Origin of the sequence: Curtobacterium luteum, assembly GCF_001475545.1 — a bacterium.
Classification (GTDB): domain Bacteria; phylum Actinomycetota; class Actinomycetes; order Actinomycetales; family Microbacteriaceae; genus Curtobacterium; species Curtobacterium luteum_A.
On the sequence record NZ_LDQC01000076.1, the window covers coordinates 1 to 57,671 of the forward strand.

Below are 57,671 nucleotides of genomic sequence, written 5' to 3' on the forward strand. Positions count from 1 at the left end.
CGGCGACGGCGGACTCGGCGACGCGGACCACACCGTCGGGGATGCGGTCGGCGAGCGAGCCGAAGAGGTCGCGGTCGAGCGAGAAGTCGGTGAGGTCCCGGGCGTTCACGCCGAGGATGCGGGCGCCGGCGTCGAGACCACGCGAGACCTCGTCGGCGGAGTGTGCCTCCACGAGCACGCGCATCCCGAGCTCCTCGGCCAGGCCGTGCAGTTCGACGAGCTGCGCCTGTTCGAGTGCTGCGACGATGAGCAGCACGACGTCCGCCCCCGCCGCACGGGCCTCGACGACCTGGTACGGGTCGGCGACGAAGTCCTTGCGGAGCACCGGGACACCGACCCGGGCCTTGACCGCCTCGAGGTCGGCCAGGCTGCCGAGGAACTTCCGCCCCTCGGTCAGGACGCTGATCGTGGAGGCTCCGCCACGCTCGTACTCCGCCGCGAGGGCGGCGGGGTCGGCGATGGGCGCCATCGAGCCGCGGGACGGGCTCGCCCGCTTGACCTCGGCGAGGATCTTGACGTCCTCGCCCGGGGCGAGGAAGGTCAGCGCGTCGAGGGGCGACGCCACCCGGTCGAGGTCGCGCTCCACGTCCGCGTAGGGACGGTCGGCGCGACGGGCGGCCGCGTCCTCGAGCGCGCCCGCGACGAGGGTCTCGAGCACGTTCGGCATGGTCGGACTACTCGCCGTGGTGCTTCGGGACGAACTTCGGGCCGTTGACGCCGTAGCCCGCCTTCGCCATGACGGCGCCGACGATCAGGCCGACGACGATGACCGCGGCGGAGATCCACACACCGATCGGCTGGTCGAACCAGAAGAAGAGGGTCCCGGCCGCGAATCCGATCAGCATGATGACGACGGCCGTCCAGGCTGCCGGCGAGTGACCCTCGCCGAGTTCTGCGGGCTCAGTGTTGCTCACGGTGCTCCTCGTTCTGCTCCGGCGTCGTCGGTCGATCGCCGTCGTCCAACCCTACCGCGTCGACCGTGACGCTCCCGGCACCCGCGTCGACCACGGACGGGTCCGTCGGGTCCGTCCCCGCGGACAGGTCGTCCCAGTCGGTCACGGCGTCACGCTGCGTCGCCGTGGCGCGTGCGTCGGCAGCAGCCCCCGCGGTCGCGGCCCCGTACTTGCGGCTCGGCCCGGGCCACGCACGCTGCACGAACAGCACCACGATCCCGAGCACCACGGCCAGCACGCCCCCGGCGATGCCCACCGCGGGCCACGCCGTGACGTCCACGGAGGACACGACCCGCCGGACGCCGCCGAGGTCGCTCACCCCCGCGACCTCGCCGATGGCCGCACGGGCGGCCGCGACCGGGTCGCGGAGCGCGGACACCCCCGTGACAACGACGGCCACCCCGAGCAGCACCTCGACCACGGCGAGCACGACGCGGACCACCCGCCCCGCGATCGTCAGGGCCAGGAACAGCGCCAGGCTGGCGATCGCGAGCGCGGTGTACTGCGGCACGGACTTCGACCCGTCGGCCGTCACGGTGGCGACCACGGCTGACCCGGCGCGCAGGTGCACCGTGAACCACGTCTGGGTCCACGACAGCATGACGATGCCCGCGACCAGCAGCCCGGCGACGACGACGAGCGGACGAGAGCGCCGCAGCGTCACGACCGGACCTCGCGCATCCGGTTGGCGGTGGCGACCGCACGGAGCGGTGCTGCTGCCTTGTTCACGGCCTCGGTGTGCTCGGTCGCCGGGTCCGAGTCGGCGACGAGCCCGGCCCCGGCCTGCACCCGAGCGACGCCGTCCTGGATGAGCGCCGTGCGGATCGCGATGGCGAGGTCGGCGTCGCCGGCGAAGTCGAAGTAGCCCACGACACCGGCGTACGCGCCACGCTTCGCCGGTTCCAGCTCGTCGATGATCTCGAGCGCCCGCGGCTTCGGCGCCCCCGAGAGCGTCCCGGCGGGGAACGTCGCACGGAACACGTCGATCGCGGAGGCGTCCGGCCGCACGGCACCCTCGACGCTCGACACCAGGTGCATGATGTGGCTGAACCGCTCGACCGTCATGAACTCGGTCACGGCGACGGTGCCCGGCTCGCACACCTTCTGCAGGTCGTTGCGCGCGAGGTCGACGAGCATGAGGTGCTCCGCGCGCTCCTTCGGGTCCTCGAGGAGGTCCTCACCGAAGCGCACGTCCTCCTCCGGGGTGGCACCGCGCGGACGGGAACCGGCGATCGGGTGCGTGATCGCTCGGCCGGCCTGCACCTTCACGAGCGCCTCGGGCGATGCCCCGACGATCCAGAACGGGTCGTCGTGGGTGTCGCGGAGCGCGAGGAAGTACATGTACGGGCTCGGGTTGAGCGTCCGCAGCACCCGGTAGACGTCGAGCGGATCCGCCGTGACCTCGTGGTCGAACCGCTGCGAGATCACCACCTGGAAGACGTCGCCGTCACGGATGAAGTCCTTCGAGCGCTCCACGGCTGCCATGTACTCGTCCGGGGTCGACCGGTGCGAGGGCGTCGGGTCGGCGATGTCGAATGCTTCCGCCACGGTCGCGACCGTCGGCTGGACGAGGTCCGCCTGCATCCTGTCGAGCCGGGCCTGCGCGTCCGCCCACATCGTGTCGGCGTCGTCGGTGCCGTCGTTCAGCACGCTCGCGACGAGCAGGACGAGCCCGGTCCGGTGGTCGAGTGCGGCGAGCTCCGACACGAACGCCAGGGCCTGGCCCGGCACGTCGAAGTCCGCTGCGGGCATGTTCGGCAGGTGTTCGAGCTGCCGCACGGCCTCCCACCCGATGAACCCGACGGTCCCGCCCACGAGCGGCGGCGTGCCGGGGACACGCGGGGTCGCCCAACGCTCGTGCAGCCGGGCGAGGACGTCGAGGGGCGCGCCGTCGAGCGAGTCGACCGCGCGCGAGGCGGGGATGCCCGTGTCGATCCACGCGGCCCGGTCGCCGTCCTGCGTGAGCACGCCGAAGCTCCGCACGCCGACGAAGGACCAGCGCGACCACAGGCCGCCCTGTCCGGCGGACTCGAGCAGGAACGAGCCCGGGCGGCCGTCGGCGAGCTTGCGGTAGACGCCGACGGGGGTCTCGCTGTCGGCGAAGAGCGCGCGGACCACGGGGACGACACGGTGGTCGGCGAGGAGCCCGTCGAACTCCTCGCGCGCGGTCGTGTGCGGCTGGTCGGTCATCGCAGGGCCCCCGGAGCGGTCGCCGTGACGGGCGAGAGCGGATCGACGTCGAAGCAGGCGTGCGCGCCCGTGTGGCACGCGGCACCGACCTGCTGCACGGTCACGAGCAGGGTGTCGTCGTCGCAGTCGAGCGCCGCGGCACGCACGTACTGCGCGTGTCCGGAGGTGTCGCCCTTGCGCCAGTACTCCTGCCGCGAGCGGGACCAGAAGGTCACCCGCCCCTCGGTCAGGGTGCGGCGGAGTGCTTCCCGGTCCATGTACCCGAGCATGAGGACGTCCTTCGACGTTTCCTCCTGCACGATGGCGGGGAGCAGGCCGTCCGCACCGAATCGCACGCGGTCGAGGACCGCGTCGGTGCTGGCGCTGGTGCTGTCGGTCATGAGGTTCCTAGCCTACGGCGTGCCGCGGAGCGCCACGCAGGGTGTGGAGGACCGGACGGGAGGCCCGTGGCGGCGCCGCCACGGGCCTCCCGTCCGTCGGTATGTCGGCTCAGCGGACGAGCTCGCCCGCAGCGCGCAGCGCCGCCTTGACGTCGCCGATCGTCATCTCGCCGCGGTGGAAGACGCTCGCGGCGAGGACCGCGTCGGCGCCCGCCTCGACGGCGGGCGCGAAGTGGTCGAGGTGACCCGCGCCGCCCGAGGCGATGACCGGGACGGACGCGACCGCGCGCACCGCTGCGACGAGCTCGAGGTCGAAGCCGTTCTTCGTGCCGTCGGCGTCGATCGAGTTGACGAGCAGCTCCCCCGCGCCGCGCTCGACGGCTTCGCGGGCCCAGAGCAGCGCGTCGAGGTCCGACTCGGTGCGGCCGCCGTGGGTCGTGACGACGAAGCCGGACGGCATCCGGTCGGAGCGCTTGATGTCCAGGGACAGCACGACGGCCTGCGCACCGAACCGGTCCGCGATCTCGCCGACGAGCTCCGGGCGGGCGATCGCGGCGCTGTTCACGCCGATCTTGTCCGCCCCGCACTGCTGGAGGCGCGCGACGTCGTCGACGCTCCGGACGCCACCACCCACCGTGAGCGGGATGAAGACCTGCTCGGCGGTCCGGGTGACCGTGTCGTACATCGTCGCGCGGTTCTCGACCGTCGCACCGACGTCCAGGAACGTCAGCTCGTCGGCACCCTGCTCGTAGTACCGCGCGGCGAGCTCGACGGGGTCGCCGGCGTCCTGCAGGTCCAGGAAGTTCACGCCCTTGACGACGCGACCGCCCTGGACGTCGAGGCACGGGATCACCCGGACCGCCACGCCGCCCGCGCGAGCCGGGGTCCCCGACGCGCCGGACACCGTCGCGTTCACAGGCGCGCCGCGTGGATCGAGCTGACCAGGATCGCCCGGGCGCCGAGCTCGTACAGCGAGTCCATGATCTGGTTCATGTCCGAGCGCGGGATCATCACGCGCACCGCCGACCAGTCGCGGCCGTGCAGGGGCGACACCGTCGGGGACTCCATGCCGGAGGCGATCGCGGTGGCCGCGGGCACGAGCGCCGTCGGGATGTCGTAGTCGAGCATGACGTAGCCCCGAGCGACGAGCACGCCGTGCAGGCGACGGCGGAGGACGTCGATCCCCGGGCGGGCCTCGTCGGTGGCGATGAGGACGGCGGTCGACTCGAGGATGACCGGTCCGAAGATCTCGAGCCCGGCCTGCCGGAGCGTGCTGCCGGTCGAGACGACGTCGGCGACGGCGTCGGCGACCCCGAGTCGGACGGCGCTCTCGACCGCGCCGTCGAGCTTCACGAGCGTCGCGGTGACACCGTGCGCCGCGAGGAAGTCGCCCACGAGGCCCGGGTAGCTCGTCGCCACGCGGACGCCCTCGAGGTCCTGCAGCGAACCGAAGCGACCCGGCGCCCCCGCGAACCGGAAGGTCGAGCCCGCGAAGTCGAGCGCGTCGACCTCGTGCGCCTCGGACCCGGAGTCGAGCAGGAGGTCGCGGCCGGTGATGCCGACGTCGAGCGCACCCGAGCCGACGTAGGTGGCGATGTCACGCGGACGGAGGAAGAAGAACTCGACCCCGTTCCGCTCGTCGATGAGGTGGAGCGCCTTGGGGTCGCGGCGGCCGGCGTACCCGGCCTCCTTGAGCATCTCGGAGGCGGTCTCGGACAGTGAGCCCTTGTTGGGCACGGCGATGCGGAGCATCAGGGGTCTGCTTTCTGGAGGAGGGTCGGTGACTGCTGTCGGGTCCGGCTCACGCCCGTGGGCGCGGAGCGCGTCCTACAGATGTCGCCAGACGTCCGCCGGGGTGAGCCCCTTCGCGACCATGAGCACCTGGAGGTGGTAGATCAGCTGCGAGATCTCCTCCGAGGTGCGCTCGTCGCCCTCGTACTCGGCCGCCATCCAGACCTCGGCTGCCTCTTCCACGATCTTCTTGCCGATCTGGTGCACGCCGGCGTCCAGTTCGGCGACGGTGCCGGAGCCCTCGGGGCGCGTGCGCGCCTTCTCGGTCAGCTCCGCGAACAGGTCGTCGAACGTCTTCACGGGGTCCAGGCTACCGTCCTGCGTCGGCTCTCCGTCCGCACCGTCCGGACGGGAGGCACGGGTCGCGTCGTCCGCGTCGGTCACGATCGCGCTGCTGCCGCGGCGTCGCGGAGGTCTGCGATGCGCTGCGCCGGCTCGCCGCCGTAGACGGCCGACCCCGCGACGAGCGTGTCGGCGCCGCTGCGGACCGCCTCGGGCACGGTGTCGACCGCTATGCCGCCGTCGACCTCGAGCCAGACGTCGAGGCCTGACGCGTCGACCGCCGCGCGGGCGTCCGCGAGCTTCGGCATCACGGACGGCATGAACGCCTGGCCCCCGAACCCGGGCTCGACGGTCATGAGCAGGATCATGTCGTAGGCGTCGAGGTGGTGGAGCACCTGCGTGATCGGGGTGCCGGGCTTCACCGCGACCGCGGCACGGGCGCCGTTCGACCGGATGGCCGCGGCGGTGGCGATCGGGTCGGTCGCGGCCTCGAAGTGGAACGTCACGCTCGACGCACCGGTCTCGGCGTACTTCGGTGCCTCGGTGTCGGCGTCGGTGATCATGAGGTGCACGTCGAGCGGCACCGGGGAGACCTCCTGCAGACGCTGCACGATCGGCAGGCCGAGCGTCAGGTTCGGCACGAAGTGGTTGTCCATCACGTCGACGTGCACCAGGTCGGCGGTCTCGATGCGGTGGAGCTCGCGCTCGAGGTTCGCGAAGTCAGCGGACAGGATGCTCGGCGAGATGCGGATCGTCACCCGGCAACCCTACCGATCGCCGTCGGGCCGGGATGCTCGTCGAGCGACGCCGCTGCCGGACGACACCGTGGACGTCGTACGACGACGGACGTGTCGTTCGTTCTGCGCACGCGTGGTCCGCACGCGCAACGGACGACACCACCGACGTCGGACGACAGCGGACGTGTCGGTCCTCAGCGGCCGGCGTCGCCAGCGCCGGGCGGCCGTCCGCTCAGCCCACGCGGCGGAACAGGGCCACGAACATCGCGTCGGTGCCGATCCGGTGCGGCCACAGCTGCGCGACCGGGCCGTCCGCGACCTGCGGGTCCCGAACCGCCACCGCCCGCAGGACGCCCGCGGTGTCGAGCTGTTCGAGCACACCGGGGTGCCGCTCGAGCACGGCGTCGACCTGCCCACGCGTCTCCGCGAGGTGCGGTGAACACGTGACGTAGGCCAGGGTGCCGCCCGGTGCGAGCACCCGCACGGCGGCGTCGAGCAGCTCGGCCTGGAGCGCGGCGAGTTCCGGGACGTCCTCGGGTTGCTTGCGCCACCGGGCCTCCGGGCGACGCCGGAGCGCTCCGAGCCCGGTGCACGGCGCGTCGAGCAGCACGCGGTCGTACTGCACGCCCGCGCCGTCCCGACCGAAGCGCCGCCCGTCGCCCTCGACGACGGTGACCCCGTCCCGGAAGCCCGCGAGGGCCTTCCGCACGAGCCCGGCCCGCGCCGGCACGAGTTCGTTCGCGACGAGGTGCGCTCCGCCGACCGCGGCTTCGGCGGCGAGCAGTGCCGCCTTGCCGCCGGGTCCGGCGCACATGTCGAGCCACCGCTCCCCCGCGCGCACCGCGGAGGAGCGGCTGAGCGCGAGGGCGGCGAGCTGCGAGCCCTCGTCCTGCACGCGGAGCCGTCCGGCGGCGACGCCCGGCACACGGGCGGGGTCGCCCGACACACCGCGGATGCCGGTCGGCGAGACCGGCTGCGTGTCCGCCTCGGACCGGACGGGAGGCACGGTGCCGGTCTCGGCGTCGGCCGTCGGCCCGTCACCGGCGCCGTCCACCGCGTCGGTCCGGTGGCCCGCCCCGTCTGTACCGTCCGCGGCGTCGGTTGCGTCATCGTGATCGGTGCGGTCCGCGTCGTCGGCGCTCGGCACCGGGGCGGTCGCCGTCGCGATGTCGTCGTCCGTCGCGAGTCCGGGCAGCGCCGCGAGCTGGACGCGGGGTGCGACGTTGTCGGCCGCGAGGAGCGCGGCGAGTTCGTCCCTGGAGCGTTCGGCGGCGAGGGCGTCCCGCAGCGCCGACACGACCCACGTCGGGTGCGACCAACGCGTGGCGAGGAGCGCATCACCACCGCGGCCCTCGGTGATCGCGGCGTCCCACTCGGCGTCGGTCCGTGCCGCGACCTTCCGCAGCACGGCGTTGACGAAGCCGGTGGCGCGGCGGGCACCGACCTCGCGGGCGAGCTCGACCGTGGCGGACACCGCGGCGTGCGTCGGCGTGCGCATGCCGAGCAGCTGGTGGGTGCCGAGGCGCATCACGTCGAGGACGTCCGCCTCGATGTTCTCGACCCGGCGGCCGGAGGCGATGCCGACGATCGCGTCGTACCGGCCGAGCATCCGGATCGACCCGTAGGTGAGCTCGGTCGCGAAGGCGGCGTCGCGCGCGGACAGGCCGGCCCGGCGGATCCGCGACGGCAGGAGCAGGTTGGCGTACGCGTCGTCGACCTGCACCGCACGGAGCACGTCGTACGCCACGCGCCGAGCCGACGTCGGACGCGGACCGCGGCTGCGCTGGGCCCCGGCGGCACTCACGCGAGCTCCTTGCCGTCGAGCTGGCCGAGCCCGCGGGCCCAGGCCGCGGCGTCCATCGCCTTCTTGCCGGCGGGCTGCACCTCGGTGAGCGCGAGCGGGACGTCGGCCGTCCCGACCAGCAGCTGACCGTCGACCAGGGCGAGCGCGCCGGGGGCGAGATGCGGGGCGGAGGAGGGTGTGCCTCCCGGCAGGACGGAGCTGCGGAGCAGCTTCACGCGGGTGTCGCCGAGGTGGGCGAACGCGCCGGGCTCGGGCGTGACTCCGCGGATGCGGGCGTGGACGCTGACGGCGGGTTCGTCGAATCGGACGTGCGCGTCGTCGACGGTCGGCTTCGGGGCGAGGGTGACGTCACCGGACTGCTCGGTGGCGACCGCGGTGCCGGCCGCGAGGTCGTCGACCACCCGCGCGACGACCTCGGCTCCGGTCTCCGCCATGGCGGCGAGCACGTCGCCGCTCGTCGCGTCCGGATCGATGGTGAACGGCTCCGACGCGTAGACCGGGCCGGCGTCGAGCGCCTCGACGAGCTGGAAGACCGTCGCCGCCGTCTCGGTGTCGCCGGCCATGACCGCGCGCTGCACGGGGGCGGCGCCGCGGTACGCCGGCAGGTCGGAGAAGTGGAGGTTGACCCATCCGAGCCGCGGGGTGTCGAGGGCCGGTCGGCGGAGCAGGGCGCGGTAGGCGACGATGACGCCGAGGTCGGGCGCGAGCGCGGCGAGCTCCGCCGTGACCGCGTCGTCGACCCGGGACGCCTCGATCACCGGCAGGCCGAGTTCCGCGGCGACCTGCGCGACCGGCGTCGGCGTCAGGACGCGCTTCCGCCCCTGCGGCGTCGCGGGACGGGTGAGGACCGCGACGATCTCGTGGTCGGACGCCGCGAGTCGGCGGAGGGTGGGGACGGCCGCAGCGGGGCTGCCGGCGACGACGAGACGCATGGGGTCCATCGTCCCACGGCTGCGCGGGCGGCCGTCACGGACGGGCGGTGCGGGCGGCCGGTCCCTTCCGCTCCGGTCCGTCACGACCACTGGTCGCGGAGCGTCGGCGGGGTCGAGGTGGCGCCGGAGTCGCGACGGGCCCGGAGGAGCAGGACGAGTGCCGCCGGTGAGTCGACCTCGTGCAGACGACACGGGCCGACCCTCCGTGCCCAGTCGGCAGCGAACGCCTCGGCGTCCTCGCGCCGGCGGCCGATGCCCGTCGGGACGGCGAGGAACCGGTCGCCGCGGGTGAGTCGGCGCGCGATCCAGAGCGCGACCCCGAGGAGCGGTGCCCGCCGGATCCGCGTCGCCTCGGGCCGACCGGTCTCGAGCAGGAACCTCGGGGTCCGGACGGGCCCGAAGAGCTCGGCGAGGGCGGCCGTGACGGTGCGGCGGTCGCCGACCGAGCCGCCGACGACCTCCATCGTGAAGGCGGCCGGCACCCGGCCCGCCCACCGTGCCGTGACGCGGACGTCCCCCTCGCCGTACGCGGGGATCCGGCCAGCTCGGTGCAGTCCGTCGAGGACGACCCGCACGGCTCGGCGGTACCCTCCGACGGAGTCGAAGCGCTGCCGAAGGGCCGTCCCGAGTCCGCGGGCGACCGGCCAGGCCAGGGTCACCGCGACGGCGACGAGCAGGACCGTCCCCACGACCCCGGCCACCGCTCCGGAACGCCAGGCTTCGACGAGGCCCCTGAGACCTTGGCCGACCACGACCAGCACGAGCGCGAGGACGGTGGCCATCACGGACGCGGCGGTGGGGCCGGTCGTGAACGGCGCCGCGTCCGGCTCCTGGACGACGGCGGCCGATCCCTCACGGTCGGCGTAGGGCTCGCCGATCCGCCAGGCAGCGTGGGTGTCGTCCCGGCTCGGCATCGCGGCCGCGATGTCCGCGTCGAGTGCGGCGACGGTCTGCCGGCGGTCCTTCGCGACGAGCCCGGCGAGCCGCAGCGCCTGCGCGTCGGTGAGGGCGGTGCCGGTGCCGCGGACCACCTGGGCGTCGTCCGAGCGGAGCAACCCCCAGATCTGCTCGTGCTTGCGGTGGAGGCGGGCGACGTCGGGTGCGGCGAGCAGCGGCACGTCCGCCGGGACGACGGCCGTCACGGTCCAGTTGTGCGCGACCTTGCGCGGCCAGGCGGGGTCGAGGCGGAGCGTCCGGCCGCGCAGCTGCTGGGTCGCCGCAGAGGTCGCCACGGCGGTGAGGTCGATGAGCGTGTTGGCGGCCGGACAGTCCCACCCCTCGCCGAGGAGTCCGCGCGTCCCGACCACCAGGCGGGTGGTGGCGTCGGTCAGGAGCTCCGACACGGCGGAGAGCACCGCGGCCGAGCCGTACCCGCCGGCGTCGACCGCGAGCACGTGCGGTGCCTCCGCCACGGTCGTCGTCACCAGGCCGTCCCCGAGCCGCCGGCGGAGTGCCGGGAGCAGCACGTCCACGTCGCGTGCAGCGATGCGGAGGTGCTGCGCCGTGACGAGCACCGGGTGCATGTCGGCGAGCGCCGGGTCGGCGGTCACCGTGGCGAAGGTGCGCAGCGCACCGGCACCGTGTCCGCCGCGCCCCCGGGTGTTGCCGTGCGTGGCGTGGTCGGTGACGACGACCGCCCGGAGGTGCTCGGCGGCGTCCTGACCGGCCTCGAGACGGAGGATCTCACCGACGGCCGTGTCCTTCGCAGCGGAGGACGCGAGCACGGTGTCGATCGGGTCCCGACCGCGTCGGACACCCCGGTCGTTCAGGGTGAAGCCGAAGTCGACGATCGAGCGCTTGATGCGGAGCCACTGTTCGGCGCGAGCCGGGTCGGGCAGGAGCCGGTCGAGGGCGTAGCGGGCGAGGAGCCGCAGTCGCTGCTCGGCGTCGGGTGCGGTCCGGGCACCGCGGTGCAGCAGCCCGAGCACGGCGTGGTCCGGCCGGACCTCGGCGAGCATGCGGGCGGCGGACTCGGCAACCGCGAAGTCGGCGTCGAACGCGCGGGCGAGGCGCGCCTCCGGGCCCTCCGGACCGGTTGACCCTGCGGGGTCGGCGGGCGGCTGGAGCGTCGCGACGAGCCACTCGGCACCGTCCGGGTCGTCGAACGTGCTCGCGACCAGCTCGGCCAGGCGTTCCTCGTGCCCGCGGAGGAAGGCCACCTCGTCCGCGGTGGGCTCGACGAACCAGACGTGGTCGCGGTACGGCGCGAGGTTGCCCTCCTTGACGACCGCCGGCGTCGGGACCTCGTGGTCGACCTCGCCGAGGAGCGCCGTGTAGTTGTCGTGCGCATCGCGGTCGTCCGGCGACGGGAGCGTCGCCGTGAGACCGATGAGCACCGGCTCCCGTCCGGCCTGGCGGATGCGTGCTGCGAGGTACGCGACGACGAGTGCCCAGTGGTCGAGCAGGTGGTGGCACTCGTCCAGGACGATGGTCTCGACACCGTGCGCGACGAGCCGGTCGACGAGTGCACGGGCGTTGGGATGGAGCACCGATGCGAGGAGCGCGGGGTCCTCGCGCGCGAGCCGGCGGCGGATCGCCCGGGAACGCCGGGCGATCCCCTTCCGGTGCGCGGTCGGGTTCGACCGTCCGAGGTCGGCGAGCCACTCTGCCGCGCCCTCCTCGTCGCGTCCGCCAGCGACGAGCTCGCGCTGCCAGTCCGCACTCGCAAGCTCGGTGAGCGGGTTGCCCGTCTCGAGCACCGACAGCATCTGGTAGGTCAGCGCCGTGAGGTCGCCGGGTGCCTCCGGGTCCTCCGAGACGGTCGCGTCGCCGTCGAGCGCCGCCGCCGACCGCGCCCACTGGGAGCGGATGGTGGCAGTCGGCGCGAGGGCCAGTGCGCGGGCGCCGTGCCGTCCGGCGAGCAGGAGTCCGAGGAGGGTCTTGCCGGCCCCTGGTGGCGCGACGACGTGGACGGGGTCGCCGGGCACGACGGGCACACGGTCGAGCACGTCCTGCTGGTACTTCCGCAGTCGCCCCTGGTACCGCCAGGCCACGAGCGGTCGGCCGTCGTCCCCCGTCGTCACGGCACGAGTCTGCCACGGGGACGTGTCCGGTCCTGCACACAGAGCGGCCCCGCGACGCAGGGCACGTGTCCCGGCTGCGCGGGCATGGAACGGGTCGTCCACCCGGTGCGTACGGTCGGAGGCACGTCGATCCCAGGGAGGCACCATGTCCGACGTCACCACGTCCACCGACCGCTACGCCGGCTCGAGCATCCAGAAGATCGCGCTCGTCGTCGGCATCGTGTTCCTGCTCGTCGGGGTCGCCGGGTTCGTCCCCGGGCTGACCACCGGCGACCTCGCCGGGGCCGGGCACGGTTCGATGGCGATGCTGCTCGGGGTCTTCCAGGTCTCGGTCCTGCACAACGTCGTGCACCTGCTGTTCGGCGTCGTGGGGCTCCTCGCGGCGCGCTACCCGACCGGCTCCCGGATGTACCTCGTCATCGGCGGCATCGTGTACTTCGTCCTGTGGGTCTACGGGCTGTTCACCGCGGGCACGATGTCCGGCGCGAACTTCGTGCCGTTGAACTGGGCGGACAACTGGCTGCACCTCGTGCTCGCGATCGGCATGGTCGCGCTCGGGATCGTCTTCCCGCGCGGCCGCCGTCGCCCGGTCGGCGCCTGACGAGCGCCGCGCGCACCACGTACCATCCGCGACGGCCCCGGCAGCTCCTCGCTCCCGGGGCCGTCACACGACCGGGGTCAGTCGCCCTCGACCGACGCGCGCGCCGCCACGAACGCGTCCACGCACCGCCGCACCTGCTCCTCGGTGTGCGCCGCCGAGAGCTGCACCCGGATGCGCGCCTTCCCCTTCGGCACCACGGGGTAGCTGAACGCCGTCACGTAGACGCCCCGCGCCTGCATCTCGTCGGCGATCCGCGCCGTGCGGGCGGCGTCGTGGAACATCACGGGGACGATCGGGTGCTCCCCCGGCAGCAGCTCGAAGCCGGCGTCGGTCATGAGCGACCGGAAGGTCCGCGCGTTCGCGGCGAGCCGGGCGCGGGCGTCGTCCGACCGCTCGACGAGGTCGAGCGCCGCGACGGTCCCCGCGGCGATCACCGGGGCGAGGGAGTTCGAGAACAGGTACGGCCGGGACCGCTGGCGGAGCAGGTCGACGATCTCCCGTCGGGACGCCACGTAGCCGCCGGAGGCACCGCCGAGCGCCTTGCCGAACGTCCCTGTGTACACGTCGACCCGGTCGGCGACCCCGCAGAGCTCCGGGGTCCCCCGTCCGTGCTCCCCGACGAACCCCACCGCGTGCGAGTCGTCCACGATGACGAGCGCGTCGTACCGCTCGGCGAGGTCGCAGATCTCGGCGAGCGGCGCGATCGACCCGTCCATCGAGAAGACGCCGTCGGTGACCACCGCACGGAAGCGTGCCGACGAGGCGGCGGCGAGCTGCGCCTCCAGGTCGGCCGTGTCCCGGTTCCGGTACCGGAACCGCTGCGCCTTGCAGAGGCGGATGCCGTCGATGATCGACGCGTGGTTCAGCTCGTCCGAGATGATCGCGTCCTCGGGTCCGAGCAGCACCTCGAAGAGGCCGCCGTTCGCGTCGAAGCACGACGAGTACAGGATCGCCGCCTCGGTGCCGAGGAACCCCGCCACCCGCCGTTCGAGGTCGAGGTGGAGGTCCTGCGTGCCGCAGATGAACCGCACGCTCGCCATCCCGTACCCCCAGCGGTCGAGGGCGTCCTTCGCCGCGTCCACGAGGTCCGTCGAGTCCGCGAGCCCGAGGTAGTTGTTCGCGCAGAAGTTCAGCAGGTCGGTGCCGTCCGCCTCGATCGCCGCTCGCTGCGGACCGGCGATGCCGCGCTCCCGCTTCGTCAGCCCCGCGTCCTCGATGCCCGCGAGCTCCGTCGCCAGGTGGTCCTTGATCGCGCCGTACATCAGTGCTCCGTCCAGTCGATGACGACCTTGCCGCCGTCCGCGCTCGCCGCCGCGGCGAACGCTGCCTCCCAGTCGCGCGCCGGGTAGCGCGCCGACACGATCGAGCCGATGCGGTCCCGCAGCACCGCACTCGTCTGCAGCATCGAGCTCATCGCCTGCCACGTCTCGAACATCTCGCGGCCGTAGATGCCCTTCACGGTGAGCATGTGCGTGACGACCTTGCCCCAGTCGACCGCGATCGGACCGCTCGGCAGTCCGAGCATCGCGATCCGCCCGCCGTGGTTCATGTTCTCGACGAGTGCGGGCAGTGCAGTCGGCGCCCCGGACATCTCGAAGCCGACGTCGAAGCCCTCGCGCATGCCGAGCCGCCCCTGCGCTGCCCGGAGCGCGGCGACCCCGTCGCCGCGGACGTCCACACCGAGGTCGGCGCCCATCCGCTCCGCCATCCGGAGCCGGTTCGGACTGACGTCCGTGCCGACGACGAACCGAGCACCGGCGTGCCGCGCGACCGCGATCGCCATGAGCCCGATCGGGCCGCACCCGGCCACCACGACGTCCTCGCCCACGAGCGGGAACGCGAGCGCGGTGTGGACCGCGTTGCCGAGCGGGTCGAAGAGCGCACCGACCTCGGGCTCGACGGGGCCGTGGTGCACCCACACGTTCGTGCCCGGCAGCGTGAGGTACTCCGCGAACGCGCCGTCGCGCTGCACCCCGAGTCCCTTCGTCCGGATGCACATCTGCCGGCGCCCGGCCCGGCAGTTCCGACAGGTCCCGCAGACGATGTGGCCCTCACCGGAGACGAGGTCCCCGATGCCGACGTCCCGCACGGCCGCACCGACCTCGACGACCTCGCCGAAGAACTCGTGCCCGGGGACGAGCGGGGCGGTCACCGCCGACGCCGCCCAGTCGTCCCACCGCTGGATGTGCAGGTCCGTGCCGCAGATCCCGGTGCGGAGGACCCGGATGAGGACCTCGTCCTCCGTCGGTTCCGGCACCGGCCGGTCGGTCATGGTCAGACCCGGACCCGCGTCCGGCTTGTAGAGCGCCCGCATCGGCGTCACCTCGTCACTTCGTCGTGCGTGTGATGTGTTCGGCGGTGGTTCGTGGCCACCGTCGTCCAGCCTCCCACAGGTCGGCCCGGGCGGGCTGCGCGGCACGGGGCGCTCGTCGTGCACCGACCGGGAGGCACGGCTCGGCCCCGCCACGTACGGCGCGCCCCTCGGTGGGCCGGAACCCGCGGGGCGCGGCGAGCGGACGGCGACGTGCACGGAGCGACGGCGCCGATCGTTGCGCGTGCAAGGAGCGACGGCGCCGCTGTCGTACGACGACGGACGGGTCGTTCGACAGCGGCGGACGACGGCACCGATCGTTGCGCGTGCAAGGAGCGACGGCGCCGTTGTCGCACGACGACGGACGGGTCGTTCGGCAGCGGTGGCACGCGCTGCCTGGCGTCCGGGGCCGCGCGGGTCAGACCTCGGTGAACGGCTCGGCGTCGTCGAGCCGCACGCGCAGGGTCGGCGCCGCGCGGCGACGGTTGCCGCCCGGGAGCACCCGCCGTGTCGACGAGCGCCGGATCACCTCGGCCTTGAGCGTCGCCGCGACCTCCGCACCGTGCGCGTACGGGAACCGCACGATCGCCCGGACGGTTCCGGGCACCGGGTCGCCCTCGACGGGCACCGGGCCGAGGACCGGACCGACCGTCGCGTCGCCGAGGGCCTCGACCGCCGCGGTCACGGCCTCGTCCGTCCCGGTCAGCGTCGCGACCCGTACCGCCGGCGGGAAGTGCAGCTCGCGCCGGTCCGCCAGCTCGTCGTGCGCCGGCCCGTCGAGCCGCCACGTCGCCATCGCCGTCGCGAGTCGTCCGCCGATGCCGACCAGGTAGACCTCGGCGCCGGGTGCACCCTTCGCCGCGGCGTTCGTCCAGAACCGCAGGACGTCCTCCTGCACCCGGAGCCCCTCGCGCGCGAGCAGCCGCTCGCCGTCGAGGAGCAGCACGCAGGCGTACCCGCCGGGCACGCTCGGTTCCGCGCCTCGGGTCGCGACGACCACCGCGGGGCGGGCCGGGACCTCGTCGAGCGGCCGGGAGCCGTCGGCGACCACGATCCTCGTGCCGGGGAACGCACGACCGAGCTCGTCGGCGGTGCGCTGGGCCCCCTGCCCGACGGGCTTGAGCTTCCCGCCGCCGCACGTCGGGCAGCGGAACCCGACGGCGAGGGCACCGCAGAACCGGCACTGCGGCGTCGCGTTCCGGTGCGGGCTGCCGAGCGGTCCCCCGCACACCCGGCAGTGGGCACGCTCACCGCAGTCGGCGCAGACGAGCCCGGTGCCGAAGCCCGGGTTCGCGACCTGGACCAGCACCGGGCCGTGCTGGCTGGCCTCGCGGGCGGCCCGCCACGCGGTGCTCGGGATCCGGGCCTGCGCGGCGAAGCCCTCGGCGCTCGCCTGCTGCGCCGTCGGGACCACCTTCGGCGTCGGCACCCGGTACGGTGCGACCTCCTGCAGCCAGTGGAGCTCGACGAGCCGCTGCACGTCCGTCGAACGGGCGTGTGCCAGGAACAGCAGCGCGGCGCCGGACTGCGCGGCCCGGACGAGCGCGACGTCCCGGCTGTGCACGTACGGCGCCCGGGGCTCGATGAACGAGGCGTCCCCGTCGTCCCACATCGCGATGAGCCCGAGCTCGGTCGCCGGCGCGAACACCGCCGTGCGGTTGCCGATCGCGACCACCGCGTGGGTGCGGGCCTGCAGCAGTGCCTTCGCCCGCTGGCCGTTCGTCTGCTTGGCGTCGAACCGGACGACCCGTTCGGACGGCAGCAGGGCGAGCAGGGCACGTTCGAGGTCGGTCACGTCCCGGAAGTCCGGCACGGCGAGCACCGCAGACTCCTCGCGAGCGATGACCTGGGACGCCGCCTGCGCGAGCGTCGCGGCCCAGCCGGGGACCCAGACGGGTTCGTCGGCGGAGCCGAGGTCGACGGGGTGGGGGACGGCGTCGACCGCAGCCCGACCGTGGGCGGCGAGCAGTGCCTCCAGGACGCCCTCGGCGTAGCCGGTGACGGGGGTGGGCTCGACCGTCGGCGGCGACCACGAGGTGTCGCGGGCCAGCCAGGCCTTCTCGGCCCGCACCTGACGGGTCGGTACGGCGAGCCGGAGCACGTCGGAGGCCACGCCCGCGGCACGGTCGGCGACGGCGCGCGCGAGCGTCCAGATCTCCGGCGCGAGGACCGGCACCGGGGAGAGGACCTCCTCGACCTGGCTCAGTTCCCCGGGCCAGTCTCCCTCGGAGACGACCTCGACGACGTACGCGTCGGACATCCGGGCGCCGGTCCGGAGCGGTACCTTCACGCGCACCCCGGGCACGCAGTCGTCCTCGAGCTCGCTCGGCACCCGGTAGTCGAACAGACGGTCCAACTGCGGGAGCGGCGAGTCGAGGACGACGCGCGCGACGGTGGTCACGCGGTACCGCTAGACGGTGGCGGGGACGAGTCCTGCCGCGGCGCGCAGTTCCTCGACGCGGTCGAGCTGCTCCCAGGTGAAGCCGGGGAGCTCGCGACCGAAGTGGCCGTACGTCGCCGTGGTGGCGTAGCGCGGCTTGAGGAGGTCGAGGTCGCGGATGATCGCCGCGGGACGGAGGTCGAACACCCGCAGGATCGCGGCCTCGATCGTGGCGTCGTCGACGTGGCCGGTCCCGAAGGACTCGACGTACAGTCCGACGGGCTTGGCACGGCCGATCGCGTAGGCCACCTGGACCTCGAGCCGGTCGGCGAGGCCCGCGGCGACGGCATTCTTCGCGACCCAGCGCAGCGCGTACGCGGCCGAGCGGTCGACCTTCGACGGGTCCTTGCCGGAGAACGCGCCGCCGCCGTGCCGGGAGGCACCGCCGTAGGTGTCGACGATCACCTTGCGCCCGGTGAGCCCGGCATCGCCCTGGGGGCCGCCGATCTCGAAGCGGCCGGTCGGGTTCACGATGACGTCGACGTGCGACGAGTCGAGCTCGACCTGCGCGAGGACCGGACGGATCACGTGCTCGGTGACGTCAGCGGTCAGCTGCTCGAGCGTCACGCTGGGCGCGTGCTGCGTCGAGAGCACGACGGTCTCGACGGTCTTCGGCACGACGCCGTCGTAGCCGACCGTGACCTGCGTCTTGCCGTCGGGGCGGAGGTACGGCAGCTCGCCCGCCTTCCGGACCGCGGCGAGGCGCTCGGCCAGCCGGTGCGCGAGCCAGATCGCGACGGGCATGTACTCGGGGGTCTCGTTCGTCGCGAAGCCGAACATGATGCCCTGGTCACCCGCACCCTGGCGGTCGAGCGGGTCGACACCGGCACCGGAGCGGCTGTCGAGCGACTCGTCGACGCCCTGTGCGATGTCCGGCGACTGCGCCCCGATCGACACCTCGACACCGCACGTGCGGCCGTCGAAGGAGACCTCGGACGAGTTGTACCCGATGCCCGTGATGACGTCGCGGACCAGCTTCGGGATCTCGACGTAGCCGGAGGTGGTGACCTCACCGGCGACGTGCACGAGACCGGTGGTCACCATGGTCTCGACGGCGACGCGCGCGTGCGGGTCGACCGCGAGCAGCGCGTCGAGGATGGTGTCCGAGATCTGGTCGCAGATCTTGTCGGGGTGCCCCTCGGTCACCGACTCGGACGTGAAGAGGCGCAGGTTGCTCGTCGTCACCGGGATCAGTCGGTGGGCTGCTGCTGCTTGGTGACCGTCAGCTTGTCCTCGTTGATCTCGTGGAGCGCGACGGAGAGCGGCTTGTCGTCGATGGTCGAGTCGACGAGCGGACCGACGTTGTCGAAGAGCGAGCCCTCGTGCAGGTCGGCGTAGTAGTCGTTGATCTGGCGGGCGCGCTTCGACGCGAAGATCACGAGCGCGTACTTCGACTCGACCTTGGCGAGCAGGTCGTCGATGGGCGGGTCGATGATGCCCTGGGGGTTGGCCATGGTGTCTCCTGTCGAGGGAAGAATGCTTCTCGCCCGTCAGGGCGCAGTGAACAAGTCTACGACTTCGTGTGCCGCGGTGCTGACATCGGAGTTCACGATCTTCACGTCGAACTCGTCCTGAGCGGCGAGTTCGACCTTCGCGGTCTCGAGTCGTCGCGCCTGTTCCTCCGCGGACTCGGTACCGCGGCCGATGAGCCGACGCACCAGTTCCTCCCACGTGGGCGGCAGCAGGAACACGAGCACCGCCTCGGGCATGGCGTCCTTCACCTGACGGGCGCCCTGCAGGTCGATCTCGAGCATCACGCGGTCCCCGGCGTCGAGCGCTCGGTCGATCGGCGGACGCGGCGTGCCGTAGCGGTACGAGTTGTGCACGGTCGCCCACTCGAGCAGTTCGCGGTCGCGGATCATCCGGTCGAACTCGGCGTCGTCCACGAAGTAGTAGTGCACGCCGTCGACCTCGCCCGGGCGGGGCTTCCGGGTCGTCGCGGACACGCTGAGGTTCACGTCCGGGAAGTGCTCGCGGATGTACGCGCTCACGGTGCCCTTGCCGACGGCCGTCGGACCGGCGAGCACGACGAGCTTCGACGCCGTGCGCCGCTGCCCGCGGGCGGCGAGCCAGTCCGCCAGCGCCGAACGCTGCCGGACCCCGAGTCCGCCGAGCCGCTTCGACGACGCGATCCGCAGCGTCCGCATCACGGAGTCCGCGCGCGCCGGGCCGATGCCGGGCAGCGACGTCAGGAGGTCGCGGACGCGGAGGGACTTCTCCGCCGGGGCGTCCTCGTCGGACCACGCGGCCCGGGCGACCTCGAGCGGCGTGCGCTCACCCGCGACGATCGCGGCCTTCACCGCTGCTCGGGCGCGTCGCGCCGCCACCGCGGCCTGCGCGGCGGCGACCCGGTCGACCTCTGGCGGGTTGCGGTGGGCCGGCAGCTGCTCGCGTCCGGTCTCGTCCGTCACGCCGCGGCTCCCAGTGCTGCGGCGATCCGGTCGGCACGGTCGGCGACGAGCGCGGCGACGCCGTCCGGGCCGTCGACGAGCAGGCCGCGCGACTCGTTCACGAGCACCTGCCCGGCGCGCGAGCCGTACAGTGCGCGGAGGTCCTCGATGCGGGCACCCTGCGCGCCGAAGCCCGGTGCGAGCACCGGCGCGGTGCCGATGTCGTCGCCCGAGATCCCGAAGTCGTCGAGGTCGAGGGTCGCGCCGAGCACGAGCCCGACGTCCCCGAGGGGCGCGTCGCCCGCGGTCCGGTTGTCGTCTGCCACGTCCTCGACGATACCGGCCGCCACGGTCCGCCCGGCACGCGGCCCCTCCGCGAGCACGGCGGTCTGCAGCACGCGCGCCTCGGGGTTGCTCGTCGCCGCGAGCACGAAGACCCCGGCGCCGTTCGCCCGCGCGGTGTCGATCGTGCCGCGGAGCGATCCGTAGCCGAGGTACGGCGACACGGTCATCGCGTCGGCCCGGAACGGCCCGTCGCGGTCGACCCAGGCCTCCGCGTAGTCGTCACCGGTGCTGCCGATGTCGCCACGCTTCACGTCGGCGACGACCAGGAGGCCCGCATCGCGCGCCCGACGCAGGGTCGCGTCGAGCGCGCGGTAGCCCGCCACCCCCGCGGCCTCGAAGAACGCGATCTGCGGCTTCACGATCGACGCGCGGCCGGCAGCCGCGTCGACCAGGGTCGCGCCGAAGGCGGTCAATCCCTGCTCGTCGCGGCCGAGCCCCCACGCCGCCAGGGTGGCGGCGTGGGGGTCGATGCCGACGCACAGTGCGGAACGCGACGCCATGGCGTCCGCGAGCCGGACGCCGAAGGGGGTCGGGCCTCCCGGCTGTGCCACCGGGCTCACCAGGTGGCGCGCTCGAGCGCGTAGTCCTGCAGGCTGCGGACCGTGTGCTCGGTGCCGATCGTCTCGATCGCGGCGACCGCCGCGCCGAGCTGGGCGATCGTCGTGAACAGCGGCTTGTCCGCCGCGACGGTGGCCGCGCGGATCTCGTAGCCGTCCGCGCGCCCGGCCGCACCGGACGGCGTGTTGATGACGATGTCGACCTCGCCGCGGGCGAGCAGGTCGACGACGCTCTCGCCGCCCTCGCTGAACTTGCCGACGAGGGTGACCTCGATGCCGTTGCGGCGCAGGACCTCGGCGGTCCCCTCGGTCGCCGTGATCGTGAAGCCGAGCTGCTGCAGGCGGTGGATCGGCAGGACGACCTGACGCTTGTCGGTGTCGGCGACGCTCACGAAGACGGTGCCGCTCGTCGGCAGGCCGCCGTACGCGGCGTCCTGCGACTTCAGGAACGCCCGCGGGAAGTCGCGGTCGATGCCCATGACCTCGCCCGTGGAGCGCATCTCGGGGCTGAGCACCGAGTCGACGACCTGGCCGTCGTGGGTCCGGAAGCGCCGGAAGGGCAGCACGGCCTCCTTCACGGCGACCGGGGCCTGCGGGGGCACCGACGAGCCGTCGCGTTCGGGCAGGAGCCCCTCGGCGACGAGGGCGTCGATCGAGGTCCCGGTCATGATCCGGCTCGCGGCCTTGGCGAGCGGGATGCCGAGCGCCTTCGAGACGAAGGGCACGGTGCGGCTGGCTCGGGGGTTCGCCTCGAGGACGTAGAGCACGCCGGCGCCGATGGCGAACTGGACGTTGAGCAGGCCCTGGACCCCGATGCCGCGCGCGATCCGCTCGGTGGCCTCGACCACGCCGCGGATCTCCGCCTTGCCGAGTCCGACCGGGGGCAGGGTGCACGCCGAGTCGCCGGAGTGGATGCCGGCCTCCTCGATGTGCTCCATGATCCCGCCGATGTACAGGCGCTCCCCGTCGAAGAGGGCGTCGACGTCGATCTCCACCGCGTCGTCGAGGAAGCGGTCGACCAGGAGGGGCAGCTCCGGGCCGATGATCGCCTGGTCGGCCATCCGGTCGAAGTAGTCGGCGAGGGCGGTCGGGTCGTAGACGATCTCCATGCCGCGGCCGCCGAGCACGAACGACGGCCGGACGAGGACCGGGTAGCCGATCTCCTCGGCCACCGCGGTCGCGCTCGCGAGGTCGTGCGCGGTGCCGTTGCGGGGTGCGAGGAGGCCGGCGTCCTCGAGGATCGCAGCGAACTGCCCGCGCTCCTCGGCTGAGTCGATGGCCGACGGCGAGGTGCCGAGGATCGGGATGCCCGCGGCCTCGAGCGGCTTCGCGAGCCCGAGGGCCGTCTGCCCGCCGAGCTGCACGACCACGCCGACGAGCTCACCGGATGCCGCCTCGGCCTCGATGACCTCGAGGACGTCCTCGGTGGTCAGCGGCTCGAAGTACAGACGGTCCGACGTGTCGTAGTCCGTGGAGACGGTCTCGGGGTTGCAGTTGATCATGATCGTCTCGAACCCGGCGTCGCTCAGCGCGAAGGACGCGTGCACGCAGGAGTAGTCGAACTCCACACCCTGGCCGATGCGGTTCGGGCCGGAGCCCAGGATGACGACCTTCTTGCGGTCGCTCGCGGCGACCTCCGTCTCGGTGTCGTACGACGAGTAGTGGTACGGCGTGAGCGCGGGGAACTCGCCGGCGCAGGTGTCGACCGTCTTGAAGACCGGGCGGATGCCCAGCCCGTGCCGGGCGTCACGTGCCTCCTGCTCGGTGATCCCGCGCAGCGACGCGATCTGGGCGTCGCTGAAGCCGTGCTCCTTCGCCCACCGCAGGGTGTCGGCGTCGAGCGTCTCGGCGGCGGCCACCTCGCCCGCGACCTCGTTGATGAGGACGATCTGGTCGATGAACCAGGGGTCGATCTTGGTCGCCTCGAAGACCTCGTCCGCGGTGGCACCGGCGACGAGGGCCTGCTGCACCGTGACGATCCGGCCGTCCGTCGGGGTCGTCGACTGCTCCAGCAGCGCGTCCTTGTCGAGCTCGGCGGCCGGGGTGTCCCAGTGGAAGCTGGACCCGCGCTTCTCCAGGCTCCGCAGCGACTTCTGGAGCGCGGTGGCGTAGTTCCTGCCGATCGCCATCGCTTCGCCGACGCTCTTCATCGTCGTGGTGAGGGTGGCGTCGGCGGCCGGGAACTTCTCGAACGCGAACCGCGGGGTCTTCACGACCACGTAGTCGAGCGTCGGCTCGAAGCTCGCCGGCGTCACCTGCGTGATGTCGTTCTGGATCTCGTCGAGGCGGTACCCGATGGCGAGCTTCGCGGCGATCTTCGCGATCGGGAAGCCCGTCGCCTTCGAGGCGAGGGCCGACGAGCGCGACACGCGCGGGTTCATCTCGATGACGATGATCCGGCCGTTCGACGGGTCGACCGCGAACTGGATGTTGCAGCCGCCGGTGTCGACGCCCACGCGGCGGATGATGTCGATGCCGATGTTCCGCATGTTCTGGTACTCGCGGTCGGTCAGCGTCAGGGCCGGGGCGACCGTGATCGAGTCGCCCGTGTGCACGCCGACCGGGTCGACGTTCTCGATCGAGCAGATGACGACCGTGTTGTCGAAGTTGTCGCGCATGAGCTCGAGCTCGTACTCCTTCCAGCCGAGGATCGACTCCTCGAGGAGCACCTCGGTGGTCGGGCTGGACTGGAGGCCGTCGCCCACGAAGCGGACGAGCTCCTCCTCGTTGTAGGCGAAGCCCGAGCCGAGGCCACCCATCGTGAAGGACGGACGGACCACGAGCGGGTACCCGAGGTCGGCCGCGTACTCCTTGGCTTCCTCGAGGGTGTGCGCGATGTGGCTCCGGGCGACGTCGGCGCCGGACTCGAGCACGAGCTCCTTGAAGAGCTGGCGGTCCTCGCCGCGCTGGATGGCGTCGACCTTCGCGCCGATGAGCTCCACGCCGTACTTCTCGAGGATCCCCTCGGCGTCGAGCTTGATCGCCGCGTTCAGTGCGGTCTGGCCGCCGAGGGTCGGCAGGACCGCGTCGGGCTGCTCGATCTTGATGATCTCCTCGAGCGAGGCGCTCGTGATCGGCTCGATGTAGGTCGCGTCGGCGAAGTCGGGGTCGGTCATGATCGTCGCCGGGTTCGGGTTGACGAGGATCACCCGGACGCCCTCGGCGCGGAGGACACGGCACGCCTGGGTGCCGGAGTAGTCGAACTCGGCGGCCTGCCCGATGACGATCGGGCCGGAGCCGATGACGAGGACGGAGTTGATGTCTGCGCGCTTCGGCATCAGTTGGCTTCCTTGGTGACGTCGGCTGCGGGGGTCGTGGCGTCGGCGGTGGCCGCGTCGAGCGGCCGGCCGTCACGTCGGGCACGGACGAGGTCCGCGAACCGGTCGAACAGGTACATCGAGTCGTGCGGGCCGGCCGCCGCCTCGGGGTGGTACTGCACGCTGAACGCGGGGACGTCGAGCGCGCGGAGGCCCTCGACCACGTTGTCGTTCAGGGAGTAGTGGGAGACCTCGACGCGGCCGAACCCGGCGGGCGACTCGATGACCTCGCCGAGGGGCGCGTCGACCGCGAAGCCGTGGTTCTGGCTCGTGATCTCGACCTTGCCCGTCGTGGTGTCGAGCACGGGCTGGTTGATGCCGCGGTGGCCGAACGGCAGCTTGTACGTGCCGAAGCCGAGCGCGCGGCCGAGGAGCTGGTTGCCGAAGCAGATGCCGAAGAACGGACGACCGGTCTTCAGCGACTCCTGCAGCAGCGACACCTGCGCGTCGCTCGCGGCGGGGTCGCCGGGGCCGTTCGAGTAGAAGAGGGCGTCGGGATCGAGCTCCTGCAGCGCCGACGCGGTGAGGTCCTGCGGCACGACGTGCACCTCGAACCCGCGCTCGGCGAGGTAGCGCGTGGTGGATGCCTTGACGCCGAGGTCGAGCACGGCCAGTCGGCCGATCTGCTCACCGACCGCGGGGACCACGTAGGTCTCGGGGGTGGACACGACCGAGGAGAAGCTCGCCCCGGCCATGCCGGCCTGCTCGCGGACGGCCGCGAGCTGCTCGTCCGCCGACAGGTCCGCCTCGGGGCCGCTGAACACGCCGCCCTTCATCGCGCCCGCGTCGCGGATCCGGCGGGTGAGCGCCCGGGTGTCGACCCCGGCGATGCCCACGATGCCGTCGCGGACGAGGTGGTCGTCGAGCGTCGCGTTCGCGCGGTGGTTCGACACGATGCGGCTGGGGTCGCGCACCACGTAGCCGGCCACCCAGATGCGGCGGGACTCGGGGTCCTCGTCGTTCACACCCGTGTTGCCGATGTGCGGCGCGGTCTGCACCACGATCTGCCCGGCGTAGGACGGGTCGGTCAGCGTCTCCTGGTAGCCGGTCATGCCGGTCGCGAAGACCACCTCACCCAGGGATCGGCCTCGGGCACCGTACGCCCGTCCCTCGTAGCGGGTGCCGTCCTCGAGGACCAGTAGGGCCCGTTCGCGTGTCATCAGTTCGTCCCTTCGCCCGCGGTGTGCGGGTGCTCGTGCTTCGTCGTCGGTCCCTGCAGGGCGGCGAGTGCTGCTGCCGCGTCGCCCTCCGGGAACCGGAAGTAGGTGTCGAGGTCCGTCGCACCTGCGGCGCCGGTCGCCGTCCATCGCAGACGGACCAGTCCCCCGGGCTCGACCACACGGTCGATGGCCCACGTGGCGCGGTCGGCGCCGCGGACGGCGTCGGCCGCGACCCAGCGGTCGGGTGCCCCGGCGTGGTGCATGACCACGCCGCGCTCGTGGACGCTCACGCCCCCGCGGCCCCGGAAGCCGAGCCCGCCGGCGGTGATGCGCTCCAGCGGTTGGTCGGCGCGGGTCGTCGCGACCGTGAAGCCGTCCCACGACCCGACCTGCGGACCCGGGTCGGCCGGGACCGGGACGGGAGGCACGGCACCCGCCTGCGCGCGGCTCCGGGTCCGCCACGTGCGCGCCATCGCGAGGAACAGCAGGGCCACCAGGAGGAGGATGACTCCCCCGGTGAGCCACCGGGCGGCGTCGCCGCTCACCGTGCAGCCTCGCGGGCCGCGGCCGCGTGCGCCGCGACCGTCTCGGCGGCGCGCGCCGCGACGGTCTCGTCGTCGACGACGGCGCCGTCGAGCACGGTCGGGTAGCCGTGGTGGAACGTGGCGACGACCCGGCCCGGCAGGCGCATGCCGAGGTACGGCGAGTTCTGCGACTGGCCGGCGAGGTCGGTCACGGCGAAGTCCCGCGACGCGTTCGGGTCGTACAGCGTGACCTCGGCCGGAGCGCCCTCGACCACGCCGTGGCCGTGTCCGTCGACCTGGCCGATGCGCGCCGGTGCTTCCGAGAGGACGCGGGCGACGTCCGACCACGCGAGCTGGCCGGAGTCGACCACGGCGGATTGGACGACGCTCAGCGCGGACTCGAGACCGACCATGCCGTTCGCGGCGGCGGGCCACTCGCAGCACTTCGCCTCGGCGGTGTGCGGCGCGTGGTCGGTGGCGACGATGTCGATCGTGCCGTCGGCGAGGGCGGCCCGGAGTGCCTCGACGTCCTCGCGGGCGCGGAGTGGCGGGTTGACCTTGTACCGGGCGTCGTACCCCGGCGCGCCGTCGACCCCGGCGATGAGGTCCTCGGTGAGCACGAGGTGGTGCGGCGTGACCTCGGCGGTGACGTGGATCCCGCGGGACTTCGCCCAGCGGATGACCTCGACGCTGCCGGCGGTCGAGACGTGGCAGACGTGCAGCCGTGCGCCGACGTGGTCGGCGAGCAGGACGTCGCGGGCGATGATGGCCTCTTCCGCGACGGCCGGCCAACCGGCGAGCCCGAGCTCCGACGAGAGTCGGCCCTCGTTCATCTGGGCGCCGATCGTGAGCCGGGGTTCCTGGGCGTGCTGCGCGATGACGCCGCCGAAGCCCTTGACGTACTCGAGTGCCCGGCGCATGAGCAGCGGGTCCGCGACGCAGGAGCCGTCGTCCGAGAACACCCGGACACGCGCACGGCTCGTCGCCATCGCACCGATCTCCGACAGGTGCGTGCCCTGCAGGCCCTGCGACACCGCGCCGATCGGGCGGACCGTGACGTAGCCCGCGTCGTCCCCGAGCGCCTGCACCTGCTCGACCACGCCGGCGGTGTCCGCCACCGGGTTCGAGTTCGCCATCGCGTTCACGGCGGTGAAGCCACCGGCGGCCGCCGCGCGCGACCCGGTGCGGACCGTCTCGGACTCCTCGCCGCCGGGCTCTCGGAGGTGGGTGTGCAGGTCCACGAGGCCGGGCAGGGCGATCAGGCCGTCCGCGTCGACGACCGTCGCCCCGGCCGCGTCGAGACCGGACCCGACCGCGGTGATGCGTCGTGCCTCCAGGCGGATGTCGGCACGCGTGCCGTCGACCAGTTGCGCGCCGCGGATGAGGTGGGCGGTCATGCGACGGACTCCTTCGCGTCGTGGTCGCCCGTCAGGGCGAGGTAGAGGACGGCCATGCGGACGCTCACGCCGTTGGCGACCTGCTCGACGACCGTCGAGCGCGGGTCGTCGGCGGCGACGCCGGCGATCTCGAGGCCGCGGTTCATCGGGCCGGGGTGCATGATCAGCGTGCGCTCGGGGAGCGCCGCGGCGCGCGCTGCCGTGAGGCCGAAGTGCCGCGTGTACTCGCGCTCGTTCGGGAAGAACGCGTCGTGCATGCGCTCCTGCTGGATGCGGAGCAGCATCACGACGTCGGGGTCCTCGGCGAGGGCGACGTCGAGGTCGTGGTGGACCGCGGCACCGAACGGGCGGTCGACGGCGGGCAGCAGCGTCGGCGGGGCGACGAACGTGACCTCGGCGCCGAGCGTGCGGAGGAGCCAGGCGTTGCTGCGTGCCACACGGCTGTGCAGGACGTCGCCGACGATCGCGACGCGGACGCCGTCGAGGCCCTGGCCCCGGCTGGCCGCACGGTGCAGGCGGCGGCGCATCGTGAAGGCGTCGAGCAGGGCCTGCGTCGGGTGCTCGTGCGTGCCGTCCCCGGCGTTGACGACCGGCACGTCGATCCAGTCCGCGTCCGCGAGCACCCGCGGGGCGCCGGACGCGCCGTGACGCATCACGATGCCGTCGATGCCCATCGCGCCGAGGGTCTGGACGGTGTCCTTCAGGGACTCGCCCTTCGAGACGCTCGACCCCTTCGCCGCGAAGTTGATGACGTCGGCGGAGAGCCGTTTGGCGGCTGCCTCGAACGAGATGCGGGTGCGGGTGGAGTCCTCGAAGAAGAGGTTCACGACCGTCTTGCCGCGGAGGGCCGGGAGCTTCCGGACCTCGCGGGTGTTGACCTCGGCCATCTCCTCGGCGACGTCGAGGATGTGGACGGCCTCGGCGCGGGAGAGGTCGGCGGTGGAGAGGAGGTGGCGCATCAGGAGTCGCCCCCCGGCTGCTGTGCCTCAGGCTGCTCGATGACGACCTCGTCGGTGCCGTCCGTCTCGGTCAGCCGCAGCGTGACCCGCTCGTCCGAGGCCGTCGGCAGGTTCTTGCCCACGTGGTCCGCGCGGATCGGGAGCTGGCGGTGGCCCCGGTCGACGAGCACGGCGAGCCGGACGGCGCGCGGCCGACCGATGCCCTGCAGCGCGTCGAGCGCAGCCCGGACGGTGCGGCCGGAGTACAGCACGTCGTCGACGAGCACGACGACCTTGCCGTCGATGCCGCTCGTGGGGATCGTGGTCCGGTGCGGCGCCCGCCCGATGCCGTGACCGAGGTCGTCACGGTGCATCGTCACGTCGAGGGTGCCGAGCCGCTGGTCGCGGTCGGCAGCCCAGTCGGGCTCGATGTCGGACAGGATCGCCGAGAGGCGCTCCGCCAGGACGGCACCCCGTGTCGGGATGCCCAGGAGCACGAGGTCCGAGGCGCCGTGGTTTGCCTCGAGGATCTCGTGCGCGATGCGTGTCAGAGCACGCGTGATGTCGGTGTTCTGCAGGACCGTTCGGGTACCCACGCCGACCTCCTTCCCCGCCTCACCGGACGGACTTAAAGGACGCTGACGTGGACAACCCTACCGGGACTCCTGGCCCCCTGCGACCGTCCGACCGGACGGTGCATCCTGCTGCTTCGACCCGGGGGCCCGACCGCCGGCGACGGCGCCGAGCACACCGTTGACGAAGCCCGCGGACTCCTCGGTGGAGAGGGACTGCGCCAGTTCGACGGCCTCGGCGATCGCGACGGCGTCGGGCACCTCGCTGTTGAAGCGGAGCTCCCACACGCCCATGCGGAGGATGCAGCGGTCGAGCACCGGCATGCGGGCGATCGACCACCCCTGGGCGTGGTCGACGATCACGGAGTCGATCTCGTGCCGCGCCTCGTCCACTCCCGTGACGATCTGCCGGGCGTAGTCCCAGCTCGACGCACGCTCGGGCTGGTCGAGGTGCCGGACGGTCTCGGTCGCGAGGACGTCCGCGATCGGCAGCTCGCGGACCTCCGCCACGTACAGCATGTCGAGGGCGCGCTTGCGGGCCTTCGAACGAGCACTCATACGGCGTCGCCTAGTTGTTCACGCGGCCGAGGAAGCTGCCGTCGCGCGTGTCGATCTTCACGGTGGTGCCGTTCTCCAGGTACAGCGGGACCTGGATGCGGTGACCGGTCGCGATGATCGTCGCGTCCTTCGTGCCACCGGAGGAGCGGTCGCCCTGGAGACCCGGCTCGGTCTCGACCTCGGTGACGATCGACGTCGGGAGCTCGATGTACAGCGGGTTGCCCTCGTTCATCGCGATGGTGACCATGGCGGACTCGAGGAGGTAGTTCTTCGCGTCGCCGACGACGGTCTCCGAGACGGGGATCTGGTCGTAGGTGTCGGTGTCCATGAACACGTACGACTCGCCGTCCTGGTACAGGTACTGGTAGTCGCGACGGTCGACGGTCGCGGTGTCGATCTTGGCGCCCGCGTTGAAGGTGCGGTCGACGACCTTGCCGGAGACGACGTTCTTGAGCTTCGTGCGGACGAACGCACCGCCCTTGCCCGGCTTGACGTGCTGGAACTCGACGACCGACCAGAGCTGGCCGTCGATGATGAGAACGGCGCCGTTCTTGATGTCAGTGGTGCTCGCCATGGGTCTTCCGTTCGATGGTGTTGTGAAGGTCTCGCGGGCACTGCGGCCCGGCGCGGCGGTCGCTGGCCGGATCGGCGCGACGCCCCGACGAGTGTAGCGGACGGGGTCCCGCTGCCGGACGCGGCTGCGTCGGGCCGGGCCGCGGAGACTCCGGACCGTCCGATCAGTCCTGCCGCCGCGCCCGCCACGCGTCGATCGCCGCCCACCCGAGCAGCACCACCGTCGCCCCGCCGAGCAGCGCCCCGGCCGCCCCGGTCGACAGCGCCGCCGTCGGACGGGCCGGCAGGGTCAGGTACACGATCGACAGGATCCCGGCCCCCGAGCCGAGCAGCACCAGCAGGATCCGCCGGATGAGCCCGGTCACGAGCCGCCGGTCCTGCCGGTCCCCGAAGAGTCGGATGTTCACCGACAGCCGACCGGTCTCGATCGCCTCCGTGATCCGGTCGACCCGACGCGGGAGCTTCCGCGCCGCGGACACGACACCGAACAGCTCGCGGACCGCGACGTCCCGCAGCGCCGACGGCCGCAGCTGGTCGCGGATCTGCTGCTTCGCGAGGTCCCGTGACTCCTCGAGGAGGTCGAACGACGGTGTGAGCGTCCGGAGCGTTCCCTCGAAGATCGCGAGCGCCCGTGCCGCCGCGACGAAGTCGGGCGGCGGCTTCAACCGGTAGCGACCGAACACCTCGACGGCGTCGTCGACGGTCTGCACGCCGATGCGGGCGCCCGGGCCGAGCTCGTCCGCGACGAAGCGGGCGATGTCCCGACGGAAGTCGGCCTCGTCGCGGGGATCGCGCACGGGGGCCATCCGCAGGACGTTGTCGGCGATCCGGGCCGTGTCGTCCTGGAGGTAGCCGGCCAGCAGCTCCTGGACCGTGTCCCGGAGACCGGGGTCGAGCCTCCCGACCGAACCGAAGTCGATCAACGCTGGCCGACCGTCGGGCAGGAGCACGACGTTCCCCGGGTGGAGGTCCGCGTGGTAGAGCCCGTCGAAGACCACCTGCCGGAGGAACGCCCGCAGGATCGCGCGCATCGGCGCGTCGAGGTCGCGGTCCGACCGCTGCGCGCGCAGCGCGCTCAACGTGTCGCCTTCGAGGAACTCCATCACGAGGACCCGGCGGCCGGACAGCTCGGGGTACGGCACGGGCAGGTACACCTCGTCCGGCCGGGCGCTCCGGGCCTGCGCGGCACGGAGGGCGGCGAGGTTCCGGGCCTCTGACGAGAAGTCCACCTGCCGGACCAGGTCCGCCGCGTACTGCGACGCCACGTCCACGACGCCGACCTGCCGCGCCTCGGTGCTCGTGCGCGCCAGGAAGCGCACGACCCGCAGCGCGATGTCGACGTCGCGGCGCACGGCGGTGTCGATACCGGGCCGCTGGACCTTGACCGCGACCTCGGTGCCGTCGTGGAGGCGCGCACGGTGCACCTGTGCGATCGATGCGGCGGCGACGGGTTCGGGGTCGAACGACGCGAAGACCTCGTCCACCGGCGCGTGCAGTTCGGTCGCGAGGAGTTCGGCGACCTCGTCCGCGGGCGCGGGCGCCACGTTCCGTTGCAGGTGCGCGAGCTCCTCGGTCCACTCGTCCGGGAGCAGGTCGTCCCGGGTGGAGAGCAGCTGCCCCATCTTGACGAAGCCGCCGCCGGCCTCCTCGAGCGCGCGGCGCAGGTGGTCGGCCTGGTCACGCCGCAGCTCGCTCGTCTCGGGGTCACGGGAGAAGTCGAGGCGGCGGAACGGGAGGAGGTGGTGACGTCGGGCGATGCGCAGGAGTTCGGCGAAGCGGCGGCCGCGGGTGCGCAGGCTGCCGACGTCCGCGTCCTGCTGGCCGAGGTCGCTCAGGCGGGGCGGGGTGGGCACCGGACCAGTCTGCTCCCGTGGCCTGGGTCCGGCTGGGCGACGCGGGTACGCGGGAGGGCCGACGCGACGTGCGCGGCTCGGCGGTCGGCTCCTGCACAGTCTGGAGGCACGTCTCGCCGTCCACAGGTCGGCTCCCGGCCGATCGGTGGCCGCCCTGGGCCGTCGAGGATCAGTGCATGGAGACAGCACTCATCGGCGCCTTGATCGCCGCAGGGGCGGCGATCGGCGCCGCCGTCGTCAGCTGGTTCGGCGCGTTCCAGTCGCGCCGAGCCGCCGACCGTGACCATGCGTGGCGGCGGTTCGTCTGGGCGATCGGCGATCGCCGGACCAAGGCAGAGTACGACATATCAATCACTGTGCTCCGGCGACTCGAACACGTAGCGTGGTGGTCCAGGCCTGACCGCGAACTCGCAACCCGGGCGCTTCGCCGGGTGATGAGCCCGCCGCTGGTCCAGGACGACGACCCCGAGGAGGACCGCTGATGCCGTTGTTCAAGGCGCTGCCCGACGCGATGGACCCGGACCGTGATGACGACGAGTACTGGGCGTACGAGAACGGCGCAACGGTGCCGGAGTACCTGGAGTGGCGTCGCACCAACGTCCTCACGGTGTCGATGCGGGTGAAGTGGTGGTGGCGACGGACACGGCGTGTCCTGCGCTGAGTCCGCCCGCCACTCGGTGTCCGGCTAGACGCCGACCTCTTGGTACGCCGTGAACAGCAGGTGGTCCTCGGGCCCCTCGAGCGTCGTCGGCTTGCCGACCCCGTCGAGGATGATGAACCGCAGCATGCCCGCACGTGCCTTCTTGTCGCGGCGCATGGTCGCGAGGAGACCTTCCCACCGTCCGATGCCGTAGGTCGTGGGCAACTCGAGTGACTCCAGGACCGACCGGTGCCGATCCACCGTTGCGTCGTCGAGGTGCCCGGTGAGCCGCGCGAGTTCGGCGGCGAACACCATGCCGACCGCGACCGCCGCGCCGTGCCGCCACTGGTAGCGCTCGGCGTGCTCGATCGCGTGCCCGAGCGTGTGCCCGTAGTTGAGGATCTCGCGCCGGCCCTGCTCGGTGAAGTCGTCCGACACCACCTGCGCCTTGAGCTCGATCGCGAGCTCGACCACCCGCCGGAACTCAGGCGTGGTCGGGTCGGTCACGCGGGCGACGTCCGCCTCGATGACGTCGAGGATCTCCGGCACGGCGATGAACCCGGCCTTCACGATCTCGGCGAAGCCGGTGAGGATCTCGTTGCGCGGGAGCGAGCGCACGAGGTCGAGGTCCGCGACGACCGCACGGGGGGCGGAGAACGCGCCGACGAGGTTCTTCCCCTCGTTCGTGTTGATCCCCGTCTTGCCGCCGACGCTCGCGTCGACCATGCCGAGCACGCTCGTCGGGATGGCGACGTACGGCACGCCGCGGAGCCAGGTGGCGGCGACGAAGCCGGCGAGATCGGTGACCGCCCCGCCGCCGAGCCCGATCACGGCGTCCGTCCGGGTGAAGTCGGACTGCCCCATGATCTGCCAGCAGAACGCCGCGACCTCGACGCGCTTGGCGCCCTCGGCATCGGGGACCTCGGCGATGAGTGCCTCGAGTCCCGCGTCGACGAGCATCTCGCGGAGGTCGTTCGCCCGCGCGCCGAGGGTCGGCGCGTGCACGATGAGGACCTTCGCGACCCGGGGGCCGAGCAGCACGGGCACGGAGCCGAGCAGCCCGTTGCCGACCGCGACGACGTAGCCGTCATCGCCGCCGACGCGGATCTCGGTGGTGCCCTCGGGCAGGACGGCTTCGGTCACGGGGTCGCTCCTGGTTCGTTCGTGCGCGGTCCGCCCGCGCCCGGTGCGGTTGCACCTGGTGCGTTCGGGTCGGGTGCACCTGCTTGCTGTTCGTGGTCACGGACCCACGCGACGACGTCCGCCACGACGTGGGACATCGGCCGACGCGAGGTGTCGAGGACCACGTGGGCGAGCTCGGCGTAGGTCGCGGCACGCTCGTCCATGATCGTCTGCCACGCGTCGATCCCGCCGTGTGCGAGCAGCGGACGGTCACTTCCGGCGATCCGGTCCGCCACCGCCTCGGGCGAGACCGTGAGGAGCACGATCCGTGCCCCTGCAAGCGCTTCGCGGGTGGCCGCGTGCGTGACGGCCCCGCCCCCGACGGCGACCACGCCACCGCTGGTGACGGCGTCGCGCACGGCGGCGGCCTCGAACTCGCGGAACGCCGGCTCGCCGCGCGTCTCGAAGATCGTCGGGATCGGGCCGTGGTCGCGGACGATCACCCGGTCGGTGTCGGTGAACGGCACGTCGAGGGCCTTCGCGACGCGCTTGCCCACGGTCGACTTGCCCGCGCCCATCGGGCCGATGACGACCACCGGCGCCGAGAGCCGACCCGTGCGTGCCGCTCCGGATCGCGGTCCGCCGCTCACGGGACGGGCGTGGTGTCCGCCGACTCGGTCCGACGGGAGCGGAGCGTCTCGGGGATCGACGCGAGGTACGCGTCGAGGTTCCGCTTCGTCTCCGCCACGCTGTCGCCGCCGAACTTCTCGAGCACCGCGTCGGCGAGGACGAGCGCGACCATCGCCTCGGCGACCACCCCCGAGGCAGGGACGGCGCAGACGTCGGAACGCTGGTGGTGCGCGGACGCGTCCTCACCCGTCGTGACGTCGATGGTGTGCAGAGCGTGCGGCACGGTCGCGATCGGCTTCATCCCGGCGCGGACCCGCAGCACGGTGCCGGTGGACATACCGCCCTCGGTGCCGCCGGCACGGTCGGTGGTCCGGACGATCTCGCCGTCTTCGCGGTAGAGCTCGTCGTGTGCCTCGGAGCCGCGGCGGCCGGCGGTCGCGAAGCCGTCACCGACCTCGACCCCCTTGATCGCCTGGATGCCCATGATCGCTGCGGCGAGGCGCGCATCGAGTCGTCGGTCCCACTGCACGTGCGACCCGAGCCCCGGCGGGACGCCGTAGAAGAGGACCTCGACGACGCCGCCGAGGGTGTCGCCGTCCTTCTTCGCGGCCTCGACCTCGGTGACCATCCGCGCCGAGGTCTCGGCGTCGAAGCAGCGCAGCTGGTCGTCGTCGAGACGGTCGACGTCGTCGGGGAGCGGCAGGGCCGTTCCGTCCGGGACACGGACGGTCCCGACCTGGAGCGTGTGCGCCACCGACCGCATGCCGAGCTCGGCGAGGAAGGACTTCGCGACGGCGCCGAGCGCCACCCGAGCGGCGGTCTCGCGGGCGGAGGCGCGTTCGAGGATCGGGCGGGCCTCGTCGAAGCCGTACTTCTGCATCCCGACGAGGTCGGCGTGACCGGGCCGCGGTCGGGTCAGCGGCGCCGAACGCCCGCGCGACATCTCCGTCTGCTCGATCGGCTCGGGGCTCATGACCTCGACCCACTTCGGCCACTCGGTGTTGCCGATGCGGATCGCGATCGGGCTGCCGAGGGAGTAGCCGTGCCGGACACCGCCGGACACGTGCAGCTCGTCCTGCTCGAACTTCATGCGGGAGCCCCGGCCGTACCCGAGCTTGCGGCGCGCGAGGTCGGTACGGATGGACTCGAACGACACCGGGACACCCGCGGGCAGACCCTCGAGCATCGCGATCAGTTCGGGTCCGTGGGACTCACCAGCAGTCAACCAACGAAGCATGGTGACAATCCTCCCACAGCGGGGTCGTGTGCGACGCCGGGCCTCGTGGCGGCCGGGCCTACTGGTAGTCGGGGTGTGCCCGCAACCACGCCTGGAATTTCGCCACCGCGACCTGGTGCTCGGCGTACGTGTCCGAGAACACCGTCTCGCCGGTCTCGAGGTTCACCGTCACGAAGTACAGCCACTTGCCCTGCGCCATGTCCGTCACGGCCTTGATCGCGATGTCACCCGGGTTCGAGATCGGCGCCGGCGGCAGACCCTTGTGCACGTAGGTGTTGTACTCGTTCGAGGCGTCGCCGCGCTCTTCGTCGGTCGTGGTCACGCGGTGCGTGTTCCCGGTCCCGTACGCGACGGTGGCGTCGGACTGCAGCGGCATGTCGATGTCGAGCCGGTTCTGGAAGACCCGCGCGACCTTCGGGTAGTCCGCCGCGAGGCCGGCCTCCTTCTGCACGAGCGACGCGAAGACGATCACGCGCTCCTGATCGGCCGTGGCGACACCCGCGGAGGCAAGGTGCTCCTTCATGGTGTCGACCATGGACTGGAAGTACTGCTTCGCGGTCCAGCCCGGGTTGATCGGGTAGGTCGCCGGGAACAGCCACCCCTCGAGGGTCTTCGCGTTCGCCGGGAGCCCGTAGGCGGAGACGTCCTTCGCTGCGGCCGAGACCTCGGCCTCGGTGAGTCCGGCCTTCGAGACCATGCCGGCTTCGATGTCCTTCAGCGCCGTGCCCTCGGGGATGACGATCGACGCCTTGACGGCGTTCGACGGGTCCTGCAGCGCCGCGAGGGCCGCCTTCGAGCTCATCTCCTTCTTCAGGGTGTACGAGCCGGGCTGGAACTGCACCTCGGGCGACTGCAGCAGGAGCTTGTAGAAGACCTTCGAGCTCTTCACGACGTCGCTTCGCTGGAGGGTCTTCGCGACGTCCTCGCCGATGTCGCCCTGTCTGATGGTGATGGTGACCTTGCCGGTCCCGCCGCCGCTGTAGTCGTCCGACTCCTGCGCCCCGGTGACCGCGGCCACGACCTGCTGGATCTTCGGTGCGATGAACCCGTACCCGGCCACCCCGCCCGCGAGGACGATCGCCACGATCACGATCCCCGCGATGAGCGGTCCGCGGCGGCGCGGTGGTCGCGGTTCGCGACCCGGCCTGGAGGCACGGCCTCCCCCGCCACGCCCCTCGCCGGCTCTTGCTGCCGCGGCTCGTGCCACCTCGTCCTGCGGCACGACGTGCTCACCGGTGAGCAGGGCGGTCACCTCCGGGTGCAGCTCCTCGGCTCTGGTCGCGACGGGTGCATCGGCCGGCGACACCGGTCGGTCGCGGTCACGTCGCGAGACCGTGGGAGCCAGGTCGTCGACGGGCGGGGCCTCCGCACGCTGCTCGTCGTCACGCTCCCCGTCACCACGCTGCCCGTCGCCGGACCGGCGGTCGGGGGTGACGTCGTCGTGCTGCGGCTCCGCGGCTGCCTCCCGTGCGGCTTCGCGTGCGCGCGCCTCACGGCGTGACAGCGGGCGGTCGTCGTCCGACTCGGCGTCGTCGCCGAGCCGTCGCCGTCCGCCGTCGCCAGCGGGCGCGATGATCGCGTTCCAGTCCAGGTCGTCTGCCAACGGATCCTCTGGTCTCTCGTTCGGGGACTCCCGCTGGGGCACCGCACACGGCAGCGGTCCGTCGGAGCCCGCTCTTCGCTGGGCTCGTCCGTCAGGGGAGCTCGGCCCCTGGCGGGGCGCCGGACGCACGCTCGTGGTCGAGCGCGTGTTGCAGAATGATAACAGCGGCCGCTTGGTCGATCACGGCGCGGGACTTCTTCGTGTTCCGGCCGGCCTGGTGGAGGCCGCGCTGCGCCGTGACGGTCGACAGCCGCTCGTCCACGAGCCGGACCGGACGGTGCTCGGCGATCCGCGCGGCGAACACCCGTGCGTCCTCGGTCGACGGGGTGTCTCCGCCGGACATCGACAGCGGCAGGCCGACGACCACCTCGAGCACCTCGTACTCGTCCGCGATCGCGAGGATCCGCCCGAGGTCGGCGTCGTCATCGCGTCGGACGGTCTCGACCGGCGTCGCGAGCAACCCGTCGCGGTCGCACACGGCGACCCCGATCCGAGCACGGCCGACATCGATGCCGAGCCGCCGCCCGGACCGGATCGCCACGCTCAGCCCGCCAGGCGGGCGGTCACGGCCCGGAGCGCCGCGGGCAGCGCCGCCGCGTCGGTGCCGCCGCCCTGGGCGAGGTCCGGCTTGCCGCCGCCACCGCCACCGAGGACTCCGGCCGCTTCCTTGGCGAGCGGACCGGCCTGCACGCCCGCGGCGCGCGCCGCGTCGTTCGTCGCGACGATGACGACCGGCTTCTCGTTCACCACGGCGCCGAGCACGACGACCGCCGCACCGTCGCCGAGCTGCGCGCGGACCCCGGTCGCGAGGGAACGGAGGTCGTCGCCGGACTGGAGACCGTCGACGGTCTCCGCGACGACGGTCGTGGCGCCGACGGTCGACGCCGTCCGCGCGATCGTCGGCACGCGCTGCTGCAGGTTCGCCGACTCGAACTCGGCGATCCGCTTCTGCGCAGACTTCAGGTCGTCCATGAGGGACTGGATGCGCGTCGGGAGGTCCTCTCGCGGGGCCTTGAGCGCGCTCGACAGCTGGGACACGATCGTCCGCTCGACCGCGAGGTCACGGAAGCCCTCGAGTCCGACGAGGGCCTCGACGCGGCGGTTCGTCGAACCGACACTCGACTCCCCCACGAGGTTGACGAGCCCGACCTGCGCGCTCGACGCCACGTGGGTGCCGCCGCAGAGCTCGCGGGACCACGGGCCACCGATGTCGACCATGCGGACCTCGGCTCCGTACTTCTCGCCGAACAGCGCCTGCGCGCCGAGTTCCTTCGCCTCGGCCAGCGGGAGCACCCGCGTCGAGACCTCGAGGTCCGAGCGGATCGCGTTGTTCACGACGTCCTCGATCTCGGAACGCGTCTCGAGCGACACGGGCTGCGACCAGGAGAAGTCGAGACGCATGTAGCCGGACTTGTTGTACGAGCCGGCCTGCAACGCCTCCGGGCCGAGGATGTCCCGCAGCGCCGCGTTCACGAGGTGCGTCGCGGAGTGGGCCTGGGTCGCACCGCGGCGGTACTCGGCGTCGACCACGGTCGTGGCGGCGTCGCCGACACCGACCTCACCCGAGCGCACCTGCACGGTGTGGCTCCAGAGCCCGGTCACCGGGCGCTGGACGTCGAGGACCTCGAGGTCGAAGCCGTTGCCGATGATCGAGCCCTGGTCGGCGTCCTGTCCGCCGGACTCCGCGTAGAGCGAGGTCTCGCCGAGGATGACCTCGGCGATGTCACCGGCGACCGCACGGTCGACGCTGGCGCCGTCGACGATGATGCCGAGGACGGAGGTCTCGGCCTCGAGGGCGTCGTACCCGAGGAACGTCGTCTCGCCCTGGGCCCGGAAGGCGCTGTAGACGCTGAGGTCCGCCAGCGCCGTCTTCTTGCTCTTCGCGTCCGCCTTCGCACGGGCACGCTGCTCGGACATCAGGGTGTCGAACGCGCCGCGGTCGACCTGGACCCCGGCCTCCTCGGCCATCTCGAGCGTCAGGTCGATCGGAAAGCCGAACGTGTCGTGCAGCAGGAACGCGGTGTCGCCGCCGATCGCGGGCTTGCCGTCCGCCTTCGCGCGCTCGACCGCGACGTCGAGGATCGTCGTGCCCTGCGCCAGCGTGCGGAGGAAGGTCTCCTCCTCCGCGTAGGCGATGCGTGCGATGCGGTCGTAGTCGGACGCCACCTCGGGGTAGGCGTCGCGCATCGCGTCGCGCGACGCCGGGAAGAGTTGCGGGAACGTCGCACCCTCGACGCCGAGGAGCCGCATGGCACGCACCGTGCGGCGGAGCAGGCGGCGGAGGATGTACCCGCGCCCCTCGTTCGACGGCGAGACACCGTCGGCGATCAGCATGAGCGCCGAGCGGACGTGGTCGGCGATGACGCGCATCCGGACGTCGTCCTCGTGCACGGCGCCGTACCGGCGGCCGGAGACCTCCGCCGCCTTGTCGAGGACCGGGCGCACCTGGTCGATCTCGTACATGTTGTCGACGCCCTGCTTGATGAACGCGACACGCTCCAGGCCCATGCCGGTGTCGATGTTCTTGTTCGGCAGCTCACCGGTGATCTCGAAGTCGTACTTCGACCGCACGTCGGCGATCTGGTACTGCATGAAGACGAGGTTCCAGATCTCGACGTAGCGGTCGTCGTCCGTCGCCGGGCCGCCGTCGATGCCGTACGCCGGGCCGCGGTCGAAGAAGATCTCCGAGCACGGGCCGGCCGGACCGGGCTGACCGGTCGACCAGTAGTTGGTGTCCTTGCCGAGCCGCTGGATCCGCTCGTCGGGGAGGGACGAGTGCTGCTTCCAGAACGCGATCGCCTCGTCGTCGTCCTCGTACACCGTGACCCAGAGGTCGTCGGGCGAGAACCCGAGGCCGCCGTCGGACTCCGACGTCGTCAGGAGTTCCCAGGCGTACTGGATCGCCTGCTCCTTGAAGTAGTCGCCGAACGAGAAGTTGCCGTTCATCTGGAAGAACGTGCCGTGCCGCGGGGTCTTGCCGACCTCTTCGATGTCGTTCGTGCGGATGCACTTCTGCACGCTCGTCGCGCGCGGGTAAGGCGCCGGGACCAGTCCGGTGAGGTACGGGATGAACGGGACCATGCCCGCCACCGTGAACAGGAGCGACGGGTCGTCCGAGACGAGCGACGCGGACGGGACGACGGTGTGCCCGCGGTCGCCGAAGAACTGGAGCCAACGGCGGCGGATCTCTGCGGTCTGCATGGTGCTTCCTGGTTTCAGGTCGAGTGCGTGGGAGGAGGACGTACGGCGGTCGGTGACCGCGCTCAGACGTCGGTGCGGAGCTCGGCGTCGCGGGACTTGTACCCGTCGGCCACGGCGTCCGCGAAGGCCTTCGTCCGCGCGTTCACGTCGGCGAAGAAGCGCGCGCCGCCGGGGGTGTTCGCGACCTGGTGCGCGACGACGAACCCGATGACGACGCCGACGGCGACGAAGAACAGCTGCTTCACGGTGCCTCTCCCTCTCGCGTGCGTGGTGTGCGCGCCCGACAAGTGTAGTGGCGGTGCTGGGCGGGAACACGGAACGGCGGGCCGCCCTCTGAGAGGACGACCCGCCGTTCGTGGGTGATCAGGCGATCAGCGCGCTGCGTAGTACTCGACGACGAGCTGCACTTCACAGGTCACGGGGACCTCGGCGCGCTTCGGGCGACGCACGAGGCGGGCCTGGAGCTTGTCGATCTCGACCTCGAGGTAGCCCGGGACCTTCGGCAGGACTTCCTGGTGCCCACCGGCGGCGGCGACCTGGAACGGCTCGAGGGACTCGGAGCGCTGCTTCACGTGGATGAGCTGCCCCTCCTTCACGCGGAAGGACGGACGGTCGACGAGCTTGCCGTCGACGAGGATGTGGCGGTGCACGATCAGCTGACGGGCCTGCGCGGTCGTGCGGGCGAAGCCGGCACGGAGCACGAGGGCGTCGAGGCGCTGCTCGAGGAGCTCGACCAGGTTCTCACCGGTCAGGCCCTTCGTCTTGCGGGCCTCTTCGAACACGATGCGGAGCTGCTTCTCGCGGATGCCGTACTGGGCGCGCAGACGCTGCTTCTCACGGAGACGGACGGCGTAGTCGCTGTCCGCACGACGGCGGGTGCGGCCGTGCTCACCGGGGCCGTAGGGGCGCTTCTCGAGGTACCGGGCCGCCTTCGGCGTCAGCGGGATGCCGAGCGCACGCGAGAGGCGGGTCTTGCTACGGGTACGTGACTTGGTAGACACAGGGTCCTTTTCTCTGTCTGAACTGAACGGATCACGGGTCTCGGCACGCGCACGCACCGACGAACCCCGCGAAGGGATCCAGAGGGATGAGCCTGTGGGATCGGACGGCTACAGTCCGAACCTCTGTCCCCGTGCCACAGCTGTGGCACTCTGTCCTCGACGCAGCCGCACGCGAGGACCAGGACGTAGGCGGATCCACGATAGCAGCAACACGTCCCCGTGACGACCGCCGCGCCTACTCGCCCCGCGTGATCTTCCGGAGTCGCTCGAGTCGCGGACCGACCTCGCGCTCGAAGCCGTTGGTGGTGGGGGTGTAGTACTCGGTGCCCTCGAGCGCGTCGGGCAGGTACTGCTGCCGTGCGACACCGTGCTCGGCGTCGTGCGAGTAGACGTAGCCCTTGCCGTGCCCGAGCCGCTTCGCACCCGGGTAGTGGGCGTCGCGCAGATGGGTCGGCACCACCCCCATGCGACCGGCCTTGACGTCCGCGATCGCCTGGTTCACACCGTTGTACGACGCGTTCGACTTCGGCGCCGTGGCGAGGTAGACGACGGCCTCGGCCAGCGGGATGCGCCCCTCGGGCATACCGATCAGCTGCACGGCCTGCGCGGCGGCGACGGCGATCGGCAGGGCCTGCGGATCTGCCATGCCGATGTCCTCGGACGCCGAGATGATGATGCGCCTGGCGATGAAGCGGGGGTCCTCGCCGGCCTCGATCATCCGGGCCAGGTAGTGCAGGGCGGCGTCGACGTCGCTCCCCCGCACCGACTTGATGAACGCGCTGATGACGTCGTAGTGCTCGTCGCCCTGCCGGTCGTACCGCAGCAGGGCCCGGTCCACGGCGGCAGCGACCGTGCCGGCGTCGACCACCGGGACCGTGTCGTCGTCCTCGTCCTGCGCGGCGGAGGCCGATCCGGCAGCCGCCTCGAGCGCGGTCAGCGCCCGGCGTGCGTCGCCGGAGGCGAGCCGGACGATGGCCGCCCGGGCTTCGTCACCGAGGACCACCCCGCCACCGAGTCCGCGCGGGTCCTCGACCGCGCGGTCGACGAGCATCCCCAGGTCGGCGTCGGTGAGTGGTTTGAGCGTGAGCAGGAGGGAGCGGGACAGCAGCGGTGAGATGACCGAGAACGAGGGGTTCTCGGTCGTCGCGGCGATGAGGATGACCCAGCCGTTCTCGACCCCCGGCAGCAGGGCGTCCTGCTGGGCCTTGCTGAAGCGGTGGATCTCGTCGAGGAAGAGGACCGTGGTGGACCCGTAGAGGTCACGGTGCGCGAGCGCCTTCTCCATGACCTCGCGCACGTCCTTGACACCCGCGGTGACCGCCGAGAGCTCGACGAACTCGCGACCGGACTGTCGGGCGATCGCCTGCGCGAGTGTCGTCTTGCCCGTGCCCGGAGGCCCCCAGAGGATGACGGAGACACCGCCGGGGTTCTCGCGCGTCCCGGTGGCGAGCTGCACGAGGGGCGACCCCCGGCCGAGGAGGTGCTGCTGACCGGCGACCTCGTCGAGGGAGGTCGGTCGCATCCGTACCGCGAGCGGCACGGAACCCTGGGCGAGCCCCGCGCGCCCACCCGTGGTGGGCGCGTTCATGCCCGAGCGGTCCGTCGCCATGGGACCAAGCCTAGGCGTCACCACCGACAGCACCGCCCACCGGCCGGGAGGCACGGTGCGGGACCGACCCGCGCCTCCCGGCCGGAGCATGCGGCGTTCCGCTACGCTCGTCGCACACTCGAGACGAGAGGCCGTACCAGCACCGTGGCACCGAAGAACCAGGCGCGTGACAACCGCGAGGCGCGCGAACGCCTCCGTCTCTACCAGGCCCGTCAGGGTCTGCACGAGCGGCAACGGCGTCGCCGGGTCCGGGACAACGTCGTGGGTGGGATCGTGCTCGTCGTCGTGGCCGCCCTCGCGACGGGCTCCCAGCTCGCCTTCGCCGGTGCGCAGGGCTCCGGGAAGCCGACTGCGAGCGCCTCGGCCACCGCGACCCCGACGCCGAGCGCCACCGCGGGCAACACCGGTGACGTGCCGAGCAAGTCGATCGCGAAGCACTCGACCTGGACCGGCACGCTCACGCTGAACAAGGACGTGCGGCTCGGCATCGAGCTCGACGGGCAGAAGGCCCCGCAGGCGGCGAGCGTCGAGATCAAGCTCATCCAGGAGCAGTTCTACAACGGCACCACGTGCCACCGGCTCGCCGACAGCACGGGACTGCAGTTCCTCCAGTGCGGTTCGGCGAACGGCGACGGGACGGGTGACGCGGGCTTCGAGTACGGCCCGCTGGAGAACGTGCCGAGCGACGGTGAGTACGCGAAGGGGACCATCGCCATCGCCAGGAGCTCGTCGCCGTACTCGCAGTCGACGCAGTTCTTCATCGTCACCGGTGACACCACGCTCGACGGCTCGACCGGCGGCTACACCGTCGTCGGCAAGGTCACGAGCGGGCTGTCCGACCTCGTCTCGCAGATCACCTCGAAGGGCATCTCGGACCCCGGCAGCGACGGCACGGGCGAGCCGAAGGTGAAGACGACGATCACCGGCGCGACCATCGAGCGCGACCAGTAGTCCACAACCCGTCGACCCCGGCCGTCCCCGGGGCCGCTCCGTGCAATAGGCTGACGACCTGACCGTGCCGACGGGGACGTCGGCGATGCACGACCACGATCGAGGCGAGACCTGTGGGATCTGACGAAGCAACGACCTGGGGGCGGGTCGACGAGAACGGGACGGTGTACGTCCGGTACGAAGACGGCGAGCGAGCCGTCGGCGAGTACCCGGACGCCACCGCGGACGAGGCCCTCGCCTACTTCGCGCGGAAGTACGCCGACCTCGAGGGCCAGGTGAAGATCGCCGAGCAGCGCGTCCAGCGCGGCGCCAGCGCGAACGACGTCTCCCGCACCGTCGCGCACCTCCGCGAGCAGCTCGCCGACGCACGTGTCGTCGGTGACATCAAGTCGCTCGAGGACCGCGTGCAGGCGCTCACCGACCAGGTCGGGTCGCTCACGAAGGAGCAGGCCGAGCAGGCGCAGCAGGCGCTGACCGAGGCGCTCGCGTACCGGGCCGCGCTGGTGGAGGAGGCCGAGGGTCTCGCGGCGGTGGACCCGGCGCGCGCCCAGTGGAAGCAGATCACCGCGCAGCTCGACGACGTGTTCGCGCGGTGGCAGCAGCACCAGCACGACGGCCCGCGCATCCCCAAGAACGAGGCCAACGAGCTCTGGAAGCGGTTCCGCGCGGCCCGCTCGACCGTCGACCAGCACCGTCGGGCGTTCTACTCCGAGCTCGACGCCCAGCACCGCGACGCCCGGAGCCGCAAGCAGGACCTCGTCGCGCAAGCCGAGGCGCTCGCACCTCGTGGTTCGGACGCGATCCCGACGTACCGCCAGCTGCTGGACGACTGGAAGCGTGCGGGCCGGGCCGGCAAGCGGCACGACGACGCGCTGTGGGCCCGGTTCAAGGCGGCGGGCGACGTCCTCTTCGAGCAGCGCCACGCCGAGGCCGCCATCGAGAACGAGGAGTTCTCCGCCAACCTCGAAGCCAAGCAGGCACTCCTGACCGAGGCCGAGCCGCTGCTGCAGGAGACCGACAGGGTCGCTGCGCGTCGGACGCTCACGGGCATCCAGCGTCGCTGGGACGAGATCGGCAAGGTCCCTCGCGGGGACGTCCGTCGCATCGAGGACCGTCTCCGCCAGATCGAGGACCACGTCCGGACCCTCGAGGACGAGCACTGGAAGGCCTCGGACCCGGAGCGCAAGGCCCGGCAGACCGGTCTCGCGAGCCAGCTCGAGGACGCGATCGGCAAGCTCGAGTCCGAGCTCGCGGCGGCCGAGGCATCCGGTGACGCGCGGAAGATCAAGGACGCGCAAGAGGCCCTCGACGCTCGGAAGATCTGGCTCGACGCGCTCGGCGGCTGATCGTCGCACCGCATGCGGGACGCCCCGCGACCGATCGGTCGCGGGGCGTTCTGCGTGCGTGGACTCCGGCGGCGGGTCCTGGCGCTTCCGGACCGGCGCCGAGTTTCGCGGACACGGACGAGTCCCGCGCTCCGGAACACGAGACGTGTCCGCCTGCACGAGACTCGGGGGCACGCGCACGAGACTCGGGGGCACGCGCTCGAGACTCGCGCCGCGCGCGGTGTCAGACGGGTGCGGGCAGCCCGAGCAGCAGCCGGATGTCGCGGTCGTCCTGCCGCATCTGCTCGGCGAGCTCGTCCATCGACGAGAACTTCACCATGCCGCGGACGTACGAGACGAACAGGACCGCGATGGTGTCGCCGTAGAGGTCGATGTCGACGTCGAGCAGGTGGGCCTCGATCTGCTTCTCCGGCACCCCCTCGAACGTCGGGTTGTTGCCGACCGACACCGCCGCCGGGTACACCGTGCCCTGGTGCAGCACACGGGCCGCGTAGACGCCGTCGGCGGGGACGAAGCCCTCGCAGTGCGGATCGAGGTTGGCGGTCGGGTACCCCATCGCGCGGCCCCGCTGGTTGCCGTGCACGACGACACTGCGGACGGCGTGCTCGCGGCCGAGGAGCCGAGCGGCCTCCGCGACGCGCCCGACACCGAGGAGTTCGCGGATCCACGTCGACGACACCCGCCGCTCACCGGCCGGCCGCACGTCGTCCACGAGGTCGACGTCGTCGATCAGCTCGACCGTGAACCCGTACCGCTCCCCCAGCCGCCGGAGCAACGCGACGTCACCGGCGCCGCGACGACCGAAGCGGAAGTCGCTCCCGACGAACACGAGCCGCGCGTGCAGGGTGCCGACGAGGATCTCGGACACGAAGTCCTCGGGCTCCTTCGACTGGAGGTCCTGGTCGAAGCGGAGGAGCACCGTGGCGTCCACACCGACCTGTTCGAGCAGCTCCCGACGCTGCGCCGTGCTCGTCAGCGCGGGCGGGGTCTTCACCGGGTCGATGACGCTGAGCGGGTGCCGGTCGAACGTGACCACGGTCGACACGAGCCCCTGCTGCTCCGCCGCGCGTTCGAGGTGCGCGATGACGGCACGGTGCCCGACGTGCACGCCGTCGAACTTGCCGATGGTCACGGCGCTCGGCCCGAAGCCGTCCGCCACGTCGGCGAGGTCGTCGTAGTACTGCACGGGGGTCCCTACTCGCCCACGCGGGCGGTCGTGGACGGGTCGGTCCGGTCGGCGGCTGTTGCACCCGACACCGCGGCCACGGTGCGGTGGTGCTTGCGGAGCCACCACAACCCCGCGATCGGCAGCACGAGCGGCGCGAAGAGGTACCCGAGGCCGTAGTAGGACCAGACGGTGTCGTCCGGGAAGAGCTGGCGGTCGAGCAGCGAGAGGGTCCCGACGAGGAGGACACCGGCCATCTCGAAGCCGATCGTGACGCACGCGACGCGGTACCAGGCGCGGCCGGGCGCGATCAGGGCGATCATCGCGACGATGTACACGACCGCGGCGACGGCGCTCAGCGTGTAGGCGAAGGGCGCGAAGGAGAACTTCTCGATGATCTGCACGACACTGCGACCCGTCGCGGCCAGCGCGAGGATGCCGTAGACGGCGATGAGGACACGGCCGACGCCGGTCGCGAGGGAGGATCTGGTCGCCATTGCACCGATTCTACCGACGCAGGCCGTCACCGATGACGCCACAGGTCACCGCGACCCGCGTCAGGTCAACGCGAACCAGATCTGGTACATCCGGTACACCATGACGGCCACCGTGAACGCACCGGCGCCGAGGACGACCGTGCTCCAGCGCGTCCGGTCGATGAGCGCCCACACGATGGCTGCCGGCGGGACGAGGAGCACCGACACGGCGTACACACCGAACTCGAGCGCGTTGCCCCGCGGCGGACTGCCGACCGCGGGCAGCACGAGCGAGATGACGCCCTGTGCGAGGAGCAGCAACTCGACGAGGACGAGCGAGCCGACCGTGTAGTCGTTCGGCTTCCACCCGACGAACCCGACGACGACCGCGAACAGCCCGGCGACGACCGCCACGACGAGCTGCACCCACATGAACCACTCGATCACGCGTCAGGCCCCCGTCACGGTCGGGAAGTTGGTGATCACCCGGAGCTGGCCGCGACGGACGGACACGAGTCCGACGAGGCGGTCCGATCCCGAGGCGATGGCGGCCACCGGTCCCTCGTGGTCCGGATGCTCGGCGCGCACCCGCTTGCCGTCCGCGAGGTCCTTCGCGGCGACCGGGTCGAGCGCGACGGTCGGGAAGAGGGTCCGCGCTACGTCGACGGGACGCAGGAGCGCTGCCCGCACGTCGACCGCGTCGTCCTCGATGTCGACCGCGTCGTCGACGTCGAACGGTCCGACGTCGATGCGCCGGAGTGCGGTGAGGTGCGCTCCGGTGCCGAGCGCGGCGCCGACGTCGCGAGCGAGTGCACGGACGTACGTCCCCGAGGAGCAGGCGACCACGACGTCGAGGTCGACCACCTGCACGTCGGTACCGTCCACGGAGACCGTGTGCTCCTGACGGCCGGTCACGTCGAAGCGCGACACCGTGACCGTGCGGGACTGCAGCACGACATCCTCGCCCTTCCGCGCGAGGTCGTACGCCCGACGACCGTCGACCTTGATGGCGCTCACGGTCGACGGCACCTGGTCGATCACGCCCCGCTGCGCCGCGACCGCCCGCTCGACCGCGGCCTCGGACACGTCAGCACCGGAGACACCCGTCGCCGCGGTCGGGTCGCCGTCCGCGTCGTCCGAGTCCGTCGAGACGCCGAGACGGATCGTCGCGGTGTACGTCTTGCCGAGGCCGACGAGGTGGGTGAGCAACCGGGTCGAGGGCCCGGCGCCGAGGAGCAGCAGCCCGGTGGCCATCGGGTCGAGCGTGCCGGCGTGGCCGATCTTCTTCAGGCCGAGTCGACGTCGAGCGATCGACACGACCCGGTGACTGGAGATCCCCTGCGGCTTGTCGACGAGGAGGATCCCGTCCGGCGGCGATTCGAGCACCCGGAGAGGCTACCAGCGCCCGTCACGGTCGGGGTCCGGTCAGCAGGCGTCGTTCCATTCGCGACGGGGGTGGTCGGGGTCCGTGACGTCGAGCACCGCGGACGCGGCGATCTTGACGTCCGCCCGGCGTTCGAGCCGTCCTTCCTCCTGCTCGACCCACAGCGACCAGCGCCAGAGTCCGCGGACGCCGGGGTCGAGGACACCGTGGCCGTGGACGACGAGCACACCCGGCCCCTCGCCCGTCGACCGGAACGGTGCGACGACCCCCGACCGCAGCTGGTCGGCCGACGCCGAGGGAGCCGCGGCCGCCATCGCCGACACCCCGTGGTGCTCGAAACCGGCGACGAGTGCCGCGGCCACGTGTTCGAGGTCCGTCCCCGGCTGCCCGTCGATCCCGACGACGGTCCGGTTCGTGCCGACCTGCGCGATCACCTCGGCCGCGATCGCGGCCATGGTGTCGGTCTCCTGCGGTGCCCAGCGTGCCATGGACCCCACCGTAGGCTGTCCTGGTGAACGCCAGCGGAGCCTCCAGGCCGGATGTGGAGAACTCGCCACCTGTGGACAGGACCGCCGGGGCGGACGCCCCCGACATCGCCACCCCGCTCATCGCGTGGTTCCGCGCCGAGGCACGCGACCTCCCGTGGCGGCGTCCCGGCTTCCCTGCCTGGGGCACGCTCGTGAGCGAGATCATGCTGCAGCAGACGCAGGTCGCGCGGGTGGTCCCCCGACTGGAGGCGTGGCTCACCCGGTGGCCGACCCCGCGCGACCTCGCGCAGTCGCCACCGTCCGACGCGGTGCGTGCGTGGGACCGTCTCGGCTACCCGAGGCGGGCGCTCGCGCTGCACGCGGCCGCCACGGCGATCGCGGAGCAGCACGACAACGTCGTGCCACGCGACGTCGACGCGCTCCTCGCGCTGCCGGGCATCGGCGACTACACGGCCCGGGCCGTCGCGGTCTTCGCGTACGGCGACCGGCACCCCGTGGTCGACGTCAACGTCCGGCGGGTGCTCGCACGGGTGTTGCTCGGCCAGGGGCAGCCCGGTCCCGCGAAGGCGAAGCAGGACCTCCCGCTCATGGAGTCCGTGCTGCCGGATGACCGCGACGACGCAGCCGCCACCAACGCCGCGGTGATGGAGCTCGGGGCGCTCGTCTGCGTCGCCCGCTCCCCCGCGTGCGACGCGTGCCCGATCGCGGACCGCTGCGCCTGGCGCGCAGCCGGGTACCCGGACCACGACGGGCCGCGCGCTCCGAAGCAGGCGCGGTTCGCCGGCAGCGATCGGCAGGTGCGGGGCCTCATCATGGCGGAGCTCCGCGCGAGCGAGGTCCCGGTGCTCCGGTCGGAGATCGACCTCGTCTGGCCGGACGCCGGACAGCGGGAGCGTGCACTCGCCTCGCTCCTCCGCGACGGGCTGGCCGTCGGCGACGATGCGGGCGGGTACACGCTCCCGGTCGGCTGAGGACTACGCCCGAGCGGCGTCGTCCTCCTCGTCGTCATCGTGCTTGTACGGGTCGGCGTCGCCGGCGTACTGCGCGCCGGCCGAGGCGGCACGGACCTGCGCGTCCCGCACCTGCGCCTGCGCGAGCAGGTCCTCCATGTGCGCCGAGGTCTCCGGGAGCGCGTCGGCGATGAACTCGAGGGACGGGGTGAGCCGCGCCGTGATGTTCTTGCCGACCTCGCTGCGGAGCATGCCGGTCGCCGCCTTGAGCGCCGCTGCCGAGTCGGCGCGCTCCTCGTCGGTGCCGTACACCGTGTAGAAGACGGACGCGTGCTGCAGGTCCCCCGTGACACGGACGTCCGTGATCGTCACGAAACCGAGTCGCGGGTCGCGGAGGCCCTTGTCGAGCCGGCGTGCGACGACCTCCTTGATGCGGTCCGCCATCTTGCGGGCGCGCTGCGGGTCAGCCATGGGTGCCTCCTGGGGCAGGGATTCTTCTGGTGGAACGGGTGGACCCCGCCGCTCCCTGGGGGAACGGCGGGGTCCAGGATAGCCAGGCGACTAGTCGCGCGGCTTCTCGACGAGCTCGGTCGTCTCGATCTCGTCACCGATCTGGATGTCGTTGTACTTGCCCAGACCGATACCGGCCTCGAAGTCCGTGCGGACCTCGGTGACGTCGTCCTTGAAGCGACGCAGGGACTCGATCGCCAGACCGTCGGCGATGACGACACCCTCGCGGATGACGCGTGCCTTGGCGTTGCGGGTGATCGTGCCGGAGCGGACGATGACACCGGCGATGTTGCCGAACTTGGAGGAACGGAACACCTCGCGGATCTCCGCGACGCCCGACTGGACCTCTTCGTACTCGGGCTTGAGCATGCCCTTGAGGGACTGCTCGATGTCCTCGAGTGCGTTGTAGATGACCGAGTAGAAGCGCACGTCGATGCCTTCACGGGCCGCGCGCTCGCGGGCCTTGACGTCCGGACGGACGTTGAAGCCCACGACGATCGCGTTGTCGATCGTGGCGAGGTCGATGTCCGACTCGGTGATCGCACCCACACCGCGGTGCAGGATGCGCAGCTGCACGCTGTCGTCCACCTCGATGTCGAGGAGCGACTGCTCGAGTGCCTCGACGGCACCGGAGACGTCACCCTTGATGATGAGGTTGAGCGAGTCGACCTTGCCCTCTTCGAGTGCGCGGGTGAAGTCCTCGAGCGAGATGCGCTTGCGGGCCTTGGCCAGCTGGGCGTTGCGCTCGGCGGCCTCACGCTTCTCGGCGATCTGACGAGCCGTGCGGTCCTCTTCCGTGACGAGGAACGTGTCACCGGCGCGCGGCACCGACGACAGACCCTGCACCTGGACCGGACGCGACGGGGTCGCTGCCTGGACGGCGACACCGTTCTCGTCCGTCATCGCACGGACGCGACCGTAGGCCGTGCCCGCGACGATGGCGTCACCGACGTGGAGCGTGCCGGACTGGATGAGCACGGTCGCCACCGAACCACGACCCTTGTCGAGTCGGGCCTCGATCGCCACACCGCGGGCGTCCTTGTCGGGGTTCGCACGCAGGTCGAGACCCGCGTCGGCGGTGAGCAGCACCGCGTCCAGGAGCTCCTGGATACCGATGTTCTGGCGGGCCGACACGTCGACGAACATGACGTCGCCGCCGTACTCCTCGGCCACCAGGTTGTACTCGGTGAGCTGCTGGCGGACCTTGGCCGGGTTCGCGCCCTCCTTGTCGATCTTGTTCACCGCGACCACGATCGGCACACCGGCCGACTGGGCGTGGTTCAGCGCCTCGATCGTCTGGGGCATGATGCCGTCGTCCGCCGCGACCACGAGGATCGCGATGTCGGTCACCTGCGCACCACGGGCACGCATGGCGGTGAACGCCTCGTGACCCGGGGTGTCGATGAAGGTGATCGGACGCTCGACGCCCTCGTGCTCGGTGACGATCTGGTAGGCACCGATGTGCTGGGTGATGCCGCCGGCCTCGCCCTCGACGACCTTCGAGTTGCGGATCGCGTCGAGGAGGCGGGTCTTGCCGTGGTCGACGTGACCCATGACGGTGACCACCGGGGGCCGCTGCTGCAGCACCGAGTCGTCCTCGTCCTCGAGTTCGCCTTCGAGGTCGATGTCGAAGCCCTCGAGGAGCTCCTTGTCCTCGTCCTCCGGGGAGACGATCTGGATCTTGTAGCCCAGCTCCTCGCCGAGGACCTCGAACGTGGCCTCGTCCAGGGACTCCGTCGCGGTCGCCATCTCACCGAGGTGGAACAGCACCGTGACGAGGTTGCCGGGGCTCGCGTCGATCTTGTCCGCGAAGTCCGAGATGCTCGCACCGCGACGCAGACGGATGACCGTGTTGCCGTCGCCGCGCGGGACCTGCACGCCGCCGAGCGACGGCGCCTGCCGCATCTCGTACTCGGCGCGCTTCGTCCGCTTCGACTTGCGGGCACGGCTCTTGCCGCCACCGCGACCGAACGCACCGGCGGTCCCACCACCGGGACCGCGGCCACGACCGCCACCACCGGCGGGACGCGGGCCGCTGAACGCCGGGCGGCTGAAGCCACCACCGGCGCCGCCACCGGCACCACCGGGACGGTTGAAGCCGCCACCCTGGCCGCCGCGGCCGCCACCCTGGCCCGGGCGCTGCCCGAAGCCGTTCGGACGACCCTGCTGGCCGGGGCCACCCGGACGGGGAGCACCGGGGCGAGGGACACCCGGACGCGGCGGGGCCGGACGCGGGATGCCGTTGCCGCCACCCTGGCCGGCAGCCGGACGCTGACCCATGCCCTGGTTCTGCGAGTACGGGTTGTTGCCCGGACGCGGCGGGCGGGAGCCCATGCCCTGGCTCGACGCGTAGGGGTTGTTGCCCGGACGCGCGCCCGGCTTCGGACCACCCGGCTTCGGGCCGGCGGCCGTGTTCGGCTTCGGCGAAGCGGAACCGGTGGACTCGCCACCCTTGTTCGCCGTGCCGGATGCCTTCTCGGCGGCTGCGGCCTTCTGCGCGGCCTCGGCCTCGGCCTGACGCTGCGCGACCGACTTCGGCGCGGCCGGGGTCGGCGCGTCGGAGGCAGGCTGCTCAGCAGCAGGTGCCTGCGGGGCAGGGCTCGGCGTCGCCGGGCCCGGCTTCGCGCCGGGCTTCGGCGCGGCCGAGCGGGCTGCCGTGCCCGGCTTCGGGGCGGCGGCACCGGGCTTCGGCGCTGCTGCTCCGGCCGCGGGCGCGGCGGTGTTCGACGCCGAGGCGCCGGCCGCCTGCAGCGCAGCACGGAGCTTGCGCGCGACGGGGGGTTCCACACTGGAGCTCGGGCCCTTGACGAACTCGCCGAGCTCCTTGAGCTTCTCCATTGCGGTCTTGCTGTCGACACCGAGCTCGGATGCGATCTCGTGTACGCGTGGTTTTGCCACTGTTCTCCTTCACGGGTCCTGCCCCGTGAAGGGGCAGGACTCACTGGATGACGGGTCTCATTTCGAGCCGCTCATCAGTTGTCCATAAGCCGTTCAGCCTGTTCTGTCGTGTCCGGGCGCTCGGATGCCGGCGCGGCTGTGAGGCCTTGCAGGTACTCGAGGACCGAGGACGTGTCGGGTTCGCGATCCAGCCGAAGTGCCCGGCGGAATGCCCGGCGCTTGACGGCCAGCTCGTAGGCGTCGACGGTCGGGGTGAGCCACGCTCCCCGGCCCGGCATGACTGCCTTCGGATCCGCCACCACTCGCCCGTCGCCGAGGGCGACGACACGGAGGAGAGAGGATCGGGGCGCGCGACGGCGACTGCCGATGCACGTTCTGACGGGTTCCACCTTACTCCTTGCCTCGGACGGACGCGATCCGGCACGCCCGTTCGGGCCACGCCGGCAGCGAAACGCCGCCGACGCAACGCCGACGAGCGCTCCTCGTCGCCGCTACTCGTCGCCGTCGAGGATCGAGTCCCCGACCGGCGCTGGCTGGATGTCGATCCTCACTCGTCGCCGTCCAGGATCGAATCCGGTTGGATGTCGATCCGCGCACCGGTGAGCTTCGCCGCGAGACGGGCGTTCTGCCCTTCCTTGCCGATCGCGAGCGAGAGCTGGTAGTCCGGCACGAGCGCCCGGACGGCCTTCGTCGAGGCGTCGAGCACGAACGCACTCGTCACCTTCGCCGGCGACAGCGCGCTCGCCACGAACGTCGCGAGGTCGGGCGACCAGTCGACGATGTCGATCTTCTCGGCACCGAGCTCGGTCGTCACCGCCCGCACGCGCGCGCCGAGCTCACCGATGCAGGCGCCCTTCGCGTTGACACCGGGCTCGTTGGCCTTGACCGCGAGCTTCGTGCGGTGGCCGGCCTCGCGGGCGAGCGAGGTGATCTCCACGACACCGGACGCGATCTCCGGCACCTCGAGCGCGAAGAGCTTCCGGACGAGCCCGGGGTGGGTGCGCGAGACGGTGATCTGCGGCCCCTTCGGACCACGGCCGACGCTCGTGACGTACACGCGGATGCGGCTGCCGTGCTTGTACTCCTCGCCCGGCACCTGCTCCTCGGGCGGGAGGATCGCCTCGACCGTGCCGAGGTCGACGTGCACCATCCGCGGGTTCGGCCCCTGCTGGATGACGCCGGCGACGATGTCGCCCTCCTTCCCGCGGAACTGGCCGAGGATCTTGTCGTCGCCGATGTCGCGCAGCCGCTGGTTGATGACCTGCTTCGCCGCGAAGGCCGCGATGCGTCCGAAGTCGCTGGGCTGGTCGACGGCCTCGCCGACGACGGTGCCTTCCTCGTCGCGCTCGGGCACGTAGACCGAGACCTCGCCGCTCTTGCGGTCGAGCTCGACCCGGGACTGCGCGTCCGCCGGCTCGCCGTTCTCGGCGGTGTGCTTGTGGTAGGCCGTCAGGATCGCCTGCTCGATGATCTGGACGAGTTCTTCGAACGGGATCTCCCGCTCGCGCTCCATGAGTCGCAGGACTGCGAGATCGATCTTCACCGAGGTGCCTCCGTATTCAGCTGAGTCGCCTCCGCAGTGGAACGTCGCGGAAGTCGGCGACCAGCGTACCCCAGAACCAGCAGACGGACGGGAGGCGCGGTGCCAGCTGGCACCGCGCCTCCCGTCCGTCTTGTGGTCCTGTTCCGGACGCGACCCGCTAGATCGCGCGCACCGCGTCCAGCAGCTCCGCGACCGGCACGTCGCGGCGCGCACCCGACGCCCGGTCCCACAGCTCGACGACGCCGTCGGCGGCGTTGCGCCCCGCGACGACGACGATCGGCATGCCGAGGAGCTCCGCGTCGCGGAGCTTCACACCGGGCGAGACCTTCGGACGGTCGTCGTAGACGACCTCGAAGCGATCACCCTCGAGGGTGTCGACGATCGAGGTCGCGAGGTCGTAGGCGACCGAGTCCTTGCCCGTCGCGACCACGTGCACGTCGAACGGCGCGACGTTCTTCGGCCAGACCAGCCCCTTCTCGTCGTTGTGCGCCTCGGCGAGGATCGCGAGGATGCGGGTGACGCCGATGCCGTACGAGCCCATCGTGACGGTCGCGAGCTTGCCGTTCTCGTCCTGCACCTTGAGCCCGAGGGCCTCGGCGTACTTGCGGCCGAGCTGGAACACGTGGCCGATCTCCATGCCGCGCGCGGTCTCGAGCGGGCCGGAGCCGTCGGGAGCGGGGTCGCCGGCACGGACGTCGGAGACCTCGGCGACACCGTCTGCGGTGAAGTCGCGGCCCATCACGAGGCCGGACACGTGCACGCCGCGCTCGTTCGCGCCCGTGATCCACGCGGTGCCGTCGACGACGCGGGGGTCGACGAAGTAGCGGATGCCGGAGGGGCTGTCGGCACCGAGCACCTGCGGCCCGATGTAGCCCTTGACGAAGACGCCCGGGTGCTTCCGGAAGTCGTCGTCGCCCGCGGCTTCGACCTCGGCGGGCGCGAAGGCCACCTCGGCGCGCTTCAGGTCGACCTCGCGATCGCCCGGCAGGCCGACGACGACGACTTCGCGGGTGCCGTCCAGGTGCGTCAGCGCCAGCACGACGTTCTTCAGCGTGTCGGCGGCGGTCCAGGGAGCGCCGTCGCGCGGTGCGACCTCGTTCGCGTGCGCCACCAGGCTGTCGATCGTCGGGGTGTCGGCGGCCGGCAGCAGCACGGGCTCCGGCTGGCCCTCGATCGGCAGCGCATCGGGCACCGGGGTGACGTAGGCCTCGACGTTCGCCGCGTAACCGCCGGCGCTCCGCACGAAGGTGTCCTCGCCGACCGCGATCGGGTGCAGGAACTCCTCGGACTTCGAACCCCCCATGGCGCCGGCGTCCGCCTTGACGATCGCGTACTCGAGGCCGAGCCGGGCGAAGATCCGCTCGTAGGCGTCACGCATGGTCTGGTAGCTGCGGTCGAGGCCGGCGTCGTCGATGTCGAACGAGTACGCGTCCTTCATCGTGAACTCGCGGCCGCGCAGGAGCCCGGCGCGGGGACGGGCCTCGTCGCGGTACTTGTCCTGGATCTGGAACAGCGTCACGGGGAGGTCCTTGTACGACGAGTACAGGTCCTTCACGAGCAGCGCGAAGAGCTCCTCGTGCGTCGGCGCGAGGAGGTAGTCGGCGTCCTTGCGGTCCTTGAGCCGGAAGATCCCGTCGCCGTACTCGGTCCAGCGGTTCGTCGCTTCGTACGGCTCACGCGGTGCGAGTGCCGGGAGCAGGACCTCCTGCGCGCCGGCCGCGACCATCTCGTCGCGGATGATGCCTTCGATGCGGGCACGGACCCGGAGGCCGAGCGGCAACCAGGCGAAGATGCCCGGGGCCTGGCGACGGATGTAGCCGGCGCGGACGAGCAGCTTCGCGCTCGTCACCTCGGCGTCGGAAGGGTCGTCGCGGAGCGTGCGGAGGAAGAGATGGGAGAGCCGTGTGACCACGGGGCAAGCCTAGCGGCGCGGCGCTCACCCGATCGTCCCGGTGACGGACGGGAGGCACGGTGCCAGCTGGCACCGTGCCTCCCGTCAGGTGTTGACGCTACGGCGTGGTGATGACCTGGACCGAGCCGGTCGCGGCCGCCGGGCCCATCTCGTCGGCGATGCGGTTGGCCTCGTCGATGAGGGTCTGGACGATCTCGCGCTCCGGCACGGTCTTGATGACCTCGCCCTTGACGAAGATCTGCCCCTTGCCGTTGCCGGAGGCGACGCCGAGGTCGGCCTCGCGGGCCTCACCGGGGCCGTTCACGACGCAGCCCATCACGGCGACGCGCAAGGGGACGGTCATGCCCTCGAGCCCCTTCGTGACGTCGTTCGCGAGCTGGTACACGTCGACCTGCGCACGACCGCAGCTCGGGCACGAGACGATCTCGAGCTTGCGCTCGCGCAGGTTGAGGGACTGCAGGATCTGCAGGCCGACCTTGACCTCCTGCACGGGCGGCGCGGACAGCGAGACACGGATCGTGTCGCCGATGCCCTCGGCCAGCAGGATGCCGAACGCCGTGGCGCTCTTGATCGTGCCCTGGAACTCCGGACCGGCCTCGGTCACGCCGAGGTGCAGCGGCCAGTCGCCCGCCGCTGCGAGCTGCCGGTAGGCCTTCACCATGACGATCGGGTCGTTGTGCTTGACCGAGATCTTGAAGTCGTGGAAGTCGTGCTCCTCGAAGAGCGACGCCTCCCACACGGCGGACTCGACGAGCGCCTCGGGCGTCGCCTTGCCGTACTTCTGCAGGAGGCTGGGCTCGAGCGACCCCGCGTTCACCCCGATGCGGAGCGACACGCCGGCGTCCTTCGCGGCCTTGGCGATCGCACCGACCTGGTCGTCGAACTTCCGGATGTTGCCGGGGTTCACACGGACCGCAGCGCACCCGGCGTCGATGGCCTGGAAGACGTACTTCGGCTGGAAGTGGATGTCGGCGATGACCGGGATCTGCGACTTCTTCGCGATGATCGGCAGCGCGTCGGCGTCGTCCTGGCTCGGCACGGCGACCCGCACGATGTCGCAGCCGGACGCCGTGAGCTCGGCGATCTGCTGCAGGGTCGCGTTGATGTTCGTGGTGGGCGTGGTCGTCATCGACTGCACGGAGACCGGCGCGTCACCGCCCACGAGGACCTTGCCGACCCGGATCTGGCGCGACTTGCGACGCGGGCTCAGGGTTTCGGGGACTTTCGGCAGACCGAGGTTCACTGCTGGCACGCTGGCCACTCTACGCGGTGGCCCCGGCTCCCTCGTGCCCGTTCACAGGTCGTTCGCGGAGTCGATCGTCACAGGTCGTCCGCGGAGTCGACCACCGTGACGAGCGGCGCGTACAGCCGCATCGC

At 72.0% G+C, this 57,671-nt stretch carries 55 protein-coding genes (1 of these 55 running past the window's edge); 6 read left to right on the forward strand and 49 right to left on the reverse strand.

The annotated features are described in order from the left end of the window. From NS184_RS12830 to NS184_RS12885, 12 genes are all read right to left on the reverse strand, one after another. Positions 1 to 658 (reverse strand): indole-3-glycerol phosphate synthase TrpC (locus NS184_RS12830; RefSeq protein ID WP_058726549.1); only part of this gene is annotated, 658 nt, incomplete at its 3' end. A gap of 16 nt (positions 659 to 674) precedes the next feature. Next, positions 675 to 914: an HGxxPAAW family protein gene (locus NS184_RS12835; protein WP_058726503.1), complete on the reverse strand. Its 240-nt coding sequence runs from the start codon at positions 912 to 914 to the stop codon at positions 675 to 677. Then, entirely contained in the window at positions 901 to 1,617 is a 717-nt protein-coding gene (locus tag NS184_RS12840) for a Trp biosynthesis-associated membrane protein (RefSeq protein WP_058726504.1), read from the reverse strand. Before NS184_RS12840 ends, NS184_RS12835 begins: the two co-directional genes overlap by 14 nt. Further along, positions 1,614 to 3,143, reverse strand: coding sequence for an anthranilate synthase component I (locus NS184_RS12845; RefSeq protein ID WP_058726505.1), 1,530 nt, complete (start codon positions 3,141 to 3,143; stop codon positions 1,614 to 1,616). The genes NS184_RS12840 and NS184_RS12845 overlap by 4 nt, the downstream gene beginning before the upstream one ends. Continuing rightward, positions 3,140 to 3,523: a phosphoribosyl-AMP cyclohydrolase gene (gene hisI, locus NS184_RS12850; protein ID WP_058726506.1), complete on the reverse strand. Its 384-nt coding sequence runs from the start codon at positions 3,521 to 3,523 to the stop codon at positions 3,140 to 3,142. Before hisI ends, NS184_RS12845 begins: the two co-directional genes overlap by 4 nt. A 109-nt stretch (positions 3,524 to 3,632) precedes the next feature. Next, entirely contained in the window at positions 3,633 to 4,439 is an 807-nt protein-coding gene (gene hisF, locus NS184_RS12855) for an imidazole glycerol phosphate synthase subunit HisF (RefSeq protein ID WP_242863050.1), read from the reverse strand. Further along, the gene (gene hisG, locus NS184_RS12860) at positions 4,436 to 5,275 is read right to left on the reverse strand and encodes an ATP phosphoribosyltransferase (protein ID WP_058726507.1); all 840 of its coding nucleotides are present in this window, start codon (positions 5,273 to 5,275) and stop codon (positions 4,436 to 4,438) included. The genes hisF and hisG overlap by 4 nt, the downstream gene beginning before the upstream one ends. A gap of 75 nt (positions 5,276 to 5,350) precedes the next feature. Beyond that, positions 5,351 to 5,614, reverse strand: coding sequence for a phosphoribosyl-ATP diphosphatase (locus NS184_RS12865; protein ID WP_058726551.1), 264 nt, complete (start codon positions 5,612 to 5,614; stop codon positions 5,351 to 5,353). 80 nt (positions 5,615 to 5,694) lie between these two features. Then, positions 5,695 to 6,354, reverse strand: a complete 660-nt coding sequence (rpe, locus tag NS184_RS12870; RefSeq protein ID WP_058726508.1) for a ribulose-phosphate 3-epimerase — start codon at positions 6,352 to 6,354, stop codon at positions 5,695 to 5,697. 211 nt (positions 6,355 to 6,565) lie between these two features. Then, the gene (locus NS184_RS12875; protein WP_058726509.1) at positions 6,566 to 8,080 is read right to left on the reverse strand and encodes an RsmB/NOP family class I SAM-dependent RNA methyltransferase; all 1,515 of its coding nucleotides are present in this window, start codon (positions 8,078 to 8,080) and stop codon (positions 6,566 to 6,568) included. Positions 8,081 to 8,133: 53 nt separating this feature from the next. Continuing rightward, complete coding sequence (locus NS184_RS12880) at positions 8,134 to 9,069, reverse strand: methionyl-tRNA formyltransferase (protein WP_058726510.1); 936 nt, start codon at positions 9,067 to 9,069, stop codon at positions 8,134 to 8,136. A gap of 80 nt (positions 9,070 to 9,149) precedes the next feature. Further along, a complete protein-coding gene (locus NS184_RS12885) occupies positions 9,150 to 12,092 on the reverse strand; it encodes a DEAD/DEAH box helicase family protein (RefSeq protein WP_058726511.1) in 2,943 nt (980 codons plus the stop codon). Positions 12,093 to 12,237: 145 nt separating this feature from the next. Here NS184_RS12885 and NS184_RS12890 point away from each other — a divergent pair, with 145 nt between their 5' ends. Further along, complete coding sequence (locus tag NS184_RS12890) at positions 12,238 to 12,693, forward strand: DUF4383 domain-containing protein (RefSeq protein WP_193750475.1); 456 nt, start codon at positions 12,238 to 12,240, stop codon at positions 12,691 to 12,693. 77 nt (positions 12,694 to 12,770) lie between these two features. Here the strand turns inward: NS184_RS12890 and NS184_RS12895 are convergent, their stop codons facing one another. From NS184_RS12895 to NS184_RS12970, 16 genes are all read right to left on the reverse strand, one after another. After that, a complete protein-coding gene (locus tag NS184_RS12895) occupies positions 12,771 to 13,955 on the reverse strand; it encodes a glycine C-acetyltransferase (RefSeq protein WP_058726512.1) in 1,185 nt (394 codons plus the stop codon). Continuing rightward, complete coding sequence (tdh, locus tag NS184_RS12900) at positions 13,955 to 15,007, reverse strand: L-threonine 3-dehydrogenase (protein WP_058726553.1); 1,053 nt, start codon at positions 15,005 to 15,007, stop codon at positions 13,955 to 13,957. Before tdh ends, NS184_RS12895 begins: the two co-directional genes overlap by 1 nt. A gap of 415 nt (positions 15,008 to 15,422) precedes the next feature. Next, positions 15,423 to 17,405 carry a hypothetical protein gene (locus NS184_RS12905; protein ID WP_058726513.1) on the reverse strand — a complete coding sequence of 661 codons (1,983 nt, stop codon included), beginning with the start codon at positions 17,403 to 17,405 and terminating at the stop codon, positions 15,423 to 15,425. A gap of 9 nt (positions 17,406 to 17,414) precedes the next feature. Next, positions 17,415 to 18,629, reverse strand: a complete 1,215-nt coding sequence (metK, locus tag NS184_RS12910; RefSeq protein ID WP_152998213.1) for a methionine adenosyltransferase — start codon at positions 18,627 to 18,629, stop codon at positions 17,415 to 17,417. A gap of 5 nt (positions 18,630 to 18,634) precedes the next feature. Continuing rightward, on the reverse strand, positions 18,635 to 18,898 hold the full coding sequence (rpoZ, locus tag NS184_RS12915; protein WP_022906709.1) for a DNA-directed RNA polymerase subunit omega: 264 nt from the start codon (positions 18,896 to 18,898) through the stop codon (positions 18,635 to 18,637). A gap of 36 nt (positions 18,899 to 18,934) precedes the next feature. Further along, on the reverse strand, positions 18,935 to 19,855 hold the full coding sequence (gene gmk, locus NS184_RS12920) for a guanylate kinase (RefSeq protein ID WP_430733543.1): 921 nt from the start codon (positions 19,853 to 19,855) through the stop codon (positions 18,935 to 18,937). Beyond that, positions 19,852 to 20,730 (reverse strand): orotidine-5'-phosphate decarboxylase, encoded by an 879-nt coding sequence (gene pyrF / locus NS184_RS12925; protein WP_275935034.1) that lies wholly within the window; start codon positions 20,728 to 20,730, stop codon positions 19,852 to 19,854. The genes gmk and pyrF overlap by 4 nt, the downstream gene beginning before the upstream one ends. A 5-nt stretch (positions 20,731 to 20,735) precedes the next feature. Beyond that, entirely contained in the window at positions 20,736 to 24,014 is a 3,279-nt protein-coding gene (carB, locus tag NS184_RS12930; RefSeq protein WP_058726514.1) for a carbamoyl-phosphate synthase large subunit, read from the reverse strand. Continuing rightward, the gene (gene carA, locus NS184_RS12935; protein WP_058726515.1) at positions 24,014 to 25,213 is read right to left on the reverse strand and encodes a glutamine-hydrolyzing carbamoyl-phosphate synthase small subunit; all 1,200 of its coding nucleotides are present in this window, start codon (positions 25,211 to 25,213) and stop codon (positions 24,014 to 24,016) included. Before carA ends, carB begins: the two co-directional genes overlap by 1 nt. After that, a complete protein-coding gene (locus tag NS184_RS12940) occupies positions 25,213 to 25,758 on the reverse strand; it encodes a hypothetical protein (RefSeq protein ID WP_058726516.1) in 546 nt (181 codons plus the stop codon). Before NS184_RS12940 ends, carA begins: the two co-directional genes overlap by 1 nt. Beyond that, positions 25,755 to 27,134 (reverse strand): dihydroorotase, encoded by a 1,380-nt coding sequence (locus tag NS184_RS12945; protein ID WP_058726517.1) that lies wholly within the window; start codon positions 27,132 to 27,134, stop codon positions 25,755 to 25,757. Before NS184_RS12945 ends, NS184_RS12940 begins: the two co-directional genes overlap by 4 nt. Next, positions 27,131 to 28,093 carry an aspartate carbamoyltransferase catalytic subunit gene (locus tag NS184_RS12950; RefSeq protein ID WP_058726518.1) on the reverse strand — a complete coding sequence of 321 codons (963 nt, stop codon included), beginning with the start codon at positions 28,091 to 28,093 and terminating at the stop codon, positions 27,131 to 27,133. The genes NS184_RS12945 and NS184_RS12950 overlap by 4 nt, the downstream gene beginning before the upstream one ends. After that, complete coding sequence (gene pyrR / locus NS184_RS12955; protein WP_058726519.1) at positions 28,093 to 28,668, reverse strand: bifunctional pyr operon transcriptional regulator/uracil phosphoribosyltransferase PyrR; 576 nt, start codon at positions 28,666 to 28,668, stop codon at positions 28,093 to 28,095. Before pyrR ends, NS184_RS12950 begins: the two co-directional genes overlap by 1 nt. Before the next feature lie 57 nt (positions 28,669 to 28,725). Further along, positions 28,726 to 29,202, reverse strand: a complete 477-nt coding sequence (nusB, locus tag NS184_RS12960) for a transcription antitermination factor NusB (protein WP_058726520.1) — start codon at positions 29,200 to 29,202, stop codon at positions 28,726 to 28,728. A 10-nt stretch (positions 29,203 to 29,212) separates the two neighbouring features. Next, positions 29,213 to 29,776, reverse strand: coding sequence for an elongation factor P (gene efp, locus NS184_RS12965; protein WP_022902498.1), 564 nt, complete (start codon positions 29,774 to 29,776; stop codon positions 29,213 to 29,215). 163 nt (positions 29,777 to 29,939) lie between these two features. Next, complete coding sequence (locus NS184_RS12970) at positions 29,940 to 31,628, reverse strand: ABC1 kinase family protein (RefSeq protein WP_058726521.1); 1,689 nt, start codon at positions 31,626 to 31,628, stop codon at positions 29,940 to 29,942. Between the two features lie 176 nt (positions 31,629 to 31,804). On the opposite strand from NS184_RS12970, the gene NS184_RS12975 reads away from it, so the two are divergent. Next, the gene (locus NS184_RS12975) at positions 31,805 to 32,110 is read left to right on the forward strand and encodes a hypothetical protein (protein ID WP_152998214.1); all 306 of its coding nucleotides are present in this window, start codon (positions 31,805 to 31,807) and stop codon (positions 32,108 to 32,110) included. Continuing rightward, positions 32,110 to 32,289, forward strand: coding sequence for a hypothetical protein (locus NS184_RS12980; protein ID WP_058726523.1), 180 nt, complete (start codon positions 32,110 to 32,112; stop codon positions 32,287 to 32,289). Before NS184_RS12975 ends, NS184_RS12980 begins: the two co-directional genes overlap by 1 nt. Before the next feature lie 24 nt (positions 32,290 to 32,313). Here NS184_RS12980 and aroB read toward each other — a convergent pair whose 3' ends face one another. The 9 genes from aroB to NS184_RS13025 form a co-directional block, all read right to left on the reverse strand. Next, complete coding sequence (gene aroB / locus NS184_RS12985; protein ID WP_430733544.1) at positions 32,314 to 33,411, reverse strand: 3-dehydroquinate synthase; 1,098 nt, start codon at positions 33,409 to 33,411, stop codon at positions 32,314 to 32,316. Beyond that, on the reverse strand, positions 33,408 to 34,040 hold the full coding sequence (locus NS184_RS12990) for a shikimate kinase (protein WP_345969012.1): 633 nt from the start codon (positions 34,038 to 34,040) through the stop codon (positions 33,408 to 33,410). The genes aroB and NS184_RS12990 overlap by 4 nt, the downstream gene beginning before the upstream one ends. Next, complete coding sequence (gene aroC / locus NS184_RS12995) at positions 34,037 to 35,257, reverse strand: chorismate synthase (RefSeq protein ID WP_058726524.1); 1,221 nt, start codon at positions 35,255 to 35,257, stop codon at positions 34,037 to 34,039. Before aroC ends, NS184_RS12990 begins: the two co-directional genes overlap by 4 nt. Before the next feature lie 58 nt (positions 35,258 to 35,315). Next, a complete protein-coding gene (mltG, locus tag NS184_RS18755) occupies positions 35,316 to 36,860 on the reverse strand; it encodes an endolytic transglycosylase MltG (protein ID WP_242863051.1) in 1,545 nt (514 codons plus the stop codon). Positions 36,861 to 36,951: 91 nt separating this feature from the next. Next, complete coding sequence (ruvX, locus tag NS184_RS13005; RefSeq protein WP_058726560.1) at positions 36,952 to 37,395, reverse strand: Holliday junction resolvase RuvX; 444 nt, start codon at positions 37,393 to 37,395, stop codon at positions 36,952 to 36,954. 8 nt (positions 37,396 to 37,403) lie between these two features. Beyond that, a complete protein-coding gene (gene alaS / locus NS184_RS13010) occupies positions 37,404 to 40,061 on the reverse strand; it encodes an alanine--tRNA ligase (RefSeq protein WP_058726525.1) in 2,658 nt (885 codons plus the stop codon). Positions 40,062 to 40,123: 62 nt separating this feature from the next. Then, the gene (locus NS184_RS13015; protein WP_058726526.1) at positions 40,124 to 40,306 is read right to left on the reverse strand and encodes a hypothetical protein; all 183 of its coding nucleotides are present in this window, start codon (positions 40,304 to 40,306) and stop codon (positions 40,124 to 40,126) included. A 126-nt stretch (positions 40,307 to 40,432) separates the two neighbouring features. Next, on the reverse strand, positions 40,433 to 41,062 hold the full coding sequence (gene rpsD / locus NS184_RS13020; protein ID WP_058726527.1) for a 30S ribosomal protein S4: 630 nt from the start codon (positions 41,060 to 41,062) through the stop codon (positions 40,433 to 40,435). A 235-nt stretch (positions 41,063 to 41,297) separates the two neighbouring features. After that, the gene (locus NS184_RS13025; RefSeq protein ID WP_058726561.1) at positions 41,298 to 42,650 is read right to left on the reverse strand and encodes a replication-associated recombination protein A; all 1,353 of its coding nucleotides are present in this window, start codon (positions 42,648 to 42,650) and stop codon (positions 41,298 to 41,300) included. A gap of 165 nt (positions 42,651 to 42,815) precedes the next feature. Here NS184_RS13025 and NS184_RS13030 point away from each other — a divergent pair, with 165 nt between their 5' ends. Both NS184_RS13030 and NS184_RS13035 read left to right on the forward strand, forming a co-directional pair. Then, on the forward strand, positions 42,816 to 43,622 hold the full coding sequence (locus NS184_RS13030; protein WP_058726528.1) for a peptidylprolyl isomerase: 807 nt from the start codon (positions 42,816 to 42,818) through the stop codon (positions 43,620 to 43,622). Between the two features lie 113 nt (positions 43,623 to 43,735). Continuing rightward, entirely contained in the window at positions 43,736 to 44,968 is a 1,233-nt protein-coding gene (locus NS184_RS13035; RefSeq protein ID WP_193750476.1) for a DUF349 domain-containing protein, read from the forward strand. A 223-nt stretch (positions 44,969 to 45,191) separates the two neighbouring features. Here the strand turns inward: NS184_RS13035 and NS184_RS13040 are convergent, their stop codons facing one another. From NS184_RS13040 to NS184_RS13060, 5 genes are read right to left on the reverse strand one after another with little or no spacing between them, the layout of a single operon-like run. Then, positions 45,192 to 46,154 (reverse strand): bifunctional riboflavin kinase/FAD synthetase, encoded by a 963-nt coding sequence (locus NS184_RS13040; protein WP_058726529.1) that lies wholly within the window; start codon positions 46,152 to 46,154, stop codon positions 45,192 to 45,194. Between the two features lie 8 nt (positions 46,155 to 46,162). Further along, on the reverse strand, positions 46,163 to 46,630 hold the full coding sequence (locus NS184_RS13045; protein ID WP_058726530.1) for a hypothetical protein: 468 nt from the start codon (positions 46,628 to 46,630) through the stop codon (positions 46,163 to 46,165). Between the two features lie 60 nt (positions 46,631 to 46,690). Then, the gene (locus NS184_RS13050) at positions 46,691 to 47,056 is read right to left on the reverse strand and encodes a hypothetical protein (protein ID WP_058726531.1); all 366 of its coding nucleotides are present in this window, start codon (positions 47,054 to 47,056) and stop codon (positions 46,691 to 46,693) included. 3 nt (positions 47,057 to 47,059) lie between these two features. Continuing rightward, positions 47,060 to 47,995 (reverse strand): tRNA pseudouridine(55) synthase TruB, encoded by a 936-nt coding sequence (gene truB, locus NS184_RS13055; RefSeq protein ID WP_058726532.1) that lies wholly within the window; start codon positions 47,993 to 47,995, stop codon positions 47,060 to 47,062. A gap of 39 nt (positions 47,996 to 48,034) precedes the next feature. After that, positions 48,035 to 48,481: a hypothetical protein gene (locus NS184_RS13060; protein WP_058726533.1), complete on the reverse strand. Its 447-nt coding sequence runs from the start codon at positions 48,479 to 48,481 to the stop codon at positions 48,035 to 48,037. A gap of 104 nt (positions 48,482 to 48,585) precedes the next feature. Here NS184_RS13060 and NS184_RS13065 point away from each other — a divergent pair, with 104 nt between their 5' ends. After that, positions 48,586 to 49,452 carry an A/G-specific adenine glycosylase gene (locus NS184_RS13065; RefSeq protein ID WP_242863052.1) on the forward strand — a complete coding sequence of 289 codons (867 nt, stop codon included), beginning with the start codon at positions 48,586 to 48,588 and terminating at the stop codon, positions 49,450 to 49,452. A gap of 3 nt (positions 49,453 to 49,455) precedes the next feature. Here the strand turns inward: NS184_RS13065 and rbfA are convergent, their stop codons facing one another. From rbfA to NS184_RS13100, 7 genes are all read right to left on the reverse strand, one after another. After that, the gene (gene rbfA / locus NS184_RS13070) at positions 49,456 to 49,902 is read right to left on the reverse strand and encodes a 30S ribosome-binding factor RbfA (RefSeq protein WP_058726535.1); all 447 of its coding nucleotides are present in this window, start codon (positions 49,900 to 49,902) and stop codon (positions 49,456 to 49,458) included. Between the two features lie 90 nt (positions 49,903 to 49,992). Continuing rightward, entirely contained in the window at positions 49,993 to 52,839 is a 2,847-nt protein-coding gene (gene infB / locus NS184_RS13075) for a translation initiation factor IF-2 (protein ID WP_058726536.1), read from the reverse strand. Positions 52,840 to 52,913: 74 nt separating this feature from the next. Then, a complete protein-coding gene (locus tag NS184_RS13080; protein ID WP_058726537.1) occupies positions 52,914 to 53,228 on the reverse strand; it encodes a YlxR family protein in 315 nt (104 codons plus the stop codon). A 158-nt stretch (positions 53,229 to 53,386) separates the two neighbouring features. Then, on the reverse strand, positions 53,387 to 54,382 hold the full coding sequence (gene nusA, locus NS184_RS13085) for a transcription termination factor NusA (protein WP_058726538.1): 996 nt from the start codon (positions 54,380 to 54,382) through the stop codon (positions 53,387 to 53,389). Between the two features lie 157 nt (positions 54,383 to 54,539). Continuing rightward, positions 54,540 to 56,294, reverse strand: coding sequence for a proline--tRNA ligase (locus NS184_RS13090; protein WP_058726539.1), 1,755 nt, complete (start codon positions 56,292 to 56,294; stop codon positions 54,540 to 54,542). A gap of 97 nt (positions 56,295 to 56,391) precedes the next feature. Next, positions 56,392 to 57,525: a flavodoxin-dependent (E)-4-hydroxy-3-methylbut-2-enyl-diphosphate synthase gene (ispG, locus tag NS184_RS13095; RefSeq protein ID WP_058726563.1), complete on the reverse strand. Its 1,134-nt coding sequence runs from the start codon at positions 57,523 to 57,525 to the stop codon at positions 56,392 to 56,394. An 89-nt stretch (positions 57,526 to 57,614) separates the two neighbouring features. Beyond that, positions 57,615 to 57,671, reverse strand: partial view of a cysteine hydrolase family protein gene (locus tag NS184_RS13100; protein WP_058726540.1) — the 3' portion only. It continues 498 nt past the right edge of the window; only the last 57 of its 555 coding nucleotides appear in the window; its start codon lies beyond the right edge, outside the window; the stop codon is at positions 57,615 to 57,617.

What these genes read in the sequence shown, in the direction of transcription:
- hisI (WP_058726506.1), bottom strand. Translation starts at nt 3,523, where the DNA reads ATGACCGACAGCACCAGCGCCAGCACCGACGCGGTCCTCGACCGCGTG.
- carB (WP_058726514.1), bottom strand. Translation starts at nt 24,014, where the DNA reads ATGCCGAAGCGCGCAGACATCAACTCCGTCCTCGTCATCGGCTCCGGC.
- rpoZ (WP_022906709.1), bottom strand. Translation starts at nt 18,898, where the DNA reads ATGGCCAACCCCCAGGGCATCATCGACCCGCCCATCGACGACCTGCTC.
- NS184_RS12890 (WP_193750475.1), top strand. Translation starts at nt 12,238, where the DNA reads ATGTCCGACGTCACCACGTCCACCGACCGCTACGCCGGCTCGAGCATC.
- NS184_RS12975 (WP_152998214.1), top strand. Translation starts at nt 31,805, where the DNA reads ATGGAGACAGCACTCATCGGCGCCTTGATCGCCGCAGGGGCGGCGATC.
- NS184_RS13025 (WP_058726561.1), bottom strand. Translation starts at nt 42,650, where the DNA reads ATGAACGCGCCCACCACGGGTGGGCGCGCGGGGCTCGCCCAGGGTTCC.
- NS184_RS12945 (WP_058726517.1), bottom strand. Translation starts at nt 27,134, where the DNA reads ATGACCGCCCACCTCATCCGCGGCGCGCAACTGGTCGACGGCACGCGT.
- NS184_RS13060 (WP_058726533.1), bottom strand. Translation starts at nt 48,481, where the DNA reads ATGGCACGCTGGGCACCGCAGGAGACCGACACCATGGCCGCGATCGCG.
- carA (WP_058726515.1), bottom strand. Translation starts at nt 25,213, where the DNA reads ATGACACGCGAACGGGCCCTACTGGTCCTCGAGGACGGCACCCGCTAC.
- tdh (WP_058726553.1), bottom strand. Translation starts at nt 15,007, where the DNA reads ATGCGGGCGCTCTACAAGCCGGACGCGGGTCCGGGTCTGACCATGACC.
- NS184_RS12880 (WP_058726510.1), bottom strand. Translation starts at nt 9,069, where the DNA reads ATGCGTCTCGTCGTCGCCGGCAGCCCCGCTGCGGCCGTCCCCACCCTC.
- alaS (WP_058726525.1), bottom strand. Translation starts at nt 40,061, where the DNA reads ATGCAGACCGCAGAGATCCGCCGCCGTTGGCTCCAGTTCTTCGGCGAC.
- nusB (WP_058726520.1), bottom strand. Translation starts at nt 29,202, where the DNA reads ATGAGTGCTCGTTCGAAGGCCCGCAAGCGCGCCCTCGACATGCTGTAC.
- rbfA (WP_058726535.1), bottom strand. Translation starts at nt 49,902, where the DNA reads ATGGCTGACCCGCAGCGCGCCCGCAAGATGGCGGACCGCATCAAGGAG.
- efp (WP_022902498.1), bottom strand. Translation starts at nt 29,776, where the DNA reads ATGGCGAGCACCACTGACATCAAGAACGGCGCCGTTCTCATCATCGAC.
- NS184_RS12950 (WP_058726518.1), bottom strand. Translation starts at nt 28,093, where the DNA reads ATGCGCCACCTCCTCTCCACCGCCGACCTCTCCCGCGCCGAGGCCGTC.
- NS184_RS13045 (WP_058726530.1), bottom strand. Translation starts at nt 46,630, where the DNA reads ATGGCGACCAGATCCTCCCTCGCGACCGGCGTCGGCCGTGTCCTCATC.
- NS184_RS12895 (WP_058726512.1), bottom strand. Translation starts at nt 13,955, where the DNA reads ATGTACGGCGCGATCAAGGACCACCTGGCGACGGAGCTCGCGGGCATC.
- NS184_RS12980 (WP_058726523.1), top strand. Translation starts at nt 32,110, where the DNA reads ATGCCGTTGTTCAAGGCGCTGCCCGACGCGATGGACCCGGACCGTGAT.
- NS184_RS12845 (WP_058726505.1), bottom strand. Translation starts at nt 3,143, where the DNA reads ATGACCGACCAGCCGCACACGACCGCGCGCGAGGAGTTCGACGGGCTC.
- aroC (WP_058726524.1), bottom strand. Translation starts at nt 35,257, where the DNA reads ATGCTTCGTTGGTTGACTGCTGGTGAGTCCCACGGACCCGAACTGATC.
- hisG (WP_058726507.1), bottom strand. Translation starts at nt 5,275, where the DNA reads ATGCTCCGCATCGCCGTGCCCAACAAGGGCTCACTGTCCGAGACCGCC.